The organism is Streptomyces sp. NPDC043746 (assembly GCF_056436485.1).
In genome coordinates, this window is the sequence record NZ_JBWKCM010000014.1 from 129,838 (window position 1) to 177,644 (window position 47,807).

General features: G+C 72.6%; 37 protein-coding genes, 6 tRNA genes and 1 riboswitch (1 of these 44 running past the window's edge). Of the genes, 23 read left to right on the forward strand and 20 right to left on the reverse strand.

Going from position 1 to position 47,807, the window contains the following annotated elements; all coding sequences use genetic code 11:
- Positions 1-58, forward strand: the end of a protein-coding gene (gene purM, locus AC0682_RS17495; RefSeq protein ID WP_254812067.1) for a phosphoribosylformylglycinamidine cyclo-ligase. The gene continues 1,016 nt to the left of window position 1, outside the view; only the last 58 of its 1,074 coding nucleotides appear in the window; the start codon falls outside the window, past its left edge; its stop codon occupies positions 56-58.
- A gap of 173 nt (positions 59-231) precedes the next feature.
- Here purM and AC0682_RS17500 read toward each other — a convergent pair whose 3' ends face one another.
- Entirely contained in the window at positions 232-489 is a 258-nt protein-coding gene (locus AC0682_RS17500; protein WP_018488416.1) for a DUF3073 domain-containing protein, read from the reverse strand.
- A gap of 301 nt (positions 490-790) precedes the next feature.
- Positions 791-1,882, reverse strand: coding sequence for a Leu/Phe/Val dehydrogenase (locus tag AC0682_RS17505; protein ID WP_254812066.1), 1,092 nt, complete (start codon positions 1,880-1,882; stop codon positions 791-793).
- Positions 1,883-2,058: 176 nt separating this feature from the next.
- Here AC0682_RS17505 and AC0682_RS17510 point away from each other — a divergent pair, with 176 nt between their 5' ends.
- Together AC0682_RS17510 and bldC are read left to right on the forward strand one after the other, a co-directional pair.
- On the forward strand, positions 2,059-2,922 hold the full coding sequence (locus AC0682_RS17510) for a DUF8083 family protein (RefSeq protein ID WP_254812065.1): 864 nt from the start codon (positions 2,059-2,061) through the stop codon (positions 2,920-2,922).
- A 731-nt stretch (positions 2,923-3,653) separates the two neighbouring features.
- Entirely contained in the window at positions 3,654-3,860 is a 207-nt protein-coding gene (gene bldC, locus AC0682_RS17515) for a developmental transcriptional regulator BldC (RefSeq protein ID WP_003949541.1), read from the forward strand.
- A 668-nt stretch (positions 3,861-4,528) separates the two neighbouring features.
- On the opposite strand, the gene AC0682_RS17520 is transcribed toward bldC, so the two are convergent.
- From AC0682_RS17520 to hrpA, 3 genes are all read right to left on the reverse strand, one after another.
- Positions 4,529-4,855, reverse strand: a complete 327-nt coding sequence (locus AC0682_RS17520) for a DUF6274 family protein (protein WP_478533713.1) — start codon at positions 4,853-4,855, stop codon at positions 4,529-4,531.
- Between the two features lie 152 nt (positions 4,856-5,007).
- Positions 5,008-5,082: transfer RNA gene (locus AC0682_RS17525), tRNA-Asp, on the reverse strand.
- A gap of 128 nt (positions 5,083-5,210) precedes the next feature.
- Positions 5,211-9,155, reverse strand: a complete 3,945-nt coding sequence (hrpA, locus tag AC0682_RS17530) for an ATP-dependent RNA helicase HrpA (RefSeq protein WP_254812063.1) — start codon at positions 9,153-9,155, stop codon at positions 5,211-5,213.
- Positions 9,156-9,297: 142 nt separating this feature from the next.
- Here hrpA and AC0682_RS17535 point away from each other — a divergent pair, with 142 nt between their 5' ends.
- The 3 genes from AC0682_RS17535 to AC0682_RS17545 all read left to right on the forward strand — a co-directional run bounded on the left by AC0682_RS17535 (position 9,298) and on the right by AC0682_RS17545 (position 11,501).
- Complete coding sequence (locus AC0682_RS17535; protein WP_478533715.1) at positions 9,298-9,747, forward strand: hypothetical protein; 450 nt, start codon at positions 9,298-9,300, stop codon at positions 9,745-9,747.
- 66 nt (positions 9,748-9,813) lie between these two features.
- Positions 9,814-10,650, forward strand: a complete 837-nt coding sequence (locus AC0682_RS17540; RefSeq protein WP_478533717.1) for a DsbA family protein — start codon at positions 9,814-9,816, stop codon at positions 10,648-10,650.
- The gene (locus AC0682_RS17545) at positions 10,647-11,501 is read left to right on the forward strand and encodes a cytochrome c biogenesis CcdA family protein (RefSeq protein ID WP_254812061.1); all 855 of its coding nucleotides are present in this window, start codon (positions 10,647-10,649) and stop codon (positions 11,499-11,501) included. The genes AC0682_RS17540 and AC0682_RS17545 overlap by 4 nt, the downstream gene beginning before the upstream one ends.
- A 42-nt stretch (positions 11,502-11,543) precedes the next feature.
- On the opposite strand, the gene AC0682_RS17550 is transcribed toward AC0682_RS17545, so the two are convergent.
- The 4 genes from AC0682_RS17550 to AC0682_RS17565 all read right to left on the reverse strand — a co-directional run bounded on the left by AC0682_RS17550 (position 11,544) and on the right by AC0682_RS17565 (position 13,528).
- Positions 11,544-11,617: transfer RNA gene (locus AC0682_RS17550), tRNA-Phe, on the reverse strand.
- 22 nt (positions 11,618-11,639) lie between these two features.
- A tRNA-Asp gene (locus tag AC0682_RS17555) sits at positions 11,640-11,714 on the reverse strand.
- 38 nt (positions 11,715-11,752) lie between these two features.
- Positions 11,753-11,825: transfer RNA gene (locus AC0682_RS17560), tRNA-Glu, on the reverse strand.
- An 80-nt stretch (positions 11,826-11,905) separates the two neighbouring features.
- Positions 11,906-13,528: a metallophosphoesterase family protein gene (locus tag AC0682_RS17565; RefSeq protein WP_478533719.1), complete on the reverse strand. Its 1,623-nt coding sequence runs from the start codon at positions 13,526-13,528 to the stop codon at positions 11,906-11,908.
- 134 nt (positions 13,529-13,662) lie between these two features.
- Here AC0682_RS17565 and AC0682_RS17570 point away from each other — a divergent pair, with 134 nt between their 5' ends.
- The 6 genes from AC0682_RS17570 to AC0682_RS17595 all read left to right on the forward strand — a co-directional run bounded on the left by AC0682_RS17570 (position 13,663) and on the right by AC0682_RS17595 (position 18,493).
- Positions 13,663-14,013 (forward strand): metallopeptidase family protein, encoded by a 351-nt coding sequence (locus tag AC0682_RS17570; protein WP_015610126.1) that lies wholly within the window; start codon positions 13,663-13,665, stop codon positions 14,011-14,013.
- Positions 14,010-14,561, forward strand: a complete 552-nt coding sequence (locus AC0682_RS17575; protein ID WP_478533721.1) for a FluC/FEX family fluoride channel — start codon at positions 14,010-14,012, stop codon at positions 14,559-14,561. Before AC0682_RS17570 ends, AC0682_RS17575 begins: the two co-directional genes overlap by 4 nt.
- The gene (crcB, locus tag AC0682_RS17580; RefSeq protein WP_478533722.1) at positions 14,558-14,929 is read left to right on the forward strand and encodes a fluoride efflux transporter CrcB; all 372 of its coding nucleotides are present in this window, start codon (positions 14,558-14,560) and stop codon (positions 14,927-14,929) included. Before AC0682_RS17575 ends, crcB begins: the two co-directional genes overlap by 4 nt.
- Before the next feature lie 218 nt (positions 14,930-15,147).
- The gene (locus AC0682_RS17585; RefSeq protein WP_478533724.1) at positions 15,148-15,747 is read left to right on the forward strand and encodes a hypothetical protein; all 600 of its coding nucleotides are present in this window, start codon (positions 15,148-15,150) and stop codon (positions 15,745-15,747) included.
- A gap of 239 nt (positions 15,748-15,986) precedes the next feature.
- Positions 15,987-18,209 (forward strand): DEAD/DEAH box helicase, encoded by a 2,223-nt coding sequence (locus AC0682_RS17590; protein ID WP_478533726.1) that lies wholly within the window; start codon positions 15,987-15,989, stop codon positions 18,207-18,209.
- A 210-nt stretch (positions 18,210-18,419) separates the two neighbouring features.
- A tRNA-Lys gene (locus AC0682_RS17595) sits at positions 18,420-18,493 on the forward strand.
- Positions 18,494-18,691: 198 nt separating this feature from the next.
- Here the strand turns inward: AC0682_RS17595 and AC0682_RS17600 are convergent.
- On the reverse strand, positions 18,692-19,267 hold the full coding sequence (locus AC0682_RS17600; RefSeq protein ID WP_478533727.1) for a rhodanese-like domain-containing protein: 576 nt from the start codon (positions 19,265-19,267) through the stop codon (positions 18,692-18,694).
- Positions 19,268-19,344: 77 nt separating this feature from the next.
- Between AC0682_RS17600 and AC0682_RS17605 the strand changes: the two genes are divergently transcribed.
- A complete protein-coding gene (locus tag AC0682_RS17605) occupies positions 19,345-19,632 on the forward strand; it encodes a metal-sensitive transcriptional regulator (RefSeq protein ID WP_478533763.1) in 288 nt (95 codons plus the stop codon).
- A gap of 16 nt (positions 19,633-19,648) precedes the next feature.
- Here AC0682_RS17605 and AC0682_RS17610 read toward each other — a convergent pair whose 3' ends face one another.
- From AC0682_RS17610 to AC0682_RS17620, 3 genes are read right to left on the reverse strand one after another with little or no spacing between them, the layout of a single operon-like run.
- The gene (locus AC0682_RS17610; RefSeq protein ID WP_478533729.1) at positions 19,649-20,392 is read right to left on the reverse strand and encodes a sulfite exporter TauE/SafE family protein; all 744 of its coding nucleotides are present in this window, start codon (positions 20,390-20,392) and stop codon (positions 19,649-19,651) included.
- On the reverse strand, positions 20,389-20,754 hold the full coding sequence (locus AC0682_RS17615; protein ID WP_478533730.1) for a rhodanese-like domain-containing protein: 366 nt from the start codon (positions 20,752-20,754) through the stop codon (positions 20,389-20,391). The genes AC0682_RS17610 and AC0682_RS17615 overlap by 4 nt, the downstream gene beginning before the upstream one ends.
- A 43-nt stretch (positions 20,755-20,797) precedes the next feature.
- Entirely contained in the window at positions 20,798-22,156 is a 1,359-nt protein-coding gene (locus tag AC0682_RS17620) for an MBL fold metallo-hydrolase (protein ID WP_478533732.1), read from the reverse strand.
- Positions 22,157-22,312: 156 nt separating this feature from the next.
- On the opposite strand from AC0682_RS17620, the gene AC0682_RS17625 reads away from it, so the two are divergent.
- The 6 genes from AC0682_RS17625 (at position 22,313) to AC0682_RS17650 (ending at position 29,316) form a co-directional block, all read left to right on the forward strand.
- On the forward strand, positions 22,313-22,732 hold the full coding sequence (locus AC0682_RS17625) for a DUF302 domain-containing protein (protein WP_478533734.1): 420 nt from the start codon (positions 22,313-22,315) through the stop codon (positions 22,730-22,732).
- A gap of 499 nt (positions 22,733-23,231) precedes the next feature.
- Positions 23,232-25,463, forward strand: a complete 2,232-nt coding sequence (locus AC0682_RS17630) for a bifunctional glycosyltransferase/CDP-glycerol:glycerophosphate glycerophosphotransferase (protein ID WP_478533735.1) — start codon at positions 23,232-23,234, stop codon at positions 25,461-25,463.
- Between the two features lie 95 nt (positions 25,464-25,558).
- Positions 25,559-25,632: transfer RNA gene (locus AC0682_RS17635), tRNA-Met, on the forward strand.
- Positions 25,633-25,756: 124 nt separating this feature from the next.
- Entirely contained in the window at positions 25,757-26,515 is a 759-nt protein-coding gene (locus AC0682_RS17640; RefSeq protein ID WP_478533736.1) for a MerR family transcriptional regulator, read from the forward strand.
- Between the two features lie 146 nt (positions 26,516-26,661).
- Positions 26,662-27,891 carry a PP2C family protein-serine/threonine phosphatase gene (locus AC0682_RS17645; RefSeq protein WP_254812060.1) on the forward strand — a complete coding sequence of 410 codons (1,230 nt, stop codon included), beginning with the start codon at positions 26,662-26,664 and terminating at the stop codon, positions 27,889-27,891.
- A gap of 209 nt (positions 27,892-28,100) precedes the next feature.
- Positions 28,101-28,254, forward strand: a riboswitch (cyclic di-AMP (ydaO/yuaA leader).
- Between the two features lie 12 nt (positions 28,255-28,266).
- Positions 28,267-29,316: a M23 family metallopeptidase gene (locus tag AC0682_RS17650; RefSeq protein WP_478533738.1), complete on the forward strand. Its 1,050-nt coding sequence runs from the start codon at positions 28,267-28,269 to the stop codon at positions 29,314-29,316.
- A 57-nt stretch (positions 29,317-29,373) separates the two neighbouring features.
- On the opposite strand, the gene AC0682_RS17655 is transcribed toward AC0682_RS17650, so the two are convergent.
- The 4 genes from AC0682_RS17655 to AC0682_RS17670 form a co-directional block, all read right to left on the reverse strand.
- Positions 29,374-30,882, reverse strand: a complete 1,509-nt coding sequence (locus tag AC0682_RS17655; RefSeq protein ID WP_478533739.1) for a PrsW family intramembrane metalloprotease — start codon at positions 30,880-30,882, stop codon at positions 29,374-29,376.
- Positions 30,883-30,998: 116 nt separating this feature from the next.
- A complete protein-coding gene (gene trmB, locus AC0682_RS17660; RefSeq protein WP_254812057.1) occupies positions 30,999-31,952 on the reverse strand; it encodes a tRNA (guanosine(46)-N7)-methyltransferase TrmB in 954 nt (317 codons plus the stop codon).
- Entirely contained in the window at positions 31,945-33,201 is a 1,257-nt protein-coding gene (gene lhgO / locus AC0682_RS17665; RefSeq protein ID WP_254812056.1) for an L-2-hydroxyglutarate oxidase, read from the reverse strand. The genes trmB and lhgO overlap by 8 nt, the downstream gene beginning before the upstream one ends.
- Before the next feature lie 236 nt (positions 33,202-33,437).
- Complete coding sequence (locus AC0682_RS17670) at positions 33,438-35,027, reverse strand: NsdA family TPR-like regulatory protein (RefSeq protein WP_254812055.1); 1,590 nt, start codon at positions 35,025-35,027, stop codon at positions 33,438-33,440.
- Between the two features lie 869 nt (positions 35,028-35,896).
- On the opposite strand from AC0682_RS17670, the gene AC0682_RS17675 reads away from it, so the two are divergent.
- Positions 35,897-38,008: an asparagine synthase-related protein gene (locus tag AC0682_RS17675; RefSeq protein WP_478533740.1), complete on the forward strand. Its 2,112-nt coding sequence runs from the start codon at positions 35,897-35,899 to the stop codon at positions 38,006-38,008.
- Between the two features lie 59 nt (positions 38,009-38,067).
- On the opposite strand, the gene AC0682_RS17680 is transcribed toward AC0682_RS17675, so the two are convergent.
- Both AC0682_RS17680 and AC0682_RS17685 read right to left on the reverse strand, forming a co-directional pair.
- Entirely contained in the window at positions 38,068-40,182 is a 2,115-nt protein-coding gene (locus AC0682_RS17680; protein ID WP_478533742.1) for a sigma-70 family RNA polymerase sigma factor, read from the reverse strand.
- A 363-nt stretch (positions 40,183-40,545) separates the two neighbouring features.
- Positions 40,546-41,520, reverse strand: coding sequence for a TetR/AcrR family transcriptional regulator (locus AC0682_RS17685; RefSeq protein WP_478533744.1), 975 nt, complete (start codon positions 41,518-41,520; stop codon positions 40,546-40,548).
- A 414-nt stretch (positions 41,521-41,934) separates the two neighbouring features.
- On the opposite strand from AC0682_RS17685, the gene AC0682_RS17690 reads away from it, so the two are divergent.
- Positions 41,935-43,401: an NAD(P)/FAD-dependent oxidoreductase gene (locus tag AC0682_RS17690; RefSeq protein WP_478533745.1), complete on the forward strand. Its 1,467-nt coding sequence runs from the start codon at positions 41,935-41,937 to the stop codon at positions 43,399-43,401.
- 248 nt (positions 43,402-43,649) lie between these two features.
- Positions 43,650-45,404: an ATP-binding SpoIIE family protein phosphatase gene (locus tag AC0682_RS17695; RefSeq protein ID WP_478533747.1), complete on the forward strand. Its 1,755-nt coding sequence runs from the start codon at positions 43,650-43,652 to the stop codon at positions 45,402-45,404.
- Between the two features lie 37 nt (positions 45,405-45,441).
- Here the strand turns inward: AC0682_RS17695 and AC0682_RS17700 are convergent, their stop codons facing one another.
- The gene (locus AC0682_RS17700) at positions 45,442-46,776 is read right to left on the reverse strand and encodes an MFS transporter (RefSeq protein ID WP_478533765.1); all 1,335 of its coding nucleotides are present in this window, start codon (positions 46,774-46,776) and stop codon (positions 45,442-45,444) included.
- Positions 46,777-46,909: 133 nt separating this feature from the next.
- On the opposite strand from AC0682_RS17700, the gene AC0682_RS17705 reads away from it, so the two are divergent.
- Positions 46,910-47,467, forward strand: coding sequence for a MarR family winged helix-turn-helix transcriptional regulator (locus AC0682_RS17705; RefSeq protein WP_478533748.1), 558 nt, complete (start codon positions 46,910-46,912; stop codon positions 47,465-47,467).
- Positions 47,468-47,807: the final 340 nt, after the last annotated feature.

Here is a 47,807-nt window from a genome sequence, read left to right on the forward strand (position 1 = left end):
CACCGACCGCGGCGACCACGCCACGGGTGCCGAGCTGACCGGCAGCTACGCCCGCTGATCCGTACGACGGAGACCGCGGTGCGCCGGGTGGTGATCGCCCCGGCGCACGCGGCTCCGTTCAGGAGCACGCGAAAGCCGCCGGTGCCGACACGTCGGCAGGCTCGGCGGTATCGGGACGCACAGAACCCGGCCCGGGGCAGGCCCGGACCGGGTTGATGTGTCAGCGCGAGGTCAAGCGCCGCGGCGCTGTGACGACGGACCGGACTGATCGTCCTGATCGTCGTCATCGTCCTTGTTGTAGCGATCCGCGTACTGTGCGTACGGGTCATCTTCCTCGTCGTCGTCCTCGAACGGCTCCGCGTTCGGTGGCTGACTCGAAGGCGATGCGCCCAGCTCATTGGCCAGACGCGACAGGTCCGTCCCGCCAGTGCTGTACTTCAGCTGGCGGGCGACCTTGGTCTGCTTGGCCTTTGCCCGGCCGCGCCCCATGGCTCGACCCCCTCGGTGACGGGGCTCGACGGCCCCAGAGTCTTGACACGCGTTCATGTTTCAGGACGGACTCTCGACGGAGAGACCGCGCCCGTAGGGCTTTAACGGTACCTGCTTCCGTGGCCGTACGGTACGCCGCCCGCGTCTTGCGCCCCGGTGCAGGACCAGTGGAGAGCCCCGTCCCCGCTGGTCAACTGCGATTTTAACCTCTTCTGGGCGGACGACCCGCCGACCGGCGTGAGTCTTCTCTCCCGAGGGGCCCCGTGGACCCCCACCGGTCGGCGTGCCGCCCGCCCACACGTCAGCGGTCGCGCGCCTCCGCCATCCGCTGCTCGGCGATCCGATCGGCCGCGGCGGCCGGCGGAATCCCGTCCGCCTTCGCACGTGCGAATATTTCCAGCGTGGTGTCGAAGATCTTCGTGGCCTTCGCCCTGCACCGGTCGAAGTCGAACCCGTGCAGCTCGTCGGCCACCTGGATCACGCCACCGGCGTTGACCACGTAGTCGGGGGCGTAGAGAACCGACCGGTCGGCCAGGTCCTTCTCGACACCCGGGTGGGCCAGCTGGTTGTTGGCCGCGCCGCAGACCACCTTGGCGGTGAGCATCCGCACGGTCTCGTCGTTCAGGGCGCCGCCCAGCGCGCAGGGCGCGTAGATGTCGAGGCCCTCGGTGCGGATGAGCGCCTCGGTGTCCGGGGCCACGGTGACCTCGGGGTGCAGCTCGGTGATGCGGCGCACCGACTCCTCGCGGACGTCGGTGATCACGACCTCGGCCCCGTCCGAGAGCAGGTGCTCGACCAGGTGGTGGCCCACCTTGCCGACCCCGGCGACCCCGACCTTGCGGCCGCGCAGCGTCGGATCGCCCCACAGGTGCTGGGCCGAGGCCCGCATGCCCTGGAAGACGCCGAACGCGGTGAGGACGGAGGAGTCGCCGGCGCCGCCGTTCTCGGGGGAGCGGCCGGTGGTCCAGCGGCACTCGCGGGCCACGACGTCCATGTCCGAGACGTAGGTGCCGACGTCGCAGGCGGTGACGTAGCGTCCGCCGAGCGAGGCGACGAACCGGCCGTAGGCCAGGAGGAGTTCGTCGGTCTTGATCTTCTCGGGGTCACCGATGATGACGGCCTTGCCGCCCCCGTGGTCGAGCCCGGCCAGGGCGTTCTTGTACGACATGCCGCGCGACAGGTTGAGCGCGTCGGCGACGGCCTCGGCCTCGTTCGCGTACGGGTAGAAGCGGGTGCCGCCGAGGGCCGGGCCCAGGGCGGTGGAGTGGAGGGCGATGACGGCCTTGAGGCCGGTTGCGCGGTCCTGGCAGATGACGACTTGCTCGTGGCCCCCCTGGTCCGAGTGGAACAGGGTGTTCAGTACATCGACAGGCGCGCCGGTCACATCGGTCACTGTGGTGACTCCCAAATAACGAAGCGGCGGAAGACCCTCCTAGGGGTGGGGAGGGCCTCGGACCGACCGGCACGGCCGGTCCGATGGGCAAGAGCGTAAGTCCTCCGGCGGCGCGGATCTCCCCCCGTGCGGAGGATCACCCCCTGGGGGTGATCCTCCGTGGCACGATGCGCTGCATGTCGGTGGTGTCTTCCGTGTTCGTCCCTTACACGTCCTACCTCCGGGTGTACGAGCCGCTCGCCGCCTTCGCGGAGCCCGAGCGCAGTCACTGGGCCCGCTACGCGCAGCGCCCGGTGCTGCCCGGCGCCCAGGACGAACTGCGCCGCGCGCTGGCCGACCTGGTGCCGACGCCGCCGGTCGGCGTGCCGGTGCACGAGAGCGGCGACGCGTTCGTGGCGGAGGTCGGCGGGGTGGTCTGCGTCTGCCCGTGGCGGACCCGGCTGCGGGGGTGGCTGGCGCTGGAGGAGCTGGAGGGGTCGGGCGCGCAGGGGGGAATGTTTCCGGCCAACGTGCTGGACGCCCTGCTGCCGGAGGTGGTGCGGGGCCAGGCGCGGGCCGACCACGAGCGCTGGCGGCGGCGGAACCCGGACGCGCGGCCGTGGATCCGGACGACGGTGTGGCAGGTGCCGGTGCGCTGGTTCGTCCTCTTCCGGGACGAGGAGCGGGAGTACGCGGCGGCCGACGGCGAGGGCGGGGAGCCGGTGCTGCGCTACCGGACGCCGATGGTGGAGGCCCGGCGCCGGCTGGCCCGGGGGCTGCGGACGCTGCGGGAGAACGTGGCGCAGGGGCCGCTCACCGAGGGGCTGGTGGAGGTGGGGCGGTGGCTGGAGGAGTTCCATCCGCACTCGCTGGTGGAGCTGGACTACGGGGGCCTGGTGCACGCGCTCCCCGCCGAGCAGCTAGCCGGGGACCGGTCGGCGGCGGATGTGGCGGAGGGGCTCGCCGCGCTGGGCAGCGGTGACGGCGAAGCGGCGGGGGCGGCGTACGCGCGGCTCGCTGAGCGGTGGCGGGCGGTCCGCGACCGCCAGTTCACCAACTGACCGCCCGGTTCTGCCGGCCGGTCACTCCCTCGCCGCGGCGGCCCGTCGCCCTGGTCACCAATTGACGTGAAAAGACCCACAGCGGCATCAACGGGATGGAACCGGGGCATCCTTCATTCAGGACGGACCGGAAGGCCGAGCGGGCGGAAAGGAGGGAAGTGCGAGCCCGGCGAGGGGGCCGACCGGATCGCCTGGGCGGAGGCCACGAAGGGGAACTGACGGACCGTGAACCTGTGTCGCGTGGGACACGTGTGGTGGGTGGGGTGGAAGCGTACGTCTTCTGTCCCAGGACCTACGTCCCGAACCGGGCCTTTGCCTCAAGCGTGATGGATAGCACTAACGGGTCCCTTGCGCCCATCCCTGCTCCTCGTGCCAAAATAGGACAAGGAGTCCGGGGAGGGCTCCTTCCGTCCAAGTAAGGGCGGAATGCTCAGCATTGCACTCTATGGGGGGTCTGACGACTCCTGATCGCTCTGTGACTGATCGTCACGGTGGCGTGACTGTCCGCTATGGCATGGTCCATCGGCTTCCGTCGCTGATGAACACCTGGGAGGGCAATTCCATCGGTTTGGCCGACGCGGCTGGACGGATGGTGTAGTTGTAGTGCCGAGGACAAGCCGTTCGTCCTATAACCGACTCGGCCCGCGTCCGCCATTTCGGGCAACGCGGGTCAAGGTGCAGAATTTAGAGGAAAGAACCGAGAAGGTTCGGTTCTCCCGAGGAGGCCGCTCATGACCGCTCGCACCCCTGATGCCGAGCCGCTGCTGACCCCGGCTGAGGTTGCCACGATGTTCCGCGTGGACCCGAAGACGGTCACCCGTTGGGCCAAGGCTGGCAAGCTCACGTCCATCCGCACGCTCGGTGGACACCGCCGGTACCGCGAGGCAGAGGTCCGCGCACTGCTTGCGGGTATTCCGCAGCAGCGCAGCGAGGCCTGACACACCCCTGCCACGCAGCTCGACAGCAGCACAGCATCACAACCGGGCAGCCGCCGGGTCCCCCAACCTCAGGCCGCCCCTGCATAGCTCCACTCGACGGACGCCTGCCCCAACGGGCGTCATACCTGTGTGACGGGTGCGTCGTTTCGATCGCGCTGGACTCCGCCGGGTCCAGCGCGATCTTTTCGTTCCCCGCCAGGGACGGCCGGGAGCGCCCTGGATGCGCAGGGGCGCCTGGGAATCCAAGGCCCCGCAGAAGGGGGCGCCAGCCCCTCCCGAGCCCTCTCGTGCCCCCGTGAACGGCCCGTACACCTGCCTCCTGCGCCCGAGGGCCGGTGGCCGATAACCGGGTGGTCGGTCGGCTTCCGGTCCGTCGCGGCGTTCGCGCCGCACCGCCCGGATGCCCGGTCCCGCCGCCGTTCGTGACTCTGTGAGCGGGTCTGTGCGGGAGTGGGGGTGAGCGTCCCGGACGCCGTGGGACAGCCCCGGACGGAACGGTCCGGCCGAACGAACACCCCGGTGCAATTGCACATATTAAATTCGCCACTTGTAGGGGAGGCGTAAACTCCCCCGGTCTGAAAACTCATTCGGTGACACCCGTCACACCGCATGACGCTTGCCAACTCCGAGCCTGCCACTGCCGGGAAGCGGAATCACCCGGCCGATGGTCACCGTCCGGAGGGCCTTTCGGCCCTGTCCCGGCTCTCGTCGCCTTCCGTCGGTACGGCGGCGCCCTCGGCGGCGACGGGAACGGCGGGCCGTCCGGCGCGTTCCCGGGACCCGTACGAGCCCTCCGGAGGCTCCGGGGTCGCCGCGGTGGCGTGGGAGGGCTCCGGGGGGCCTGGAGGCGTCCCGCTCTCCCCCTGCTCCATGGCGAGGCGCAGCAGCCGGTGACAGACGGGGCAGTGGCGGGTGAGGTGGCCGTAGCCGGACGCGGCGGCCAGATGGGCGCGGAGCAGTGCGCGGGTCTCGTGTCGTGCTGCGGACGCGGACATGCGAGCCACCTCCCGGTGAGCCCGGCCGCCCCCCGCCGTGAAGAGCGCCGAGGGAACAGGGACAGCCTCGTCCCTACGGGGTACCGGCGCCGACGAAGGGCGTCAAGACGCGAGAAAGCCCGGATCGAGGAGATCCGGGCTTTCTTCTGCTGCGGTCCTGACGGGATTTGAACCCGCGGCCTCCACCTTGACAGGGTGGCGAGCACTCCAAACTGCTCCACAGGACCAGGTTTTCGCCGCTTGCCTTGCGGCCTGCTGCGAAACCAGACTGTACAGGAGGTGGGAGGGTCAGGTCGACTTCACTCCTGGTGGTGGCTCCGTCACCGCCTCCCGGGCCCCCGCCGGACCCTCCTCCTCAGGGCGCCAGGGCGTCGATCGCCTTCACGATCCGCTTGTCCGAGACGGGGAACGCCGTGCCCAGCGCGTGCGCGAAGTAGCTGACGCGCAGTTCCTCGATCATCCAGCGGACGTCCAGCACCTCCTGCGGCACCGGCCGTCCCTGCGGGAGCTGTTCGAGCAGCCAGGCGTACTCGTCCTGCATCTCGTGGACCTTCTCCATCCGCGTGGTGTCCCGCTGCACGGCCGTCGGCATCTGCTGGAGCCGCCGGTCGGCGGCCACCAGGTAGCGCATGAGGTCGGGCAGCCGGCGCAGACCGGCGGCCGTGACGAAGCCGGGCGGCACGAGCCGGGCCAGCTGGTCGCGGACGTCGGTGACGTTGGCGAGCAGAGTCGGGCTGGTGGTCGCCTTCAGCCGGCGCTCGCAGGCCTGCCAGGCGGCCAGCACCTGCTGCACCTGGTCGACCGTGCGGACGGTCAGGTCCACCAGATCGGCGCGGACCTTGTCGTACAGCGTCCGGAACGCCTTCTCGTCCCACGCCGGGCCGCCGTGCGCGGCGATCAGCCGGTCGGCGGCGGCGGTGGCGCAGTCCTCGAAGAGCGCCTGGACCGAGCCGTGCGGATTGCGGGAGAGGGCCAGCTTCTGCTGGTTGGTGAGCCGGTCGGAGGCGAACTTCGCCGGGTTCACCGGGATGTTCAGCAGGATCAGCCGCCGGGTGCCGCGCCACATCGCCTGCTGCTGCTCGGCCACGGTGTCGAAGAGCCGTACGGCCACAGTGCCCGCCGCGGCTCCCTCCTGGTCCACCAGGGCCGGGTACGCCTTCACCGGCTGCCCGGCCCGCCGCGTCTCGAAGACCTGGTCCAGCGTGCCGATCGTCCAGTCCGTGAGGCCCGAGCGCTCGATGGACTCGCCCGAGGGCCCCGCGGTCGCCGCGGCGGCCTTGGAGAGGGCCTGACGGGCCTTGGGGCGCAGCTTCAGCCGGAGCGCCTCCAGGTCCTTGTCCTCCGCCACCTTGCGGCGCCGCTCGTCGACGATCCGGAACGTGATCTTCAGGTGGTCCGGGACCCGGGAGAGGTCGAAGTCGTCCGCAGTGACCGGCACCCCGACCATCCGGTGCAGCTCACGGGCGAGGGTGACCGGCAGCGGCTCCTGGAGCGGAACGGCCCGGTCCAGGAACTTCTCCGCGTAGTTCGGCGCGGGGACGTAGTGGCGGCGGATCGGCTTGGGCAGCGAGCGGATCAGCTCGGTGACGACCTCCTCGCGCAGCCCCGGGATCTGCCAGTCGAAGCCCTCGGCGGTGACCTGGTTGAGCACCTGGAGCGGGATGTGGACGGTCACACCGTCCGCGTCCGCGCCGGGCTCGAACTGATAGGTCACCTTGAACTTGAGCTTCCCCTGCCGCCAGGAGTCCGGGTAGTCGTCCTTGGTGACGGCCCCGGCCTTCTCGTTGATCAGCATGGAGCGCTCGAAGTCGAGGGCGTCGGGCTCCTCGCGCTTCTTGTGCTTCCACCACGAGTCGAAGTGTGCCCCGGAGACGATGTGCTCCGGAATGCGCTGGTCGTAGAAGTCGAAGAGCGTCTCGTCGTCCACGAGGATGTCGCGGCGCCGGGCGCGGTGCTCCAACTCCTCGACCTCGCCCAGCAGTTTGCGGTTGTCGTGGAAGAACTGGTGGTGGGTGCGCCAGTCGCCCTCGACGAGGGCGTTGCGGATGAACAGATCCCGCGAGGCCTCCTGGTCGATACGGCCGAAATTGACCTTGCGCTGGGCGATGATCGGCACCCCGTAGAGGGTGACCCGCTCGTACGCCATCACCGCGGCCTGGTCCTTCTCCCAGTGCGGCTCGCTGTAGGTGCGCTTCACCAGGTGCTGGGCCAGCGGCTCGATCCACTCGGGCTCGACCCTGGCGTTGACCCGCGCCCAGAGCCGGGAGGTCTCCACCAGCTCGGCCGACATCACGAAGCGGGGCTGCTTCTTGAAGAGCGCCGACCCGGGGAAGATCGCGAACTTGGCGCTGCGCGCGCCCAGGTACTCGTTCTTCTCGGTGTCCTTCAGCCCGATGTGCGACAGCAGCCCGGCCAGCAGCGAGGTGTGGATCGCCTGCTCGGGGATCGACTCGTCGCCCTTGGGCTCCTCGACGGTGATCCCCATCTGCTTGGCGACCGTCCGCAGCTGCGCGTAGATGTCCTGCCATTCGCGGATGCGCAGGAAGTTCAGATACTCCTGCTTGCACATCCGGCGGAACGAGGACGAGCCGCGCTCCTTCTGCTGCGCGCGGACGTAGGCCCAGAGATTGAGGAAGGCGAGGAAGTCGGAGGTCTCGTCCTTGAACCGGGCGTGCTGCTGGTCGGCCTGCGTCTGCTTCTCGGCGGGCCGCTCGCGCGGGTCCTGGATGGAGAGCGCGGCGGCGATGACCATGACCTCGCGGGCACAGCCGTTGCGGTCGGCCTCGATGACCATCCGGGCCAGCCGCGGGTCGACGGGAAGCTGGGAGAGCTTGCGGCCGAGCGGGGTGAGCCGCTTCTTCGGATCCTTCTCGCCCGGGTCCAGCGCCCCCAGCTCCTGGAGCAGCTGCACACCGTCGCGGATGTTGCGGTGGTCCGGGGGGTCGATGAAGGGGAACTTCTCGATGTCCCCGAGTCCTGCTGCGGTCATCTGGAGGATGACGGAGGCCAGGTTGGTCCGCAGGATCTCCGGATCGGTGAACTCCGGCCGGGTGACGAAGTCGTCCTCGGAGTAGAGCCGGATGCAGATCCCGTCCGACGTACGGCCGCAGCGGCCCTTGCGCTGGTTGGCGCTGGCCTGGGAGATCCGCTCGATCGGCAGCCGCTGGACCTTGGTGCGGTGGCTGTAGCGGGAGATACGGGCGTTGCCCGGGTCGATCACGTACTTGATGCCGGGCACGGTCAGCGAGGTCTCGGCCACGTTCGTCGCGAGGACGATGCGGCGGCCCGTGTGGCGCTGGAAGACGCGGTGCTGCTCGGCGTGCGAGAGACGGGCGTAGAGGGGGAGCACCTCGGTGTGCCTGAGGTTCCGCTTGTTCAGCGCGTCCGCCGTGTCCCGGATCTCCCGCTCCCCGGAGAGGAAGACCAGGACGTCGCCGGGGGCCTCGTGGCTCAGCTCGTCCACGGCGTCGCAGATCGCGGTGATCTGGTCGCGGTCGGAGTCCTCGCTGTCCTCTTCGAGGAGCGGCCGGTAGCGCACCTCCACCGGGTACGTCCGCCCGCTGACCTCCACGATCGGCGCGTCCCCGAAGTGGCGCGCGAACCGCTCCGGGTCGATCGTCGCGGAGGTGATGACGACCTTCAGGTCCGGGCGGCGCGGCAGCAGCCGGGCCAGATAGCCGAGCAGGAAGTCGATGTTGAGCGAGCGCTCGTGGGCCTCGTCGATGATGATCGTGTCGTACGCCAGCAGCTCGCGGTCCGTCTGGATCTCGGCGAGCAGGATGCCGTCCGTCATCAGCTTCAGATACGTCGACTCCGGGTTCACCTGGTCGGTGAAGCGGACCTTCCAGCCGACGGTCTCGCCCAGCGGCGTCTTCAGCTCGTCCGCGACCCGCTCCGCGACCGTGCGCGCCGCGATCCGGCGGGGCTGGGTGTGCCCGATCATGCCCCGGACCCCGCGCCCCAGCTCCATACAGATCTTGGGCAGCTGCGTGGTCTTCCCGGACCCGGTCTCACCGGCGACGATCACGACCTGGTGGTCGCGTATCGCCTCCAGGATCTCGTCCTTCTTCTGGCTGACCGGCAGCTCTTCGGGGTACGACAGGGCCGGCAGCCGGGCCGCGCGCGACGCGAGCCGGTCGGCCGCCTTGCCCGCCTCGGCCGCGATCTCGTCCAGCACGGACTGGCGGGCCTCGGGCTTGCGGATGCGGCGCGCTCCTTCGAGGCGCCGGCCGAGCCGGTTCGCGTCGCGGAGCGAGAGCTGTCCGAGCTGGGACTGGAGATCGGCGAAGGAAGTAGACATACGGATCCCAGGATCTCACCCGGGCGCGAGGAGTGGCGACCGCATTTCGGGCGGACTGCGTCACGCGCCACGTACCCTTTCAGGCAGCCGAACGCTCGGCCCCGTCCCGTCAGCCCCTCCCCGTACGAAAGGTGCCGGTCCCGTGTCCCGTACGCAGTGGTGCTGTCTGACGGCGCTGCTCGCGGTCGTGGTGGGGCTGCTGTGCGGGCCGGTGGCGGGCTCCTCCGCTGCCCGGGTCTCCACCGGTTCCCCTTCCCCGTCGGCGGTCTCCGCCCGGGCGGAGACCGAGGCGACTGCCGGGGCGGGCGCTGCCGTACGGGTGGCCACGACCGCCGCCCCGGCCTCTGTGATGGAGGCCTCCGACGCGGGCACCCGGGCCCCCGGCTGCGGGAAGCCCAGCGACCACGAGGGCGAACCGGCCGTCCCGCCCCGGGCCCGGGCCGCGTACGACCAGGCCCCCGGCCTCGCCCCGTGGGGGCTGCCGCCCGCCACCACGGGAGCCCTGCCGGCCGAGGAACCGCCGGGCATACGGGCCCGCGCCCCGGCCCCCGCCACCCCGACCCCCGTCGAACTCTCCGTGCTACGGGTGTAGGCCGAGGCCCCCGCCCCGGCCCGCACCACCTTCCCCCTTCCCTTCCGCACCAGCACGGAGTGCCGCATGCCCGCGCCCAAGAAGCCCCAGCCCCGGAAGTCCACGTCCAAGAAGCCCACATCCGGGTCGAGGAAGCCCCTCGTCTACGGCGCGGTGGTCGTCGTCGCCGCAGGCCTCCTCGGCTTCGCCTCCTACCAGGCGACCGCCCCCGACAGCTCCTCGAAGAAGGCCTCCGCCACCGGCCCCGCCGCCGAGGTCTCCGCCGACCCCCAGGCGGGCGTCTACCCCGAGCTGGCGAAGCTGGCCCGCCGGGAGGCGGGCGACAAGCTGGCGGTGGGCCGCGCGGACGCCCCGGTCGTCCTGATCGAGTACGCCGACTTCAAGTGCGGCTACTGCGGCAAGTTCGCCCGGGACACCGAGCCCGAGCTGATCCAGGAGTACGTGGAGAACGGCACCCTGCGCATCGAGTGGCGCAACTTCCCGATCTTCGGCGAGGAGTCCGAGAACGCGGCGCGCGGGGCCTGGGCCGCCGGGCAGCAGGACCGCTTCTGGGAGTTCCACGCGGCTGCCTACGCGGAGGGGGCGAAGGAGAAGGGGTTCTCCAAGGACCGGGTCAAGGCCCTCGCGCGGGAGGCCGGGGTCAAGGACCTGGCCCGGTTCATGAAGGACCTGGACGGCGAGGCCGCCCGCGCCGCCGTCGCGAAGGACCAGGAGCAGGCGTACGGGATCGGCGCCACGTCCACCCCGTCGTTCCTGATCAACGGCCGCCCGATCGCTGGGGCGCAGCCGAAGGAGACGTTCACGCGCGCGATCGAGGCGGCGGCGGAGCAGGCGAAGAGCCCCGGCAAGGCGGGCGGCGACGCGGCTGAGGGCTCCGAGGACCCCGAGGACGCCGCCAAGTGACGGCGGACATCGGCTACTTCGCGGCCTTCCTCGGCGGACTGCTCGCCCTGGTCAGCCCGTGCAGCGCGCTGCTGCTCCCGGCCTTCTTCGCGTACTCCATCGACTCCACCTCGCGCCTGCTGGCCCGTACCGGCATCTTCTACGCCGGTCTCGCCACCACCCTCGTCCCGCTCGGCGCCGCCGGTTCGTACGCGGGCCGGCTCTTCTACGGCCACCGGGACGCCCTGGTGACGGGCGCGGGCTGGCTGATCATCGCGCTCGGCATCGCCCAGATCGTCGGCCTCGGCTTCGCCTCCCGGCGCATGGCGGCCCTCAGCGGCCGAATCCGCCCGACCACCGCCTTCTCCGTCTACGCCCTGGGCGCGGTCTACGGCCTGGCGGGCTTCTGCGCGGGCCCGATCCTCGGCAGCGTCCTCACCGTGGCGGCGGTGAGCGGCAGCCCGGTCTACGGCGGCCTGCTGCTGGCGGTCTACGCGCTCGGGATGGCCCTCCCGCTCTTCGTCCTCGCCCTGCTCTGGGAACGCTTCGACCTGGGCCGCCGCACCTGGCTGCGCGGCCGGACCGTCCGGCTGGGCCGGTTCGAGCTGCACACCACCTCGCTGCTCTCGGGCCTCTTCTTCATCGGTCTGGGCGCGCTCTTCCTCGCGTACGACGGCACCACCGCGCTCCCCGGTCTGCTCGGGGTCGACACGTCCTTCGCGGTCGAGCAGGGGGCGCAGAAGCTCGGCGAGCGGGTGTCGGACGCGGTGCTGCTGGGGACCGTGGTGCTGGTGGTGCTGGGGGCCCTCGGCGTACGGGCCTGGCGGCGGCGCGAGCCGGCGGCGGAGGACCCCGCCGCGAAGGAGGGGTGAGAACGGCGAAGGCCCCGTCCACCGGACGGGGCCTTCGAGAGGTGGCTGGGGCCGGGATCGAACCGGCGACCTATCGCTTTTCAGGCGATCGCTCGTACCAACTGAGCTACCCAGCCACGCAGCCGCTGGGGCTGCAAGCGGTCCTGACGGGATTTGAACCCGCGGCCTCCACCTTGACAGGGTGGCGAGCACTCCAAACTGCTCCACAGGACCAAGCAATGCGCGAGACAAGTCTCGCACACGGTGAAACGTGCCCCCAACGGGATTCGAACCCGTGCTACCGCCTTGAAAGGGCGGCGTCCTGGGCCACTAGACGATGAGGGCTATTGGCCCGCCGGTTCGCTTTGCAGCGCGTCGGGGACGTGAGAAGCATATGGGATGGGTGGAGCTATCGCCAAAACGGTTTACGGCGAGGGGGTGGGCCGCCCCGGAGAGCCCGACGCAGTGCCTGCCGGGGAGGGGGTGGGGGACGGGGAGGCGGGGGCGCCCTTCTCCAGGTTCTCCTCCGGCAGATGGCGGCTGACCTCGGCCGTCGTCAGCCCGAGACCGCCGAGCGTGATCTCGTCCCAGGCCTGGAGGCGGCGGGTCGAGCGGTCCAGGTAGAGCACCGAGGCGCGCACCTTCTCGGGCTTCTCGTTCTGCACCGCGCGCAGCCCGCCGCCGCCCGTTGAGCCCTCCACCTTCAGCCGCGTACCGCCCTTCATCTGCTCGTTGACCCGGTTGTGGAGGTGGCCCGCGAGGACCAGCGGGACCGTGCCGTCGGTCTGGCGGGCGGTGGCGGGGTCGTGGGCGACGGCGATGTCGACCGGGGTGCCGGCCTGTTCCTGGTCGCGGAGAGCGGAGGCCAGCCGCATCCCCTCCAGCTCGGCGGCCGCCCTGCCGCCGACCGGCCGGGTGCGGTCCGGGGTGAACGAGGCGTCGCCGGTCCCGGCGATCCGCAGCCCGGCCACGTTCACGGCCCGGCCGTTGTCCAGGACGCGGACGTTCCCGAACTTCTCCAGGTACGCCTGCGTGACCTTGGAGTCGTGGTTGCCGCGCACCCAGACGTAGGGGGCGCCGAGGTCGCGGATCGGGTCCAGGAAGCTGTTCTCGGCGGCCGAGCCGTGGTCCATCGTGTCGCCGGAGTCGATGATCACGTCGATCTCGTACTGCTCGACGAGCGAGGCGATGATGTGCCAGGCCGCCGGGTTGAGGTGGATGTCGGAGACGTGCAGGGCGCGGATGGTGCCGGGGTCCGGCCGGTAGACGGGGAGCGTGGAGGTGGCGTCGTACAGCCGGGTGACGTTGGTGACCAGGCGGGCCAGCTCCTGCTGGTAGATGTCGAACTCGGTGACGATCGAGCGCGCGTCGCCGACGAGCGACGGGGCGCTGGACAGCAGCCCGGAGAACTTGGGCTCCAGGACCGACTTCGGGTTCCAGGTGGCGTACGCGCTGACGCCCGACGCGGCCAGGAGAGTGAGCGCGAGCCCGCCTGCGGCCAGGGCGCGGCGCGGGCGGCGGTAGACGACGAGGCCCAGCGCGGTCGCCCCGGAGATCACGGCGACGCAGGAGCGCAACGCCAGCTCGCGGGTCCCGGCGGCGACGTCCCGGGTGACCTCGTCCTGGAGTCCGGAGAACCGTTCCGGCTGGTCCACCAGGGCCTGGGAGCGCGCGGGGTCGAGGCGGTCGACGTCCACGTCGAGGCGGAGCGGGGCGATGTGGGAGTCCAGCTCCAGGGCGCCCAGCGGGGACACGTTGATCTTGCTGCCGCCGGTGAGGGACGGGCGCAGGGTCATGTTGGTGTCCATCGGCCCGACCGGTGTACGGACGGACCCGACGGCGAGCAGCCCGAGCCAGGCCCCGACCACGACGACGGCGAGCATGCCGAGGGCGCGGACGTACGGGGCGGGGCGGCCGCTCCCCGCACCCAGGCCGGGGGTACGCGCGCGAAAGCCGCCGGGAGTACGTGCACGGGACTTCGGGCGGACGAGCTGGCTGAGGCGGTGCCGGACGCGGTGGGCTGCGGCACGGAACGGGACGCGGACCATTGGGCGCGTATGCCCCGGTACGGACCCACCCATGCGGGGGAGGGAGGAGGAGAAGTGGATCAGGAACGTCCGCGAAGCGGATCAGGAGCGGGCGCCGCCTGCCGTACCGGGCCCGGGTGCGTGACAATGGCGGGGTGCTGGAGATGACGCGGGAGCAGTTCGAGGAGCTGGTGAGTCAGGCTCTTGACCGGATTCCGCCGGAGCTGATGCGGCTGATGGACAACGTGGCGGTCTTCGTCGAGGACGAACCGGAGCCCGGCGACCCCGATCTGCTCGGACTCTACGAGGGCACCCCGCTCACCGACCGGGGCGAGTGGTACGCCGGGGTGCTGCCGGACCGGATCACCATCTACCGGGGCCCGACGCTGCGGATGTGCGAGACCCACGAGGATGTCGTGGCCGAGACCGAGATCACCGTCGTCCACGAGATCGCCCACCACTTCGGCATCGACGACGAGCGCCTGCACGCCCTGGGCTACGGGTGAGCGAGCAGGCGCCGGAGGAGCTTCCGGAACCCGGACCCCCGGCCGCCCCGCAGGCCCGGGTGCTGGGTGCGGTCGCGGCGGGCGGCGCACTGGGCGCCCTCGCGCGCTACGGGGCCGTGGTGCTCTGGCCGACCGCCCAGGGCGGCTTCCCGTGGACGGTGTTCGCCGTCGACGTGAGCGGCTGCGCGCTGATCGGCGTCCTGATGGTGCTGACCGTGGAGCGGGGACGGGTGACCCACCCGCTGGTCCGGCCGTTCCTGGGGGTCGGGGTGCTCGGCGGGTTCACGACCTTCTCGACGTACGCGGCCGATGTCTCGGGCCTGCTGGCGCGTCAGGAGCTGGTGACGGCGGTGGCGTACATGGTGGCGACGGTCCTGGCGGCCCTGGCGGCGGTCTGGACGGGCGCGGTGGCGACGAGGCGGCTGCTGGACGGGGGCGCGCGGGGCGTGCGTGAGGCTCATGACGTGCGTGGCGCCTGCGACGGGGGCGTACGTGAGGCGCGCGATGTGCGTGACGGGGGCGCGGGCGGTCGGGGGCGGGGCAAGTGAACTGGCTGCTGGTGGTGGCCGGCGGGGCGGTCGGCGCGCCCCTGCGCTATCTGACGGACCGGGCGGTCCAGGCGCACCAGGGCCGGGGCGTCGCGTACGACTTCCCCTGGGGCACCTTCACGGCCAACGCGGCGGGCAGCCTGCTGCTCGGGGTGCTGACGGGGGCCGCGGTCTCCTCCCCGGTGCACGCCCTGCTGGCGACGGGGCTGTGCGGGGCGCTGACGACGTACTCGACGTTCTCGTACGAGACGCTGCGCCTGGCCGAGACGGGCCGGGCCTTCCTGGCCGTGGCCAACGTGGTGGCATCGCTGCTGGTGGGGCTGGGTGCGGTGTTCCTGGGGGCCGAGCTGGCGGGCGGATTCGGGTAACGGCGGGGTACCGGACTGCCGGGGGCCGGGGGAGGCCTGTCGGGCGGGCGGACCGGGGCGGGCGGGCTTTCGGGCGTGTCTCCGGCGGGGTCCGGGGAGTTGGGCACGGCACTACACACCACCGTCGTAGGGCGTGCTCGTGCCGTACGACGACAGGCCCCGTCCCTCCCGCTCTCCGCCCTCAGGAACACCGCCCCCTCGCCCCGGAGGTGCCACCCGTGCGCACGTTGTCCGTCCCCGTCCGTTGGGCAGCCGTCACCGCGCTGACGATCGCCGCGTCCACCGGCTGTATGAGCGTCGGCGACGACGGTGACAGGCCGAGGCCCTCGGGCTCCGCCGACTCGACGGGCGGGCCCGTCGAGCTGAACGGTGAGACGGTGGCCGGCTCCGGCGGCGCCGGGCACCGCGGCGGTGACGCCCACCCCCACTCCGACTCCCTCGCCGACGCCGACGCGGACCGGAAGAACCAGGGGAAGGAGCCGAGCCCGGAGGCGTCGGCCACCGTGCCGCCGTCGGACGCGACGAAGGGCCCGCGCCCCGAGCCCGGCGCCCCGCAGCCCTCTCGCCCCGGCCGTCCGCCGGCCCCGACGCCCTCCACGCCGGGCCCGGGGGAGCCGCCGCCGGTCGTCCCGGAGCCGCCGGCCCCGCAGCCTTCTCCGGACCCGGAACCGGACCCCGATCCGGAGCCCTCCGAGCCCTCAGAGCCGCCCCCCTCCGCCTCGCCCGCCGCGCAGCTGCGGACGCAGTCGATGGGTGGGCCGGACGAGGGCAGGCCACTGCGGACGCCGCAGGCATCACCGCAGGTGGGGCCGGTTTAGCGGGAGGGCCGGAGCATGCGGGTTGCGCAATGTGGGTGAGAGTGCGTATGGTGGTAGATCGTTTGATCCCATTGCCCGGCGCCGACACAGAAGAGCGCCGTGTGGCGCGTACTCTCCCTTGCCGTGGCTGGACCGCATTGAGGCGGTCGAAATTGCGAATCACGGAGTTATGGGCGCGTGCCGAGACTCCGGAAGGTTTCGCATTTCGCATGTCAATTTCCAGTTCTGACCGCACCGTCATGTCCGAGAACATCGACACCGACGCGCTCACCGAGCTCGTCGAGTCCGCGGTGACCGAGGCCCCGGCGGGCACGCCCGCCGTCGCGGAGCCCGAGACGGACCACGGCTCCGACGCCGACGACACCACCGCCTCCGACTCCGCTCCGGCCGCCGAGGCCGACGCCGAGCCGACCATCACCTTCGGCGACCTGGGCCTGCCCGAGGGCATCGTCCGCAAGCTCGCGCAGAACGGTGTGACCACCCCCTTCCCGATCCAGGCGGCGACCATCCCGGACGCCCTGGCCGGCAAGGACATCCTCGGCCGTGGCCGCACGGGCTCCGGCAAGACGCTCTCGTTCGGTCTGCCCACCCTGGCGGCGCTCGCCGGTGGCCGCACCGAGAAGAAGAAGCCCCGCGCCGTCATCCTCACCCCGACCCGTGAGCTCGCGATGCAGGTCGCGGACGCGCTCCAGCCGTACGGCGACGTGCTCGGCCTGAAGATGAAGGTCGTCTGCGGCGGTACGTCGATGGGCAACCAGATCTACGCCCTGGAGCGCGGCGTCGACGTCCTCGTCGCCACCCCGGGCCGACTGCGCGACATCATCAACCGCGGCGCCTGCTCCCTGGAGGACGTCCAGGTCGCCGTCCTCGACGAGGCCGACCAGATGTCGGACCTGGGCTTCCTGCCCGAGGTCACCGAGCTGCTCGACCAGGTCCCGGCCGGCGGTCAGCGGATGCTCTTCTCCGCCACCATGGAGAACGAGATCGGCACGCTGGTCAAGCGCTACCTCTCCGACCCGGTCACGCACGAGGTCGACAGCGCCCAGGGCAACGTCACGACCATGTCGCACCACGTCCTCGTCGTGAAGCCGAAGGACAAGGCGCCGGTCACGGCCGCCATCGCCGCCCGCAAGGGCCGCACCATCATCTTCGTCCGCACCCAGCTGGGCGCCGACCGCATCGCCGAGCAGCTCATCGAGTCCGGCGTGAAGGCCGACGCGCTGCACGGCGGCATGACCCAGGGCGCCCGTACGCGGGTCTTGGAGGACTTCAAGAAGGGTTACGTCAACGCGCTCGTCGCGACCGACGTGGCCGCCCGCGGTATCCACGTGGACGGCATCGACCTGGTCCTGAACGTGGACCCGGCCGGTGACCACAAGGACTACCTGCACCGCTCGGGCCGCACCGCCCGCGCCGGCCGGTCCGGTGTGGTCGTCTCGCTGGCCCTCCCGCACCAGCGCCGCCAGATCTTCCGCCTGATGGAGGACGCGGGCGTCGACGCCTCGCGCCACATCGTCCAGGGCGCGGGCGTCTTCGAGCCGGAGGTCGCCGAGATCACCGGCGCCCGTTCGCTCACCGAGGTCCAGGCCGACTCCGCGAACAACGCCGCCAAGCAGGCCGAGCGCGAGGCCGCCGACCTGACGAAGCAGCTGGAGCGCGTCCAGCGCCGCGCCGTCGAGCTGCGCGAGGAGGCCGACCGCCTGGTCGCCCGTGCCGCCCGCGAGCGGGGCGAGGACCCGGAGGCGGCGGTGGCCGAGGTCACCGCCGAGGCGGAGGCCGCCCTGGTGGCCGCCATCTCCGTCCCCGAGCAGCCGGCCGCCCGTGACGAGCAGCGCCGCGACGAGCGGGGCAACTACGAGCGCCGCGACAACCGCGGTGGCGACCGTGGCGGCTACCGCGGCAACGACCGCCGGGACGACCGCCCGTCGTTCAACCGCGACCGTGACCGGGACCGTCGTGACGACCGTGGTGGCCGTTCTTTCGAGCGCCGTGACGACCGTCCCTCGTTCAACCGCGACCGTCGTGACGACCGCCCGTCGGGTGGCTTCCGCTCGGGCGGTGGCGACCGCCGCGATGACCGTGGTGGCCGTTCTTTCGAGCGCCGTGACGACCGTCCCTCGTTCAACCGCGACCGTCGTGACGACCGCCCGTCGGGTGGCTTCCGCTCCGGTGGTGGCGACCGCCGCGATGACCGTGGTGGCCGTTCTTTCGAGCGCCGTGACGACCGTCCCTCGTTCAACCGCGACCGTCGTGACGACCGTCCCTCCGGCGGCTTCCGCTCCGGTGGCGACCGCCCGTTCAACCGCGACCGCCGCGACGACCGTCCCTCCGGCGGCTTCCGCTCCGGCGGCCACGACCGCCCGACCGGCCGTCGTGACGACCACCGCGGCGCCAACACCGGCACCAACACCGGCTCCTTCGGCCGCCGCGACGACAAGCCGCGCTGGAAGCGCAACGGCTGACCACTGAGCAGGTCCGCCTGACAGACCGGCAGGGCCCGTACGCCACCGAACCGACTCGGTGGCGTACGGGCCCTGTTGCCGTTCCCGGCATCGCCTCCCGGGCGGTACAGCCCGGAGCGAAAGGGACACGGCGGTGCCGTGACAGGCCCGACACCGATACCGGATCGGCTGCCGGGGCCGGGCGGGCTATGCTCATGGGTGATGCGACCGGGGCCGTTAGCTCAATTGGTCAGAGCAGCGGACTTTTAATCCGTTGGTTGTGGGTTCGAGTCCCACACGGCCTACCGACAGCAGAGCGAGGAGACCTCCTCTGACCTCCGCAGGAGCGCCTCGACCGGGTTCGACCGGTCGGGGCGCTCCGTCGTGTCCCCGCGCATGCGTGAGCTGATGGGCCGCCAGGAACCGCGGGGGGCCTCGGAGCGTGGGCTTGCTGCGGCGCCGCGGAATCGGACGTCGGCACCATCCGACCGGCGGCCGCCTGCTCAGCGGTTGCGGAGCTCGGCCAGGGTGTTGTCTAGATCGGCGGCCCGCGGCCGGTTGTGGGGGAGCTTGGCGAGCACGGCCGCCATGCCGCAGGTGTCGGTGAGGGCGGAGAAGACCAGTCCGGCGGCGATGCCGGCCGAGAGGATCTGGAAGGCCGGGTGGACGAGGGCGCCCAGCAGGAGGCCGATCAGGACGACGGTTCCGGCGGTGAAGCGGACCTGGCGCTCCATCCCCCAGGTCGCACGGGTGGTGTCCCGGGGGCGGTGCAGGTCGTGGCCCTCCGCCGCCCAGGCGCCGGTGCCGCCGGAGAGGACGGCGGTGGTGACGTGGTGGTCGGCCAGGATGCGGCAGGCGTTCTCGGACCGTGCGCCGGAGGCGCAGACGACCAGGACGTCCCCGCGTTCGGCGGCACGGCGGATGTCGGGCAGAGCCCGCTGGATGTGGTCGAGGGGGATGTTGAGGGCGCCGGGCAGGTGACCGCCCGCGTACTCGCCGGGGGTGCGGACGTCGATCACGGTCAGTTCGTGCAGGCGGGTGCGGGCTTCCTCGGTGCCGAGGGTGGCGGGCGTGGTCATGGGGGGCGTCCTTTGCTGTCGGCGGGTCCCGCAGGGGGAGTATATTTACCCCAGGGGGTATGTGATGAGGAGTGATGATGGAGCTGGATCTGGCGGGTGCGGAGCTGAAGGCTGTCCTGAACCGGCTTCGTCGGGCGCAGGGTCAGATCTCCGGGGTGATCCGGATGATCGAGGAGGGGCGGGACTGCGAGGAGGTCGTCACGCAACTGGCGGCGGCTTCCCGGGCGCTGGACCGGGCCGGGTTCGCGATCATCGCCACCGGGCTGCAGCAGTGCCTGACCGAGATGGAGGACGGCAGCCGCACCAGTGAGGACCGTGACGCGATGCGCGGCCGACTGGAGAAGCTGTTCCTGTCCTTGGCCTGATCCGACGGGCGGCCGCTCAGACGACCACGTCGACGAGCATGACGGCTGCCACCGCCAGCAGCACGAGGGCGAAGGCGCGTTGCAGCGTCCGCCCGGTGATCTTCGATGCGAGTCGCTTGCCGTCCCAGGCGCCGAGGATCGCGGCCCCGGTGAACGGGGCGATCACCTCCCAACGCAGGTCCCCGCCCGTCCCGGTCCGCGCGGTGAGCGCGGCCAGTGAGTTGACGGTGATGACCAGCAGACTGGCGCCCACCGCCTGTTTCATCCGGAGGCCGACCACGCCCACCAGGGCCGGGACCGCGAGGAAACCTCCGCCCACGCCGAGGAACCCGGTGACAGCTCCGAGTCCGGCGCCTGCGCCGACCGCCTCGACGGGACGCACCCGCTCGGGTGCCTCGGTGGCGGCCGGCCGGAGCATCCGCAGTGCGGCCAGGGCCGCGACGATCGAGAAGGCCCCGGTGAGCACGGCGGCCGGGAGGTGTTCGGCGGCGGCTCCGGCGAGGAAGGCGGGGCCGATGCCCGCGAGGGCGAACAGGCCTCCGGTCTTCCAGGCGACATCGCCGTCGCGGGCGTGGGCGTACAGGGCGGTGGCGGAGGTCGCCGCGACGATGATCAGGGCGGCCGTGGTGGCCGACGCCGGGGAGAAGTCGAGCAGGTAGATCAGGGCGGGGACCGCGAGCACGCTGCCACCGCCGCCCAGGGCGCCGAGGGCCATACCGATGACGGCCCCGGCGATCAGGGCGAGGACGAGGGTGCTCACGTTATCGAGCCGCTGTTCCCGCGCTCGTCGACGACCGGATACCCGGCGGCGGCCCACGCGTTCATGCCGCCCTCCACGTCCACCGCGTCCGCGCCTCGATCGACCAGGATCTTCGCGGCCTGCCGCGAGCGGTGCCCGCTGCGGCAGATCACCACCAGCTCCCGTCGTCGCGCGGAGGCGGGCAGGGGCGCGCCCGCGATCAGTCCCGTCAACGGGGCGTGCACGGCGTTCGGGGCGTGCCCGGCCTTCCACTCGGGCTTCTCCCGTACATCCAGGAGGACGGCCTCGGGCCGTTCGCCACCGGTACGGGTGCGCGCTTCGCCCACGGACAGGCGCGGCGTCCTGCGGTTGAAGAGGAACATCGTCGCTCTCGCCTTTCTCTCCCAGGGTGCGTTCGGTGCCGGATCAGGCGGTGACGACGGTCAGTCCGGCCTCGGCGGCGGCGTCGAACCCGTCGTCGACGGCCACGACCCGCCGTCCGGCGGCGTCCAGCAGGGAGGCGGCGATGCCCGCGCGCATCCCGCCCGCGCAGTGCACCCAGACCGTGCCGTCCGGCACCTCGCCGAGCCTGCGGTGGACCTCGTGGATCGGGATGTGGACCGAGCCCTCGATCCAGCCTTCCGCCCTCTCGGAGTCCCGGCGTACGTCCAGCACCACGATTGCGTTCGTGTCCTGGGCCGCGAGCCGCGCGAACGAGGCTCGCGGGAACGCGGCCGGGCGCTCACCCTCGCGCAGCCAGACCTCGGGTCCTCCGGTCGCGGAGGCGGCCGGCCGGTCGATACCGACCCGGACCAACTCACGCTGGGCGAAGGCCAGCTGCTGGGCGCTCTCGGCGAGCAGGGTGACGGGCTTGCCCCACGGGACCATCCAGGCGAGATACGTCGCCGGCTTGCCGTCCGCCTCGAAGTTGAACGAACCAGCCACATGGCCTTCGGCGAAGGCGACGCGGTTGCGGAGATCGACCACCCACTCCCCGGCGGCGAGCCGTGCGGCGATCTCCTGCGGATCGGCGACGGCGGCAGGGGTCAGGTCGACCGGGTCGGGGCCGGTCGCGTTGGTGGGTCCCATGTGCGCGTAGTAGGCGGGTACGTCCTCCAGCCCGGCGAGCAGCTCGGCGACGAAGGTGTCCACGTCCAGGGTCAGCGCCGTGTTCCCGGCCTTCTCCTTGCCGATCGTCGTGGCGTCACCGTCCGCCTGTGCGGACGAGCAGAAGCTGCCGAACCCGTGCGTGGGCAGTACGGCCGTGTCGTCGGGCAGTGCGGCGGCGAGCCGGTGTGCCGAGGCGTACTGGGCACGGGCCAGCTGCTCGGTCAGCCGCGGCTCGACGAGATCGGGCCGGCCGACCGTGCCGATGAGCAGCGAGCCGCCCGTGAACGCGGCCACGGGTCGGCCCGCCTCCCGCAGCACGTACGCGGTGTGATGCGGGGTGTGTCCGGGCGTCGAGACCGCCGTGAGCGTCAGGTCGGCGTCGACGCCGACCGTGTCGCCGTCAGAGACCGGGGTCCGTGCGAAGGCGACGTTCGCCCCCGCCGGCACCAGGTAGGCGGCGCCCGTGATCCGGGCCAGTTCGAGGCCGCCGGTGACGTAGTCGTTGTGTACGTGGGTCTCCACCACGTGGGAGACGCGCACCCCGCGCCGTGCGGCCGCGGCCAGCACCTGGTCGATGTCCCGCGGCGGGTCCACCGCCACCGCCGACGACGCGCCACCCGCCAGGTAGCTGCGGTTGCCCAGCCCTTCCAGCTCGATCACGTCAACGAAGAACACAGCGATGCTCCTTCCGAGAAAATTACCCCCCGGGGTATGCGTTCGACTCTAACATCATTACCCCGGGGGGTATATTCGAAGAGTGCTGGCCTTCGCGTCGCCGGGCCTGCACGGGGTCCGGCGCAGCGCGTGACGAGTTCTGGAGGAGGTGCCCCCATGTCCTACGACCGCACTGTGACCGTCAGGGCGCCGTTCGACCAGGTGCAGCAGGCCGTCCGCAGATCCTTGGGCGACCAGGGGTTCGGCGTCCTGGCCGAGATCGACGTACAGGCGACCCTCAAGGCGAAGCTCGACCACGATGTGGGGCCCTACCTGATCCTCGGCGCCTGCAGCCCGCCCCTGGCTCGCCAGGCCCTGGAGGTCGACCGCGCGATCGGGCTGCTCCTGCCCTGCAACGTCGTCGTACGGGCCGATGGCGAGGAGGTGATCGTGCAGGCCGTCGATCCCGGCACCATGGTCACTCTCACCGGCCTCGACGCCATGGCGCCCGTGGCCGAGGAAGCCACCCGCCGCCTCGACGCCGCCCTCGCCGCCGTTGCGGCCGAGGTGCTGAAGGGCCGGGAGAGTCCGGCCTGAGAGGGGGCGCGCCACGGGCCCGGAGTGACGCCGAACCGGGCACCATCCCCGCCCTCGGCCAGGACTTCTCATCCGTTGGTTGTGGGTTCGCGTCCCACGCGGCCCCGCCGGGCGGGGAAGGCCCTCCGGCCTGCTGCCTCGGCTCCGCTACCGGCTCCGTCTGGCCGGGGTGCTGTCGGGTTCGCCCGGCCGTGCCGTCCGTCAGGGCAGCGGTCCGGGCCGCACCGGCCAGGCGTTAGAACCAGCACCAGGGGTGCTGCGGACGGGCCGTACTCCGCGGCGCTCGGCATGGAGGCGAGGCGCGTGCGTGCCGGACACGCGCAGGCACTCCACGCTCTTTGGCCACCTGGGATCCGGAGCCGCTGCGCCGGTGGATCTTCCCCGTTCTTGCGCAGAATTCTCGTCTGCCAAGCCGTATGTATTCTCTACATAGGGTGCTGAGACCTGTCCGGGTCCACTCCCCTCCGCCGCAGCTTAGTATCCGAGGAGTTTTTGACCCATGCCCAGGTTCAGCATTGTTGTACCCATATTCAAGGTTCAAGGGTACCTGCGCGAGTGCCTGGACTCGGTCCTGGACCAGTCGTTCCGGGATATCGAGGTGATCGCGGTCGACGACTGCTCACCGGACTCCAGTGGCGCGATCGTCGACGAGTACGCGGCCCGCGACGAGCGGGTCAAGGCCGTGCACCTGCCGGAGAACGGGGGCCTCGGGCGGGCCCGTAACGCCGGCCTCGCGCGGGCGACGGGTGAGTACGTGCTGTTCCTGGACAGCGACGACGCGTACACGCCGGGACTGCTGCAGGCCCTGGCCGACCGCCTGGACGCCGTCGGCGGGCTGGACATCCTCGTCTTCGACCATGTGCGTACCTACTGGTGGGGCAAGGGCGGCCGCACCGAGGCCGCCGATCTGATCGAGCAGGCGGGCACGGACGTGTTCCGGCTCGAGGAGCGGCCCGAATACCTCAACCTGTTCCTGGTGGCCTGGAACAAGGCGTTCCGTCGTGATTTCTTCCTCAAGGAGGGCTTCCAGTACGCGCCCGGCCTGTACGAGGACGCACCGGTCACCTATATGGCGATGGTGACGGCCGAGCGCATCGGATGCCTCAACCAGGTCGGCATCGAGTACCGCCAGCGTCGCCAGGGCGCGATCACCAAGACGCCCGGCCGGAAGCACTTCGACATCTTCGAGCAGTACGAGGGGCTGTTCGCCTTCCTCGCCGAGCGTCCCGAACTGGCATGGGCGAGGCCCCTGCTGTTCGAGCGGGCAGTGTTCCACATGCTGTTCGCGCTCAAGCGCCCCGAGCGCGTGAGGGTCGCGGACCGCGAGGAGTTCTTCAACCTCACCTCGGCTTTCTACCGGCGCCACCTCCCGGAGGGCTTCACGCTCCCCGAGGGGCAGACCGGGGACGACATGCGCGCCCTGGCCAAGGGCTCGCACCGCGCCTTCCAGACCGCCGAACTCGTCGACCGGGTCAAGAAGACCAGCCTCAAGAAGGCCCGCAAGGCGAAGGTCAAGGTCGGCAAGCGCGCGTACGCGGGTCTGTACGCAGTGGAGCGCCGCCGCGCCCTGGCCCCCAACCTCGCCGTCTACAGCTCGTACTGGAACAGGCTTCCCGCCTGCAGCCCGCTCGCCATCTACGAGAAGGCCAAGGAGCTGGCCCCGCAGGTCCAGGGAGTCTGGGTGGTCCGCGCGGAACTCGCCGACCAGGTACCTGCCGGTCTCGACGTCGTGGTCCCGAACTCGCGCCGTTACTGGGAGGTCATGGCGCGTGCGAAGTACTTCGTCAACAACGTCAACTTCTCCGACGCCGTAGTCAAGCGGCCCGGCCAGATCCATCTGCAGACCCACCACGGCACCCCGCTCAAGCGCATGGGCATCGACCAGCAGAACTACCCGGCTTCCGCGAAGGGCATGAGCTTCGCCAAGCTGCTGCAGCGAGTGGATCGCTGGGACTTCAGCGTCTCCTCCAACGAGCACTCCACCGAGCACTGGGAGCGCGTCTACCCGGCCGCCTTCGAGTCGCTCGACGTGGGTTACCCGCGCAACGACGTCTACTACCGGGCCGGCGCCGAGGACGTCGCCAGGATCCGTGCCGACCTCGGCATCGCCCCGGGCAAGACCGCCGTGCTGTACGCGCCGACCCACCGCGACTACCAGAAGGGCTGGACCCCGACCCTGGACCTGGCACGGGTGGCCACCGAGCTGGGTGACGACTTCGTCCTGCTGGTCCGCTCGCACTACTTCTACACCCAGAACCCCCAGCTGCGGCGCCTCGCCGAGCAGGGCGCCATCATCGATGTGTCCGGCTACCCGGTGGTCGAGGACCTGTGCCTGGCCTCGGACGCGCTCATCGCCGACTATTCGTCGATCACGTTCGACTACGCGAACCTGGACCGGCCCATCGTGGTCTTCGCGGATGACTGGCAGGTCTACTCCCAGAGCCGCGGTGTCACCTTCGAACTTGTATCCGGCCGCCCCGGCGACACCCCCGGAGCCGTGGCGACCACCGAGGACGCGCTGATCGACACCTTCCGCAGCGGCCGCTGGCGGAGCGCGGAGGCCGCTGCCCTGCGTGCCGCCTTCCGTGAACGCTTCTGCCAGTTCGACGACGGAAACGCCGCAGAGCGCGTCGTACGACGGGTCTTCCTCAACGAGGCAGCGGAGCCCGGGATCCTGCCGCTCAACGAGCGCACTCCCGCGCCCGCGCCCTCCGGGGCGGCGGCTCTCTAGCGCCTTCCGTCGGGCCCGGCCACAGCCCTGTGGCGGGGCCCGACGGAAAAGTGGTCGGAGCAGCCGCTCCGATGGCGTAGAGTTGTGTTCATCGACGCGGGGTGGAGCAGCTCGGTAGCTCGCTGGGCTCATAACCCAGAGGTCGCAGGTTCAAATCCTGTCCCCGCTACTGAAGATCCAGGCCCGGTACGCAGATCGCTGATCGCGTACCGGGCCTGAGTCGTCTCCCGGGCTCCTCAGGCCGCCCCTTCCGGGTTGACCTTGACGTTACGTAAAGATCTAGCGTTTCCGGCATGGAGTGGTCCATCCAGGAAATCGCCAGAAGAGCCGGCACCACCAGCCGCACGCTCCGGCACTACGGGGACCTCGGTCTTCTCGTGCCGAGCCGGGTCGGGGGCAACGGCTACCGCTACTACGACCAGGACGCCCTCGTCAGGCTGCAGCGCATCCTGCTGCTGCGGGAGCTGGGGCTGTCCCTGCCCGCCATCAGGGACGTGCTCGAAGGGCAGCGGGACACGGGGGCGGCGCTGCGGGCGCACCTGCGGTTGCTCGAACAGGAGCAGGCGCGCATCGGGCGGCAGATCGCCTCGGTGCGGACCACTCTCCACAAGACGGAGAAGGGGATGGAACTCTTGGCCGAGGAAGTGTTCGACGGCTTCGACCACACCGTGCACGAGCGGGAGGTGACCGAGCGCTGGGGGCGCGCGGCGTACGAGGAGGGCGACCGGTGGTGGCGCTCGCTGGGGGAGGAGGGGAAGAAGGCCTTCCGCGACGAGCACGAGGCCATCGCCCGTGCCTGGGGGCGGCTCCGGGAGGCCGGGGCCGGGCCCGGCGGCGAGCAGGCCCAGGAGGTCGCCCGGCGGCACTGTGCGTGGCTGGCCTCCTCCGGGGGGACGGGCCCCGGGCTCCGTCGCTCGTACGTCATCGGGCTCGGTGAGATGTACGCCGCCGACCCCCGCTTCGGGAAGAACTACGATCGCTACGGGGACGGCACCGCCGCCTTCGTACGGGATGCGCTGACGATCTACGCGGAGAACCGGCTCTCCGACTGACCACGGAGGGCTCACCGCGCAAGGCCCCGCTCCCCCTATTCGGCCGATGACGAGTCGCCGCACGGCGCGGCTCCGGGAAGCCTGGACGGGGCGCGGTACCGTCCGCAGCCGTGGCCGGACCGGGCAGGAGTGCACAGGTGGTGGGGATGGCGGACAAGGGGCGCGGACGCGTGAGGGGAAGTCTCGGCATCCCCGGGCGTGCCGCGCCCGGCTCCACGGGGCGGGGGAAGCCGGTGGTGGCCCAGAACGCCGGGACCCGGCGGTTCGTCCGGCTGCTGCCGGTGCTGCTGATCGGCGGCGGGCTCCTCTTCGACTCGCTGGCCCCGCCCAACTTCACCGCCGTACCCCTGTTCGTGGCCGCGCCGCTGATCGCCGCGCCCTTCTTCTCGCTCGCCAGCACCATCCGTACGGGAGTGGCCGCGGTCCTCTCCGTCATCGCTATGCGGCTCTCCGACGGGACCTCCACCCAGGTCGTCCCGGTCATCGAGATGATCACGGTCACCACCGCCGCCGCGCTGGCCCTCGTCATCAACGGGGTCGTGCGCCGGAGCAACGAGCAGCTGGCCTCGGCGCGGGTCATCGCGGAGACCGCCATGCGGGCCGTGCTGCCGACCCCGGCGGAACGGATCGGCGGGCTCCAGGTGGCGGCCCGGTACGAGGCGGCGCAGGCGGACGAGTTCGTCGGGGGGGACCTGTTCGCGGTGGCGGACACCCCGTACGGCGTGCGCCTGGTCGTCGGGGACGTGCGCGGCAAGGGGCTGGACGCCGTGGAGGCGGTGGCGGTGATCATCGGAGCGTTCCGGGAGGCCGCCGAGCAGGAGCGTTCCCTGGAGGGCGTGGCCCAGCGGCTGGAGCGGGCGCTCGCGCGGGAGGGGACGCGGCGGTACGGGCTGGACGCCATGGAGGGGTTCATCACCGCCGTACTGGCCGAGATCCCGCCCGGTTCGGCCTCGCTGCGGCTGGTCAACCGCGGCCACCCCGAGCCGATCCTGCTGTACGCGGACGGAGCCCTGGGGGTCCTCGCGCCGAGCGTGCCCGCGATGCCGCTGGGGATGAACCTCGGGGTGTGGCCCGACCGGTCCGACGAGTGGGAGATGCCCCCCGGGTCGACCCTGCTCGCCTTCACGGACGGCCTTTCCGAGGCGCGGGACGCGGACGGCGTCTTCTATGATCCGGCGGCCCGGCTGCGCGGCCGGATCTTCCCCGGCCCCGAGGAACTGCTGTCGGCGCTCACCGACGACGTACGGCTGCACACCGGCGGCCGTTCGACGGACGACATGGCGCTGCTCGCGGTGAGCCGGCCTGCGGAGGGGCAGCCGCCGCGGCGGACGACGGTGAAGATCGTCGGCCGGGGCGATGACACGGTGCGTAACTGAAGGGCGCCGCTCCGCATAACGTTTGACACACCATCAGAAAATGGGGTGTGAGTGAGGGGGCGTCATGTTGTCCGCTTGGGGGTGGTTGTTGTGGGTAAATCCCTGCCGTGTCCGTTAATGATCAACAGGAACAGCTTGGAATCGGGCCCACCTGTCTATTAACGTTCGATAACGCAGCGCGGTCGTCCCAGCCGTCGTCAGGACGGCGCCGTGCGCGAGCGCCGAATCCCGCGAGGGAACCGGGGAACCACCTCCATGGGGTGAATCGGACGCCTGTGCCTCCACCGCGAGGCAGAGGGGCCCGTAGGAGACCTTCCTGCTCCGAACCCGTCAGCTAACCCGGTAGGCGAGAAGGAAGGAAAGGAGTGCGCCCACGTGGCGTCCAACCAGCCTGCCCCTGAGGCCCCGTCATCCCTGAGCGCCGACGCCTTCGGCGGCCCGGAGCGGACGTGGGAGGAGTGGAACCCCACCGCGGAGTCCGTCCGTCCCGTGCGCGGCAAGCACCGCGTGGCCAAGCAGCGAGGGCTCGCCCGTAGCTCCACCGTCCTCGGGGTCGGCGTCATAGCGGCAGTCGGCGCGGGTGGTATGGCCACCGCCCAGAGCAAGCCGCCCGTCTCCATCTCCCTTCCCGATTCCATCGCGGACAACCTCCCCGACGCCAAGTCCCTTCCCGGCGTCGGGGCCTTCATGTCCGACGAGGCCGAGGCCGAGGCCGCACCGGTCACCGCCGCCCCGCTCACCACGGCCGGCATCACGACCGCCGAGGCCGAGGAGGGCACCACCGGCGCGGGCGAGGCCCTGCGCGCCCGGATCCTCCAGCAGGCCGAGCAGCAGCAGGCCGCCGCCGACGCCGAGGCCAAGGCCGCCGAGGAGCGGGCCGCGGCCGAGAAGGCCGCCGCCGAAGCGAAGAAGCAGCAGGACGAGGCGGAGGCCAAGGCCAGGGCCAAGGCCGCCGCCGAGAAGAAGGCGGCGGAGGAAGCGGCGGCCAAGAAGGCCGAGGAGGAGCGTCTCGCCAAGCTCCGCGCCAGCTACACCCTGCCCGCCTCCGGGTACACGATCACCTCGACCTACGGCCAGTCCGGCGCCATGTGGTCCTCCGGCCAGCACACCGGCACGGACTTCGCCGGGGCGGCCGGTTCGCCGCTCAAGGCCGTGCACAGCGGCACGATCACGTCGGCGGGCTGGTCCGGTTCGTACGGCTACCGCACGGTCCTGCAGCTGGAGGACGGCACCGAGATCTGGTACGCCCACCAGTCCTCGATCGACGTCTCGGTCGGCCAGAAGGTCAGCACCGGCGACACCATCGGCCGCATGGGCGCCACCGGCAACGTGACCGGCGTCCACCTCCACCTGGAGGTCCGCACCCCCGGCGGCTCGGCCATGGACCCGATCGCCTGGCTGAACAGCAAGGGCCTCACGGTCTGAGACCCCGGTGCGTCGTTCGTCGTCGCACCACCCCCGAAGCCCCGGCAGCCCTGACGCTCACCCCCCGACGTCAGGACTGCCGGTCCGGCCGGGGGCTCGGCCGTAGCCGTAGGGGCCGTGGCCGGTCGCATGGCCGTGGGCGTCCCCGTGGCCCCGGGGGGTGCCGTAGCCGTAGCCCTGGTGCCGGGTGGGGGCGTAGCCGTACCCGTAGCCCTGGCCGTACGGTGTCGGCTGCCGGTACGGGTACGGGCGCGGGGCGCTGCCGGTCATGCGGGCCGCGTGGGTGAGGGCCGGGGCCGCGATGTCCCGGCGCTGCCAGAGGTGGTGCAGCAACTCCCGCTCCCGGGAGGCGAAGTCCGGGCCCACCGCGTCATGGCGGGCGCGTCGGCGCAGCCCGGCCAGGGTCGTCGCGAACGACTCGTACTCGGCGACCGCCCGGGCCGCTGACCGGCCCCGGGACCGGTCCTGTCGGCCGTGCCAGTGGCGGGCCAGGTCGCGGGCCATGCCCCGGGTCCGCATCGAGGAGAGCGCCAGGGGCTCGGCCGGGGTCAGCCAGCCGGCCGCGGCGTACGCGGGCAGCTCGGCGGCGAGCGTCCGCAGTTCGCGTCGGCGCCACCAGACGGCCAGCCAGGTCAGCAGCCCGAAGAGCGGGACCATCACGAGCGCGTACACCGCGTAGAAGCCGAGCCCGCCGAAGACCGCCGAACCGTTCCACAGGGCGTGCAGGCCCATCGCGGCGAGCAGGCCGAGCAGCGGGAGGGCGGTCCGGCGGACCCGGCGGTGGCGGGCGGTGATGACCGCGAAGCCGAAGCCGAGGCCGGTGAGGACCGTGAACAGCGGGTGCGCGAACGGCGACAGCACGATCCGCACGAAGAACGTCCCCGCGGTCATCGAGGCCAGGCCCGAGCTGCCCAGCTGCTGGTCCTCGCCGAAGGCGTTGCCCAGATAGAGGATGTTCTCGGTGAAGGCGAAGCCCGTACCGGCGAAGCCGGCGACCACGATCCCGTCGACCACACCCCGGAACTCCCGCCGCCGGAAGATGAGGATCAGGAGTACGGAGACGGCCTTGGCGCTCTCCTCCACCACCGGCGCGATCACCGTCGCCCCCCAGGCGTCGGCGCTCGACGGGTCGGCGGTGGCGGTGGCTATCCAGCGCACCGCGAACGAGTTGGCGATGATCGAGATGAGCGCCGCCGCGCACGCGCCCCAGGCGAAGGAGAAGAGCAGGTTGCGCCAGGGGGTCGGCTCGACCCGGTCCAACCAGCGGAAGGCGGCCATCAGAAGCGGCACTGGCAGCACCGCCAGGCCGAGGCCGACGAGGAACCCCTCCGGGCCGGTCTCCTCGTGGACGAGGGCCAGGATCACCAGCCAGCAGAGCGCCAGCACCACGATCACGGCCCCGGCGCGGAACACCTTGCTGCGCCACACCATGCCGACGCGGCGCGGCCGGTACGTCCACCGGCCGCGCTCCGGCACGGCGCCCAGCACCTCGTCGAGCCGCTGCTCGTCGTGGAGGACCGGGACCGCCGGCTGCCGCTGCTGGTACTGCACGGAACCGTCGGACACTCCTTGACCCTAACGAGGACCACGGACAACCGGCGACCGTGCATCCGGCCAGGAAGTTCGCCGTTCGGCCACGACACGCCGCACTCCGGGCGGTGCGCCGGAGCGTGCGCGGCGGGTCAGACGCGGGCGAAGAGCAGGTCCTGGACCACGTGGCCCTTGTCCAGGCCCTGGCCCTCGAAGCGGGTCAGCGGCCGGAACGCCGGACGGGGCGCGTACCCGCCGTCGGCCGCCGTGTTCTCGAAGCAGGGGTGCGCGGTCAGCACCTCCAGCATCTGCTCCGCGTACGGCTCCCAGTCGGTCGCGCAGTGCACGATCGCGCCGGGCTTGAGCACCGGGGCCACCAGGTCCAGGAACTCGGGCTGGATCAGCCGCCGCTTGTGGTGGCGGGCCTTGGGCCACGGGTCGGGGAAGTAGACCCGCAGGCCGTCGAGCGACGCGGGGGCCAGCATCTCGCGGAGCAGGATCACCGCGTCGCCGTTGGCCACCCGGACGTTGGTCGAGCCCGCCTTGTCCGCGAGGCCCAGCAGGTTGCCCTGGCCGGGGGTGTGGACGTCGACGGCGAGGATGCCGGTGCCCGGGTCGTCGGCCGCCATCTGCGCGGTGGCCTCGCCCATACCGAATCCGATCTCCAGGACGACCGGCAGGCCGTCGAAGAGCTGGTCCAGATCGAGGACGCGCCGGCCGTCGATGTCCAGGCCCCACCGGGGCCACAGCCGCTCCAGGGCCTCCTGCTGGCCGGTGGTGACCCGGCTGCGGCGCGGCTGGAAGCTGCGGATCCGGCGCTCGTGGTGCGAGCCGGCCGGGTCGGCGGCGGGGCCGCCCGGGAAGCGGGGCTCCTGGCGCAGTCGACGTGCGCGCTCGAAGGAGGCGGCCCGCAGCGTGGCGGCCTCGTCGGCCGGGACGTCGGCGGCGGTCGAGCCGGTCGCCGAGGCGCGGACCGCGGAGGCATCTGCCGTGGGCGCCTCGGCCACGGAGCCGGTACCGGGCGCCTCGGTCGGCGGGGCCTCGTCGGCCGTCGCCCCGGAGTGGGGGGCCGGCGCGGTGGTGGGGTTCAGGGGCTGCTCAGACACAATGCCCCGATTCTACGGCGGGCGGCCTCCACCCCGTCTCCTGAGCCCGGCGCAGTGCCCGCCGCGCCACCTCGCGCCCGATCGGCAGAGAGGCCGTCGCGGCGGGCGACGGCGCGTTGAGCACATGCACGGTGTGCGGGGCCTCGCGGATCAGGAAGTCGTCGACCAGCGTGCCGTCCTTCAGCACCGCCTGGGCCCGGACGCCCGAGGGCGACGGGCGCAGGTCCTCCTCCCGCACCTCGGGCAGCAGGCGCTGGACGGCCCGGGTGAAGGCGGACTTCGAGAGCGATCGGCGCACCTCGCCCGCCCCGTACCGCCAGTGTCTGCGGGCGATGCTCCAGGTGCCCGGCCAGCTCAGTGCGGACAGCAGGTCGCCGGGGCGCACCACCGGCCAGCCGTACCCCTCGCGGGCCAGCGCGGGGACCGCGTTCGGCCCGACGTGGACGGAGCCGTCGAAGCCCCGGGTCAGGTGGACGCCGAGGAAGGGGAAGGCCGGGTCCGGCACCGGGTAGACCAGGCCGCGGACCAGCTCCGGGCGGGCCAGCTCGTAGTACTCCCCGCGGAACGGCACGATCCGCACCCCCGGGTCGTCGCCCGCGAGCCGGGCCACCCGGTCGCAGTGCAGCCCCGCGCAATTGACCAGGGTCCGGGCGCGGACCACCAGCCCCTCCGCCGTCCGCACCGCCACGCCCCAGGGGCGCCGGTCCACCGCGACGACCTCCGCCCCGAACCGCACGACGCCGCCGGCCGCCGTGACCTCGCTCGCGAGGCGTGAGGCGACGGCCGTGAAGTCGCAGACGCCTGTCGTGGCGACCCGGATCGCCGCGATGCCCCGGACCTCGGGCTCGTACTCCGCGATCTGCGCCGGGCCCAGCTCCCGCACGGGCAGTCCGTGCTCACGGCCGCGCTGGACCAGGCTGTGCAGCCGGGGCAGCTCGGAGCGCTCGGTGGCGACGATCAGCTTGCCGGTGGTGGCGTGGGCGATGGAGTGCGCGGCGCAGAAGTCGGCCAGCTCGGCGGAGCCGCGCAGCGCGTACCGCGCCTTGAGGGAGCCGGGGCGGTAGTAGATCCCGCTGTGGACCACTCCGCTGTTGCGGCCGGTCTGGTGGCGGGCGGGGCCGTGCTCCTTCTCCAGGACCGTCACCCGGGTGCCCGGAGCGGCCCTCTGGAGGGCGTACGCGGTCGACAGACCGACGATCCCGCCGCCGATCACCAGCACGTCGCAGTCGTACGCCGCGTGCGTCATCATCACGCCACCTCCCACCCCGATAGTGCACTGACCCACTGACAACGGGCTCAAACCCGATCCGGGCAGGGCGTGGCGCACACGGCGGCCGACGGGGGCAGGAGGGCGTGTGAGGCGGGCGCCGCGAGCCACCCGCCGCCCGTTCCGTACGGGAACGCCCGAGCCCCGGGTCGGGAGCACCGGCTCCGGCCTCGGCCCCGGAATCCCCTCCGCTCCGGGACCGAGGAGACCTCGCCCCCTCAGACCTGTGTCACCAGCAGTGGCCGCGCCCGCTCCCGCAGCTCGGCCACCCGGGGCTCGTCCCCGTACGGTTCCAGCCGGTGCAGCAGGTCGCGCACGTACTCCGTCGTGCGCGCCGAGGAGATCCGGCCGGCCACCTCCACCGCCCGGGTGCCCGCCGCGCAGGCCGCGTCCAGGTTCCCCGACTCCAGCTCGGCGACGGCGGAGACCACGAGCCGGAGCCCGTGGCTGCGGACGAACTCCTCGGTGGGCCGGGAGAGGGCCTGTTCGGTGAAGCGGCGGACCTGGCGCGGGGCCTTCAGGTCGCGGTAGCACTCGGCGGCGTCGGCGGCGAACCGGTCGTAGCTGTAGAAGCCGAGCCAGGACGGGTCCGCGTCGCCCGCGCGGGACCGCTCCAGCCAGCCCTCGGCCCCCTTGAGCGCGGCCCCCGCCGCGGGCGCGTCACCCGCCTTGGCGTGGGCGCGCGCCTCCACCAGCCGGAAGAAGCTCATGGTGCGGGCGGTCGCGAGACCTCGGTTGCGCTCGACGGCGGCCTGGGCCAGGTCGACGCCCTCGTCGGCGAAGCCCCGGTAGGTTGCCTGGAGGGACATGGAGGCGAGCACATAGCCGCCGAGGGGTACGTCGGCGGCGGCGCGGGCCAGCCGCAGGGCCTGGATGTAGTAGCGCTGGGCGGCCTCCTGCTGGCCGGTGTCGAACGCCATCCACCCAGCCAGCCGGGTCAGCTCCGCCGCCGCGCCGAACAGCGCCCGGCCCACCTCGTCGGTGTACGACCCCAGCAGCAGGGGCGCCGCGTCGACCCGTAAGCACTCCGGGACCATGGAGGAACGCCAGTCACCGCCCCCGTACTTGGAGTCCCAGCGGCGGGCGTCCTGGGCCGCCTCGCGCAGCTTCATCACATCGCTGTGGCCGACCCGCAGCGGCGAGGCGTCCGCGACGGACTCCGGGCCCGGCTGCACGGGCACCGAGCCGGAGCCGTTCTGCGCGCCCCCGGGTGGGTGCAGGGTGTGCGCGCCGCGGCCGTCCGGCGCGGCCCGCGGCCCGCGCGGGCCGGGTCCGCCGGGGGAGTCCTGGCCGCCGCCCCGGCCGCCGAGGACCGCCGTCCGTGCCGCCGTCGGGTCGCGGGCGACCGACGGATCGGCGGGGGTTATCAGCCAGCGGGACGCGGGGGTCGCATAGGCGCTCACCGCGAACGAACCGGCCAGCGACTGCCAGATCCCGCCGCCGCCCCTGCGCCCGGCCAGGTCCAGCCGGTACAGCTCGGTCGCCGACCTCACCGCCTCGCCCACGTCCCGGGGGAAGGCGAGGCCGACCTCCGGCGCTGGGTCCGCGTCGGCGAGCCCGATCTCGTGCAGCGGGACGGGCCGGCCGAGCTTGGCCCCGATCGCCGCCGCGATCAGATGGGGTGCCGCGCCCTGCGGCACCATCCCCTTGGCGACCCACCGGGCCACCGAGGTCTTGTCGTAGCGAAGTGTCAGACCGCGCTGTGCTCCGAGGTCGTTGACCCGCCGGGCGAGCCCGGCGTTACTGATTCCCGCGAGGGCGAGAACCGTGCCGAGCTTCTCGTTCGGCCCGCGTTGCTCCCTGGACATGCGCCACCCCTCGACACACAGACAGCCGCCGCGTCACCGAGGACGGCGCGCGGCATTCGTACCGATGCCTCCCCAGGTTCGAACCCTCGTACTCCGCCTGCACACGCATATGGCCGAGCCCCGAGGAATATGCCCCCCTGTCGAGAACACCAGTAAACACAGCGTAGTTCTCCCCATCCCTACCGTTAAGGGGCAGACGTCCGTATGGCGGGATTGTTGTCCGTGCGGGCCGCCGGGACCGCGCTCCGGGGGTGCGCGGGCCGGGCGGCGGCGTGCTCCTGGCATGTGGCCGTGCGCCCGGCCGTGCGCTCTGGCCCGGCCCGCGGGGGAGGGGCTTGGCTGGGTACCGCGTGGGTCGGCCCGCTGCACTGGACTCAGTGGGCTGGGGGATACCGCCGCTCCATTCCCCGCGGGCGGCGGACCGGTCCGGGAGGTGAGGCCCACCTCCCGGACTGTGCGTGGGGGCCCGCCGCGGGGGGCGCGGACGGGTGTGCGCGGGCGGCGGAGCCTCATGAGAATGGCTGAATCACGACTGTCCGGTGACGGTCTGGCCAACGGTCCGGCTATGGCCGGATTTCGCCCGCTCTCCCTGGGGCGGTGACGCCCTCTCCGGTTTCCCCGGCCGGTACGGCGAGGCGCGCGGCCACCGGGTGCCCGGGTGTCCCGAACTCCCGGAACCGGCACTTCCGTTGCCGGCGACGCGGTGAAGGCGGCGAGGGGTGCGGTCCCCGGCCCTTGCCAGGGGCGCATGCTCATCCGGCGTGCGCTGTCCGTACCCCCTCTCCTGCGGCCCTGTCGTGGCAGCATGTCCCGCAGCGGCGATGCGACCAGCACAGTGCGCCGCTTGTCCACAGCCTGTGGAGGCGGCGATGCGTTGGTTGGTGGGATGGAGCAGTATCGCCGCGAGCTTCGGCACCGTCGGGGCGGTCGGCAACAGCGGTGAGGGGCGCACGGTCCACCCGGTGGGCTCCCAACTCCTGTGGGGCGACCCCGATCCGCTCTGGGCGGTCGGTGACTGGCGCCCCGACGAGATCCGGACCGTCGGCGTCGCCACCCCCGAAGGCGCCCCCACCACCCGCCTCGCCGTCCTCGGCTGCTGCGGGGCCACCGACGAGCAGCTGCGCGTCGGGCTGCTCGCCGCGCGCGGCGGGGCGATGCGCCACCTCACCGCCTGGCCGGGCAGCTACACCGCCGTCGTCCAGATCGGCCGCCGCATCACCATCGTGGGCGACCTGGCCGGCGCCCGGCCCGTCTTCCACACCCCCTGGGCGGGCGGTACCGCCTACGCCACCGCGGCCCTCCCTCTGGCCGACCTCATCGAGGCCCAGCTCGACATCGGCCACCTCGCCGCCCTGCTCGCCTGCCCGGAGACACCGGAGGCGCTCGGCGACGGCACCCCGTACGCCGGCGTGAAGCGGGTCCCGCCGGGCCACGCGCTCATCCTGCGGGAGGGCTCGCGGGAGATCACCGGGTACGAGGCCGTCGCCTCCCTCGCCGTCGCCGCGCCCCAGGTCGACCCGGTGCACGCGGTGGAGGGCGTACGGGACGCGCTCGTCGAAGCCGTACGCGCCCGGCTCACCGCCCCCCGACACGCCCCCGAAACCCTGCCGCAGGACCCGGGACCGGTTCCCGGCATGGGCCCGGCCGACCGGCGCGCGGCCCGGGGCGCCCCGGTGGCGGGCATCGGCGCCGACCTCTCGGGAGGCAGCGCCTCCGCCACTCTCGCCCTGCTCGCCGCCGGGCTGCCCGGGCTGCCCGGCACCCTCCTCGGCCACGGCACCGGGGCGGGGGAGCGGCTGCTCGCGGTCACCTTCAACGACCTCACCACCCGCGGCCACGAGGACGAGCTGGAGCGCGCCCGCGCCATCGCCGCCAACCCGCGCCTGCACCACGTCGTCGTCGCGGCGGGCGAAGAGGCCCTGCCCTACGCCTCGTTGGGCACCGGACCGCTCACCGACGAACCCGGCCCCTCGCTCGTCGTCGCCGAGCGCCACCGCCGCCGCCTCGCCGCGGGCAGCGCCGACCATCTGGTGGGGCACGGCGCCCGGCAGGTCCTGGACGCCCACCCGGCCCGCCTCGCGGACCTCCTGATGGACCGGCGCCGACGCCACCTCCTACGCCCGGTCGCCGCCCTCACCAAGGCCGAAGGCCCCACCGCGCACTCGCTGTTCGTCCCGCTGACGGTCTACCGGGCCGCGCGCCGACTGGCCCGTACGTCGTACCGCACCGGCCTGGAGACCGCCGCCGGACTCCTCCCCGACGCCAACCGGTACGCGCCCGACCTCGCCACCCCCGCCGACGCCTCGCTCGCCGCCCTCGCGTGGTCGCGCCCGGGCCCGGCGGCCCGCTGGCTGACGGGCGAGGCGCTGGCCGAAGTATCGGTTCGCCTCCAGGAGGCGGCGGTCCGGCCCGCCTCCGTCCAGCGACCGGGCGAGGCCCGTGCCCGCGCCACCCTCGCCCGTGCCGCCGCCGACCACCGCATCCTGGAGCAGGCGGCCGAGATCCGCAGCCAGCGCCTGCACGCCCCCTTCCTCGACAACCAGGTCGTCCGGGCCGCCCGCGCGCTCCCCGAATCGCTCCGCGTCCAGCCGGGCGCCCGCGCCGCGATCCTGCGCCGGGTCCTGGGCGGGGCGGGCATCCACGACCTGCCGCCCGGCTGGGGCACTCCCTCGCAGGCCACCTCGGCCGCCGTCACCCGCACCGGCCTGCGCACCGCGCTGCCCGACCTGATGGCTCTCTTCGACGCCCCGCTCCTGGCCGACGCGGGACTGGTCGAGGCCCGTGTCGTACGCAAGGCCCTGCGCGCCGCGTCGGAGGGGGAGCCGCTCCCGCTGGACGGGCTGGCGGAGCTGGCCTCCACCGAGCTGTGGCTGCGGCGGCTGCTGGCCCGCCGGGGCACCTGCTGGACGGGCTCGGCCGCGCCCCGCCAACGCGCGGTGGCGGGCGGCGTGGTCCCCTCCCGGCGCACCCTCCAGCCGTGACGGACAAGCGCACGCGCCGACCGTGAGCACCACCCCGCAGGACCGGCCCCCGCGAACGTTCAGGCGCAGCTGATCCGGGACTCCGCCCAGTCGGCCAGGGCCACCGCGCCGAGCGGCCCCTCCGGCTCCACCACGAGCCGGATCGACGACTGGCCGCCGATCCCCACACTCACCGGAACGGCGGAGTCCCCGCCCTTCAGCACGGGGGAGCGCCACAACCGCGCCCCGTCTCCGTCGTAGACGGAGAAGCGGACCGCGCCGAGCCCCATCGACAGGTCGTCCACGCCGACCATCGCGTCGTAGCGGGTGCAGGAGCGGTTCAGCTGGACGGTGACGGAGGACCGGCCGTGCACGGTCACCCCGTGCGCGTACCGCGTGCCGTCGATCGCCACGTTCGAACGCTGCCAGATCCAGCTGCTCTGCCCCATCACCACCTCCGGCTCGGTGTGATCGCCGAACAGGGAGTACGGCAGCTCGCTGACCTGGTAGACGGTCGGGGCGGGCGGCGGGGGCGGGGGTGGTGGCGGCTTCGGGCTCGGCGTGGGCTGCGGGGACGGTGGCGGGCTCGGCGCGGGGGGCGCGGGCTCCGGCGGCTCGGGGGAGGGGGTGGGGGTCGGCGTGGGCTCGGCGCGCGGTGGCGGGCTCGGGGCCGGCTCCTCGGGTGCGGGCGGCTGCGGCTCCGCGGGGTCGGGCTCCGGCTCCGGGCCGGGGGACGCGGGCGGTACGGGACCGGGGGCGGCCGGCGGCTCCGGTTCGGGCGCGGGCGGCTCCGGCGACGGGTCGGCGGGCGCCACCGCCGGAGGCTTGGCGACCGGCTCGGGCTCCGGCTTCGGCGCGTCGTCACCGACGAGCGCCCACACCAGACCGGCAGCGGCGGCCACGGCGACAGCGGCCGCGATCCCGGCCTTGGCCGGCGCGCCGAGCCCTTCGGAGACGGCGGCGCCCCCGGCCGAGCCCGCGGAGGACCCTCCCGCGGCGCTTCCGCCGGCCGCCGAACCGGCGGCCGCACCCGAGGACGCGCCCCCGCCGGTCGCCGCGGCGGCGGCACCGGCCCCGGCGGCCCCCACGGCCCCGCCTGCCACGACACCGGCCGCCTTGAGCGAGTATCCGGCGGCGAACCAGCCGATGACCGCGATCGGCAGCAGCGCCGGGATCCCGGCGTTCACATGCTCCAGCTCGCCCGCCGCCACCCGGCACTTCGCGCACTCGTCGAGATGCTTGCGCAGCCCGCGCTCCGCCCGCATCCGCAGCCCGCCCCGGGCGTAGGCGCCGAGCCGGTCCGCGTACTGCGCGCAGTCGCCCCCGGTGGTGAGCGCCCGGCTCACATGGGCCTGGAGATACGCCTGCTTGAGCCCTTCGCGGGCCCGGCTGGCCAGAACGGCGGTGGCGTTGGCGGTGAGGCCGAACAGCGGGGCGATCTCGCTGGGCGACTCCTCCTCCACCGTGGTGTGCCAGAGCACCGCCTGCCAGCGCTCCGGCAGGCTCCGGAACGCCGCCATGGCCATCGACTGCTCGGCCTCGTGCATAGCCAGCACATCGGCGGCGAGGTCGAGGGTGTCGTCGTCCGACAGCTCCGAGGTGCGCGAGGCCTGCGCGGCGAAGACCGCGAAGTCGTCGACCAGCTGCTCCCGCCTGGCGCTCTTCGTCCAGGCGGCGGCGACATGGCGGACGGCGGTCATCAGGTAGGCCCGGACGGCCTCCTGAGGCCCCTTGCCGCCCCGTACGGCCTGGAGGGTGCGCGCGAACACCTCGGCGGTCAGGTCGTCGGCGGTGTGGCCGTCCCGGCAGCACGTACGGGCGTACCGCCGGACCGCGCCCGAGTGGCGCCGGAACAGCTCCTCGTAGGCGAGGCTGTCCCCTTCGCGCATGCCCTCGATCAACTGGGCGTCGGACAGCCCGACATCGGGGGCCCCGCTACGGCCCTCGCGCTGCGACGGCACCGCGTACGCGCCGATGTCCTCGCCGCCGCCACCGGCACCCGCGCCGGAGGCCTCGCTCCCGGTGGCGTCGGGCCACGGCCCGGGCAGCACGGTCCCGCCCTCGGACTCGCCGCCCGTCGGACCGCGTCCCGCCTGGGCAGGCACCTGCCCGGGGGGCATCCCGTCCGCCTTGGTGCCCCCGCCCGCCGCTGCGATCTCGTCGAGCGGCTCCTGCTGCTGCTCGTTACCGCTCATCGCGGAAGCCCCCGTATACACCCTCGGACCCGAATATCGGCCAAGACTGCCACATGGCTCAATCGCGTTGGCCCCTCACTCCCGCCAACCACTCATCCGGGGCGTGTTCTCGAATGCGAGTGCTAAGGGGCCTTCTTTCAGGGAATGAATCCCCGTCGCTTCGCTCCGCCCGCCCCGCGCCGGAGGCCCCGAGGGGGCGGGTCCATGCGGACGTGGTCGAGCGGGTGCCGCACGGTACGGCGGTTGGTGCCGCGCCCTCACGGCCCGTCGACGGCCGCCCGCCGCCCGCCGTCTGCCCTCCGCCGCCGGGAAGGCGACGGGAGTGTCCGACAGGGACGGCAGGCGGCAGACGTACGGACGTCGTCAGACCGCGGGCCGGGACCGCAGCCCCTCCAGCAGGATGTCCAGCAGCCGGGCCGAAGCCGCCGCCTGCTGGGCGGCGTCCGGCAGGGACGGGGCGGCGGTGGCGATGACCAGCAGCACATCGGCCACCGTCACGTCACCGCGCAGCTCACCCGACTCCCTCGCCCGCTCCACCAGTCGGCCCACGACCTCCAGCAGGTCGGCCGCGCCCGAATCCTCACCGAGGCCGTCGAGCCCGTCGTCGGCGCCCGTCCGCCGGCCGGTGACCCGGAACTCCGCCGGGGCCACGCCCTGCCGCTGCTGCGGAACACGGGCCTCGTCGCCCGCGTCACCCACCACCGGCGGAGCCGCCGCACCCGGCGAGACCTCCGAGCCCGGCTCCTCCGCGTCGACCCCGACGCGCAGCACCTGCGGCGGCAGCAGCCTGCCGGCGCCCGACGCCACCGAGGTCCGAAGGAAGCGGGAGAGCGCCGACCAGGGCTCCTCCTCCTGCCCCAGAGCCGTACGCGCCTGCTCGGTCAGCCGGGAGGTCTCCTCCTCGGCTATCCGCCGCACCAGCACGTCCTTGCTGGGGAACCGCCGGTAGACGGTGCCCACCCCGACCCGGGCGCGGCGTGCCACGTCCTCCATCGGAGCGCCGTACCCCAGCTCGCCGAAGACCTCACGCGCGGCCCGCAGCACATGCTCCAGATTGCGCTGCGCGTCCACGCGCAGCGGAGCCGAACGCGGAAGGCCTGCGGCGGAGGAGGACGCCGACCCACTCGCCGAGGAACCACCGGCCGCGGAGCCACTCGCGGCCGGACCACCGGCCGCTGAACCGTTCGTCGCCGGCCCGTTCACCGCCGTACCGGCCGCCGACCCGCCACCGGTGGCGGCCGGAGCCGCCCCCGTCGCGGCGGCTCCGATCGCCGCCGCGCTCACCGCTGCCGCGGAACGCACCGCGTCGGCCGAACTCATGACACCGAGCGCCCCCACGGAACCCAGACGTCCGTGGTCCGTGGACGTGTGCGTGCGCGCGGACTGCCCATGCGAATCCTGAATCTGCATAACTTCCCCCGGTTATGACGTCTCCCCCCGGAGACTTCCCCGCCGTGTCAGCCGGTGAGTGAGCACAACGAAATCCGCACCCGACTCCCGACGGGTTACGAACATAGTTGAGCCCGCGTCAATTCAGAAGGGGGTAGTTCCGTATGGTGGGCCCCCCGATCGGCGCAGAAGCGCGCCGATCCCCCGCCCGCACCCCTCCGTTCCTCCCCCGCACTACACCTGACCTGCACAGCTTCCCGATCACCCGTCCGGCCGGACCGGACCGTCCCGCGGGCCCCTGCGGTCACACAATCTGCTGGGCCTGTGGACAAACCACTGACTCCGTTGCGTCATGGGGTGGTGATGGCTCCAGACTCCCGGGGGACGGCCCCCGGCACCCGGCCAGGTGTGCGCATTCTCGTCGTCGGCGGCGGCTACGTCGGGATGTACACGGCGCTGCGCCTCCAACGGAAGCTGAAGCGCAGACTCAGGAGCGGGGACGCCGAGATCGTGGTCGTCACGCCCGAGCCGTACATGACCTACCAGCCGTTCCTCCCCGAGGCGGCCGCCGGCTCGATCTCGCCGCGCCACGTCGTCGTACCGCTGCGCCGCGTCCTGAACCACTGCACGATCGTCATCGGTGAGGCCGGGCGCATCGACCACGCGAAGCGCACCGCGACCGTCACCACCCTGGCCACCGCGGAGGACGGCACCGGCGCCCTGGAGATCGGGTACGACGAGATCGTCATCGCCCCCGGATCGGTCTCGCGCACCCTGCCGGTCCCCGGCCTCGCGGACTTCGGCATCGGGTTCAAGACCGTCGAGGAGGCCATCGGGCTGCGGAACCACGTCATCGAACAGATGGACATCGCCTCCGCCACCCGAGACCCCGCGATCCGCGACGCCGCGCTCACCTTCGTCTTCGTCGGCGGCGGATACGCGGGCGTGGAGGCCCTCGCCGAACTGGAGGACATGGCCCGCTACACCGCGCGGTACTACCACAACATCAAGCCCACGGACCTGCGTTGGATCCTGGTCGAGGCCTCCGACCGCATCCTCCCCGAGGTCGGTGAGGCCATGGGCCGGTACGCCGTCGGGGAGCTGCGCGGCCGCGGCGTCGACGTACGCCTCGAAACCCGCCTGGAGACCTGCGAGGACCGGGTGGCCGTCCTGAGCGACGGCTCCCGCTTCCCCACCCGCACGCTCGTGTGGACCGCGGGTGTCAGACCGGCACCGCTCCTGGCCGCCACCGACCTGCCCCTCACCGGACGCGGCCGGCTCCGCTGCACCGCCACCCTCACCGTCGAGGGCATGCCGCACGCCTGGGCCGCGGGCGACGCCGCCGCCGTACCCGACCTCACCGCCACCGAGCCGGGCAAGGAGACCGCCCCCAACGCCCAGCACGCCGTCCGCCAGGCCAAGGTCCTCGCCGACAACATCCTCGCCACCCTCGACGGCCGCCCGCTCACGGAGTACCGCCACACGTACGCCGGATCCGTCGCCTCCCTGGGCCTCCACAAGGGCGTCGCCCACGTCTACGGTCGCAAGCTCAAGGGCTACCCCGCCTGGCTGATGCACCGCACGTACCACCTCAGCCGGGTGCCCACGTTCAACCGGAAGGCGCGCGTCCTTGCCGAATGGACCCTGGCCGGGCTCTTCAAACGGGAGATCGTCTCCCTCGGCTCGCTCGAACACCCCCGGGCCGAGTTCGAACTGGCGGCCGGAGGCGGCCCGGGGGGCCCTCGACGCCCCGGCACCCTGCCCCGCCCCGGCAGCGACGGGCAGCCGGAGGACCCGCCGGGCGGACGGCCACCCGGAGACCCCCGCTGACCAGCGGCCCGACCACGGCCTCACCGTCGGCACAGGCCGTCCGGACGTCGACGGGCCCCCTTCGTACGCCACCGGGACGCCGTTCGGACCCCGCCCGGACAGCGACCGGACGGCAACTGTCAGTACGGTCGGTCACACTGGACGTGTGACCATAGGTGGGCTCACACCTGCACAGAGTGACCCGGCCGGCAGTGACCGACAGTGACCACCAGCGACGCACCGAACCGACACACGAGGCCAGAAATTCCGTGAACTTCACGCGTTGGAGCGCCCGCCTTCCCGGAACGCAGCGTCGAGCCGCCGCGCGGGACGACCGCAGCCCCGTTCCCGCCGCCCGGGCCGAGTACGCCCAGGCGCAGGATGCGGCCACCCTGCCGGACGGCATGCCTCCGGTAACCCCCGACACCGCCTCAGCGCAGGCCGTCACGGGCCCCGCCCTGGACGACCTCTCGGCCCGCGAGATCCTCGGCCGCCTCCCCGTGGCCGTAGCCCTGCTCCACGGCCCGGACCACCGCGTCGCCTACGTCAACGAGGCGTACGAGACCGCTTTCGGCCCCCGCTCCTGCGGCGCCCCCGCCGCCGAGATCCTGCCCGAGCTGGCCGAGCTGAGCGTGCTGCCCCTGCTGGACCAGGTCCTGCGCAGCGGCACCGCCCGTACGGTCAAGTCCCGCCGGACCGCCGGGGGCAGCTCGTACACGGTGACCTGCACACCCGTGGCCCCCTGGGACAGCACGGGAGCCACCGCCGACCAAAGCCCCACGGCGGACGGCAAGGCGGGCGGCAGGACGGACGGCAAGGGCGAAGGAAGGGGCGAGGGCGGTGTCCTCGTCTACGCGGCCGACGTCACCGACCACGCCGAGGCCGCCGAGCGCCTGCGCGCCAGCGAGCGCCGCCACCGCGAGACGGCCGTCACCCTCCAGCGCTCCCTCCTCCCCCAGGAGCTGGAGCAGCCCGACGACCTCCGCATCGCCGCCACCTACCAGCCCGGCGGCACCGACGCGGCCGTCGGCGGCGACTGGTACGACGTGATCACCCTCGGCGCCGGCCGCACCGCCCTGGTGATCGGTGACGTCATGGGCCGGGGTGTGCGGGCCGCCGCCGTGATGGGCCAGCTCCGCACCGCCGTCCGCGCCTACGCCCGGCTCGACCTCCCGCCGCACGAGGTGATCCAGCTGCTGGACGTCCTCGCCTCCGAGATCGACGCGACCCAGATCGCCACCTGTGTCTACGCCGTCCATGACCCGAACGAGGGACAGCTCGTCTACGCCTCCGCCGGTCACCTCCCGATCCTCGTCCGGGACGAGGACGGCACGGTCCAGCGCGCGGCCGACCCCACCGGGCCCCCGCTCGGCACCGGCGGCTGGATCCACACGTCGGGCACGATCGCGCTGCCGCCCGGCTCCACCGCCGTCCTCTACACGGACGGGCTGGTCGAGCGCCGCAGCGAGGACATCGACGAGGGCGTCGCCTCCCTCGCCCGCGCCCTCGCAGGCGCCAAGGGGTCGCCCCAGGTGGTCTGCGACCGCCTGATCCGCTCCCTCGGGGTGACCGCCGAGCACGACGACGACGTCGCGGTCCTGGTCGTCCAGCACCCCGCCCGCACGGGAACCGACGCGGAGCTGTTCCACAACGCCGCACTCGACCTCCTCGGCGGCATCGAGGCAGCTCCGCGCGCCCGGGCCTTCGCCACCGGGGTCCTGACCTCCTGGCGGTTCCCGGCCGAGCTGCGCGACCTCGGCGTCCTCGCCACGAGCGAGCTGGTGGCCAACTCGCTCCAGCACGGCACGCCGCCGATGCGCCTGGGGCTGCGCCGCACGGACCGGCGGCTGATCATCGAGGTCACCGACGGCGACGACCACCTCCCGCGCCGCCGCCAGGCCGAACCGGCGGACGAGGTGGGACGCGGCATCGAGATCATCGCCTCGATCGCCACCTCATGGGGCAGCCGCCGCACCCCGGGCGGCGGCAAGGCGGTCTGGTGCGAGTTCGCCCTGCCCCGCTGAAACGGGACAGGGCTTCCACGACCCCGGGGGGCCGGGCTCAGCGCCCGGCAGCAGCGGACGCGGCGACCGGGACGGCTCGGTCGGCCGCCTCCGCGCCGTCCGCCCCACCACCGCCGGACAGCGACACGGCCACCACCCGCGAGCGCGCATCGGCCGACGACGGCTGATCCTGTACGGGGGTGAGCCGACGCCCCAGCCGCAGCGCGAGCACGGTGATGCCCAGCGAGAACAGCACGAACGTCACGATGTACGGGCCGTGCAGCGAGGCCCCCATCGGACCGCCGACCGCCGGACCGACCGCCAGCGCGAGCTGCTTGCACAGGGCGAACGCCGAGTTGTACTGGCCGACCATCGACTCCGGAGCCAGATCCGCGACCAGCGGCGCCACGGTCGGCGACAGCATCGCCTCGCCCAGCCCGAACAGCGCGTACGTCGAGATGAACGCGGCCGTCGCCATGGCCTGACTGCCGTGCCCGAGGCCCGCGTACCCCGCCACGATCCAGGCGAAGGCCCAGATGAGGCCGACCGCCGCGATGACCCGGCTGCGCCGCCGCCGCTCCACGAGCCGCAGGACGACGAACTGGGCGACGACGATGACCGCGGTGTTGGCGGCCAGTGCGAAGCCGAGCGTCGAGGGCTGGATCCCGGCGGCCTCGGTGCCGTACGCGGCGAGGCCGGACTCGAACTGCCCGTAGCAGGCGAAGAAGAGCACGAACCCGAGCACGCACAGCTGGACCATGGCCCGGTGCGAGAGCAGCGCCCGCATCCCGCCCCCGGCGGCGCCGTCACCCGGACGGGCCACGCCCAGGGAGGCCGTACGCGGCATCCGCACGGTCAGCGCCACGGCACCGAGGACGACGAACATCCCGGCCTCGATCAGGAACAGGATGGTGAAGCTGGCCGGGCGGCTCACGTCCACCAGCTGACCGCCCACCAGCCCACCGAGCCCGAGGCCCAGGTTCTGCAGGAAGAACTGCATGGCGAAGGCGCGCGTACGGGTGGCGGTGCTGGAGCACCAGACCAGCATCGTGGCCAGGGCCGGCTGCATCACAGCGGTGCCCGCGCCGAGGACCGCGGCCGACAGCACGGCGGCCGGCACGCTGCTCGCGTATCCCAGGGCCGCCGCGCCCACGGCGGCGAGACCGGAGGCCACCACCAGCACGGGCAGGGGGCCCCGCCGGTCGATGGCCCGCCCGGTGAACGGCAGGACGGCCAGCGCTGCCATGGCGAAGACCGCCAGCACGACTCCCGCCGTACCGGCACCCAGATCCCGCACCTGCGCCACGTAGACGTACAGATACGGAACGGTGAACCCGAGCCCGAACGCGCTCAGCGCGCTGCCCAGCTGGATCCGCCGCAGCGCTGCGCCCATCTCCCTGGTCACACTCACCTACCTCAATGACTCGAACGAACTCAGACTCGAAGACTTTAGCACTAAACTTAGAAGGTGAAAACTACAGCATGAAGGACTTCAAGGGTGGTGAGGGCGTGCCATACTGCCCGCCATGTCCGAGAGCACCGAGGAGCCCGGTCCCGCCGAGCCGAGCCTCGACGAACAGATCGCCGCCTATCAGCGCGAGTTCCGCGACCTCGACCCCCAGGTCGAGCAGGTCGTCTCCGCACTGGGTCGGCTGAACCGCCGGATGAACGTCGCGTACGGGAGGCAGCTCGCCGCCCTCGGCATCAGCAACGCCGAGTGGGAGGTCCTCAAGACCCTCGTCCTGTCGGGCGCCCCCTACCGCCTCGGCCCCGGCGAACTGGCGAAGCGGCTCGGCCTCACCCCGGCCGCCATGACCCACCGCATCGACCGGATGGCGGGCGAGGGCCTGGTCACCCGGGACCGCGACGAGAACAACCGGGTCCGCGTCATCGTCGAGCTGACCGACGAGGGCCGCGCGAAATGGCTTGAGGCCATGCGCATGGCCACCGACTTCGAGGAGGACCTTCTCCAGGACCTCTCCGGCGAGGAGCGCGGAGTCCTCGGCGAACTCCTGGTCCGCCTCCTGCGCCGGGTGGAACACGCCCAGCCGGACGCCGGCGGCCGCCTCACCGACCTGGGCTGAGAGCCCGGAGCCGGGGCCCTCGGACAGGGTTGAGGGCGGTCACGAGGCGGGGTTGACACGGTGCCGCCCGATCCGTAAGGTTCTTCGAGTTGTCACGGGGCCGGAACGGTTCTGCGGCAATAATCCCGCCGCGGACGCGGCAACCAAACTTCAGCGCCACCTCCCACTCGGGATAATTTCGGCATGCCGGAATTCATTTCGAAGGCCCGATTATGAGCCACCGGGAGAATCCGCTAGAGTTTGGGCGTCGGAACGGCCCAACGGCCGGGAGGACAAACCCCGCTGACTGGGAGTCAGGCCCGAAAGGATCTGATAGAGTCGGACTCGCCGGAAAGGGAAA

Excerpts from the sequence above, each read along its gene's own strand:
- AC0682_RS17500 (WP_018488416.1), bottom strand. The coding sequence starts at position 489 with ATGGGGCGCGGCCGGGCAAAGGCCAAGCAGACCAAGGTCGCCCGCCAG.
- AC0682_RS17510 (WP_254812065.1), top strand. The coding sequence starts at position 2,059 with ATGTCGGTGGTGTCTTCCGTGTTCGTCCCTTACACGTCCTACCTCCGG.
- bldC (WP_003949541.1), top strand. The coding sequence starts at position 3,654 with ATGACCGCTCGCACCCCTGATGCCGAGCCGCTGCTGACCCCGGCTGAG.
- AC0682_RS17520 (WP_478533713.1), bottom strand. The coding sequence starts at position 4,855 with ATGTCCGCGTCCGCAGCACGACACGAGACCCGCGCACTGCTCCGCGCC.
- hrpA (WP_254812063.1), bottom strand. The coding sequence starts at position 9,155 with ATGTCTACTTCCTTCGCCGATCTCCAGTCCCAGCTCGGACAGCTCTCG.
- AC0682_RS17540 (WP_478533717.1), top strand. The coding sequence starts at position 9,814 with ATGCCCGCGCCCAAGAAGCCCCAGCCCCGGAAGTCCACGTCCAAGAAG.
- AC0682_RS17565 (WP_478533719.1), bottom strand. The coding sequence starts at position 13,528 with ATGGTCCGCGTCCCGTTCCGTGCCGCAGCCCACCGCGTCCGGCACCGC.
- AC0682_RS17590 (WP_478533726.1), top strand. The coding sequence starts at position 15,987 with ATGTCCGAGAACATCGACACCGACGCGCTCACCGAGCTCGTCGAGTCC.
- AC0682_RS17600 (WP_478533727.1), bottom strand. The coding sequence starts at position 19,267 with ATGACCACGCCCGCCACCCTCGGCACCGAGGAAGCCCGCACCCGCCTG.
- AC0682_RS17605 (WP_478533763.1), top strand. The coding sequence starts at position 19,345 with ATGGAGCTGGATCTGGCGGGTGCGGAGCTGAAGGCTGTCCTGAACCGG.
- AC0682_RS17615 (WP_478533730.1), bottom strand. The coding sequence starts at position 20,754 with ATGTTCCTCTTCAACCGCAGGACGCCGCGCCTGTCCGTGGGCGAAGCG.
- AC0682_RS17625 (WP_478533734.1), top strand. The coding sequence starts at position 22,313 with ATGTCCTACGACCGCACTGTGACCGTCAGGGCGCCGTTCGACCAGGTG.
- AC0682_RS17630 (WP_478533735.1), top strand. The coding sequence starts at position 23,232 with ATGCCCAGGTTCAGCATTGTTGTACCCATATTCAAGGTTCAAGGGTAC.
- AC0682_RS17640 (WP_478533736.1), top strand. The coding sequence starts at position 25,757 with ATGGAGTGGTCCATCCAGGAAATCGCCAGAAGAGCCGGCACCACCAGC.
- AC0682_RS17645 (WP_254812060.1), top strand. The coding sequence starts at position 26,662 with ATGGCGGACAAGGGGCGCGGACGCGTGAGGGGAAGTCTCGGCATCCCC.
- lhgO (WP_254812056.1), bottom strand. The coding sequence starts at position 33,201 with ATGATGACGCACGCGGCGTACGACTGCGACGTGCTGGTGATCGGCGGC.
- AC0682_RS17670 (WP_254812055.1), bottom strand. The coding sequence starts at position 35,027 with ATGTCCAGGGAGCAACGCGGGCCGAACGAGAAGCTCGGCACGGTTCTC.
- AC0682_RS17675 (WP_478533740.1), top strand. The coding sequence starts at position 35,897 with ATGCGTTGGTTGGTGGGATGGAGCAGTATCGCCGCGAGCTTCGGCACC.
- AC0682_RS17680 (WP_478533742.1), bottom strand. The coding sequence starts at position 40,182 with ATGAGCGGTAACGAGCAGCAGCAGGAGCCGCTCGACGAGATCGCAGCG.
- AC0682_RS17690 (WP_478533745.1), top strand. The coding sequence starts at position 41,935 with ATGGCTCCAGACTCCCGGGGGACGGCCCCCGGCACCCGGCCAGGTGTG.
- AC0682_RS17700 (WP_478533765.1), bottom strand. The coding sequence starts at position 46,776 with ATGGGCGCAGCGCTGCGGCGGATCCAGCTGGGCAGCGCGCTGAGCGCG.
- AC0682_RS17705 (WP_478533748.1), top strand. The coding sequence starts at position 46,910 with ATGTCCGAGAGCACCGAGGAGCCCGGTCCCGCCGAGCCGAGCCTCGAC.